Origin of the sequence: Streptantibioticus rubrisoli (assembly GCF_024436055.1) — a bacterium.
GTDB lineage: Bacteria > Actinomycetota > Actinomycetes > Streptomycetales > Streptomycetaceae > Streptantibioticus_A > Streptantibioticus_A rubrisoli.
The window spans coordinates 285371-343041 of sequence record NZ_JANFNH010000003.1 but is presented as its reverse complement, the minus strand read 5'-3'; the positions used below and the strand labels follow the sequence as shown (position 1 = coordinate 343041).

General features: G+C 70.9%; 47 protein-coding genes, 1 tRNA gene and 3 pseudogenes (1 of these 51 cut by a window edge). 27 read left to right on the top strand and 24 right to left on the bottom strand.

Going from position 1 to position 57671, the window contains the following annotated elements; genetic code table 11:
- The first annotated feature begins 37 nt into the window (after positions 1-37).
- Positions 38-649, top strand: a complete 612-nt coding sequence (locus NON19_RS06480) for a hypothetical protein (RefSeq protein WP_255925658.1) — start codon at positions 38-40, stop codon at positions 647-649.
- A 75-nt stretch (positions 650-724) separates the two neighbouring features.
- Here NON19_RS06480 and NON19_RS06475 read toward each other — a convergent pair whose 3' ends face one another.
- Positions 725-1774, bottom strand: a complete 1050-nt coding sequence (locus NON19_RS06475; protein WP_255925681.1) for an LLM class F420-dependent oxidoreductase — start codon at positions 1772-1774, stop codon at positions 725-727.
- Between the two features lie 182 nt (positions 1775-1956).
- Between NON19_RS06475 and NON19_RS06470 the strand changes: the two genes are divergently transcribed.
- On the top strand, positions 1957-2937 hold the full coding sequence (locus tag NON19_RS06470) for an aldo/keto reductase (protein WP_255925657.1): 981 nt from the start codon (positions 1957-1959) through the stop codon (positions 2935-2937).
- The gene (locus NON19_RS06465; RefSeq protein WP_372514006.1) at positions 2885-4897 is read left to right on the top strand and encodes a helix-hairpin-helix domain-containing protein; all 2013 of its coding nucleotides are present in this window, start codon (positions 2885-2887) and stop codon (positions 4895-4897) included. Before NON19_RS06470 ends, NON19_RS06465 begins: the two co-directional genes overlap by 53 nt.
- Before the next feature lie 14 nt (positions 4898-4911).
- Here the strand turns inward: NON19_RS06465 and NON19_RS06460 are convergent, their stop codons facing one another.
- A complete protein-coding gene (locus NON19_RS06460; protein ID WP_255925654.1) occupies positions 4912-5520 on the bottom strand; it encodes a hypothetical protein in 609 nt (202 codons plus the stop codon).
- A 47-nt stretch (positions 5521-5567) separates the two neighbouring features.
- Here NON19_RS06460 and NON19_RS06455 point away from each other — a divergent pair, with 47 nt between their 5' ends.
- Positions 5568-5756 carry a DUF5703 family protein gene (locus NON19_RS06455; RefSeq protein ID WP_255925653.1) on the top strand — a complete coding sequence of 63 codons (189 nt, stop codon included), beginning with the start codon at positions 5568-5570 and terminating at the stop codon, positions 5754-5756.
- 105 nt (positions 5757-5861) lie between these two features.
- Here NON19_RS06455 and NON19_RS33115 read toward each other — a convergent pair whose 3' ends face one another.
- The 3 genes from NON19_RS33115 to NON19_RS06435 form a co-directional block, all read right to left on the bottom strand.
- Positions 5862-6704, bottom strand: coding sequence for a chaplin (locus tag NON19_RS33115; protein ID WP_303653369.1), 843 nt, complete (start codon positions 6702-6704; stop codon positions 5862-5864).
- A gap of 183 nt (positions 6705-6887) precedes the next feature.
- Positions 6888-7121 carry a chaplin gene (locus NON19_RS06440; protein WP_255925652.1) on the bottom strand — a complete coding sequence of 78 codons (234 nt, stop codon included), beginning with the start codon at positions 7119-7121 and terminating at the stop codon, positions 6888-6890.
- A 146-nt stretch (positions 7122-7267) separates the two neighbouring features.
- On the bottom strand, positions 7268-8593 hold the full coding sequence (locus tag NON19_RS06435) for a M20/M25/M40 family metallo-hydrolase (protein ID WP_255925651.1): 1326 nt from the start codon (positions 8591-8593) through the stop codon (positions 7268-7270).
- 206 nt (positions 8594-8799) lie between these two features.
- Here NON19_RS06435 and NON19_RS06430 point away from each other — a divergent pair.
- The 8 genes and pseudogenes from NON19_RS06430 (at position 8800) to NON19_RS06395 (ending at position 16333) form a co-directional block, all read left to right on the top strand.
- Positions 8800-8884 (top strand) — tRNA-Leu (locus NON19_RS06430).
- Between the two features lie 159 nt (positions 8885-9043).
- Positions 9044-9829: pseudogene (locus tag NON19_RS06425) on the top strand (transposase).
- Between the two features lie 182 nt (positions 9830-10011).
- Complete coding sequence (locus NON19_RS06420; RefSeq protein ID WP_255925650.1) at positions 10012-11010, top strand: acyl-ACP desaturase; 999 nt, start codon at positions 10012-10014, stop codon at positions 11008-11010.
- Positions 11007-11276 carry a phosphopantetheine-binding protein gene (locus tag NON19_RS06415; protein ID WP_255925649.1) on the top strand — a complete coding sequence of 90 codons (270 nt, stop codon included), beginning with the start codon at positions 11007-11009 and terminating at the stop codon, positions 11274-11276. Before NON19_RS06420 ends, NON19_RS06415 begins: the two co-directional genes overlap by 4 nt.
- Positions 11266-12489: a beta-ketoacyl-[acyl-carrier-protein] synthase family protein gene (locus tag NON19_RS06410; RefSeq protein WP_255925648.1), complete on the top strand. Its 1224-nt coding sequence runs from the start codon at positions 11266-11268 to the stop codon at positions 12487-12489. Before NON19_RS06415 ends, NON19_RS06410 begins: the two co-directional genes overlap by 11 nt.
- A 25-nt stretch (positions 12490-12514) precedes the next feature.
- The gene (locus NON19_RS06405; protein ID WP_255925647.1) at positions 12515-14782 is read left to right on the top strand and encodes an MMPL family transporter; all 2268 of its coding nucleotides are present in this window, start codon (positions 12515-12517) and stop codon (positions 14780-14782) included.
- Complete coding sequence (locus tag NON19_RS06400; protein ID WP_255925644.1) at positions 14752-15756, top strand: type III polyketide synthase; 1005 nt, start codon at positions 14752-14754, stop codon at positions 15754-15756. Before NON19_RS06405 ends, NON19_RS06400 begins: the two co-directional genes overlap by 31 nt.
- 76 nt (positions 15757-15832) lie before the next feature.
- Positions 15833-16333: an isoprenylcysteine carboxyl methyltransferase family protein gene (locus NON19_RS06395; RefSeq protein ID WP_255925680.1), complete on the top strand. Its 501-nt coding sequence runs from the start codon at positions 15833-15835 to the stop codon at positions 16331-16333.
- A 1376-nt stretch (positions 16334-17709) separates the two neighbouring features.
- Here NON19_RS06395 and NON19_RS06390 read toward each other — a convergent pair.
- Both NON19_RS06390 and NON19_RS06385 read right to left on the bottom strand, forming a co-directional pair.
- Entirely contained in the window at positions 17710-17880 is a 171-nt protein-coding gene (locus NON19_RS06390) for a hypothetical protein (protein ID WP_255925643.1), read from the bottom strand.
- Positions 17881-17925: 45 nt separating this feature from the next.
- Complete coding sequence (locus tag NON19_RS06385) at positions 17926-18498, bottom strand: TetR/AcrR family transcriptional regulator (protein WP_255925642.1); 573 nt, start codon at positions 18496-18498, stop codon at positions 17926-17928.
- Positions 18499-18611: 113 nt separating this feature from the next.
- Here NON19_RS06385 and NON19_RS06380 point away from each other — a divergent pair, with 113 nt between their 5' ends.
- A complete protein-coding gene (locus tag NON19_RS06380; RefSeq protein WP_255925640.1) occupies positions 18612-19496 on the top strand; it encodes an SDR family oxidoreductase in 885 nt (294 codons plus the stop codon).
- Between the two features lie 270 nt (positions 19497-19766).
- On the opposite strand, the gene NON19_RS06375 is transcribed toward NON19_RS06380, so the two are convergent.
- The gene (locus tag NON19_RS06375; protein WP_255925679.1) at positions 19767-20621 is read right to left on the bottom strand and encodes a helix-turn-helix transcriptional regulator; all 855 of its coding nucleotides are present in this window, start codon (positions 20619-20621) and stop codon (positions 19767-19769) included.
- A gap of 134 nt (positions 20622-20755) precedes the next feature.
- Between NON19_RS06375 and NON19_RS06370 the strand changes: the two genes are divergently transcribed.
- Positions 20756-21619: an NAD-dependent epimerase/dehydratase family protein gene (locus NON19_RS06370; RefSeq protein WP_255925678.1), complete on the top strand. Its 864-nt coding sequence runs from the start codon at positions 20756-20758 to the stop codon at positions 21617-21619.
- A 431-nt stretch (positions 21620-22050) separates the two neighbouring features.
- On the opposite strand, the gene NON19_RS06365 is transcribed toward NON19_RS06370, so the two are convergent.
- Positions 22051-22512: a MarR family winged helix-turn-helix transcriptional regulator gene (locus tag NON19_RS06365; RefSeq protein ID WP_255925638.1), complete on the bottom strand. Its 462-nt coding sequence runs from the start codon at positions 22510-22512 to the stop codon at positions 22051-22053.
- Positions 22513-22620: 108 nt separating this feature from the next.
- Here NON19_RS06365 and NON19_RS06360 point away from each other — a divergent pair, with 108 nt between their 5' ends.
- The 3 genes and pseudogenes from NON19_RS06360 (at position 22621) to NON19_RS33590 (ending at position 26488) form a co-directional block, all read left to right on the top strand.
- Positions 22621-23580: a quinone oxidoreductase family protein gene (locus NON19_RS06360; protein WP_255925637.1), complete on the top strand. Its 960-nt coding sequence runs from the start codon at positions 22621-22623 to the stop codon at positions 23578-23580.
- Positions 23581-24354: 774 nt separating this feature from the next.
- Positions 24355-25845, top strand: a pseudogene (locus NON19_RS33335) (GDSL-type esterase/lipase family protein); the annotation flags it as partial.
- A 400-nt stretch (positions 25846-26245) separates the two neighbouring features.
- On the top strand, positions 26246-26488 hold the full coding sequence (locus NON19_RS33590; protein ID WP_372514005.1) for a fibronectin type III domain-containing protein: 243 nt from the start codon (positions 26246-26248) through the stop codon (positions 26486-26488).
- 198 nt (positions 26489-26686) lie between these two features.
- Here NON19_RS33590 and NON19_RS06350 read toward each other — a convergent pair.
- The 3 genes and pseudogenes from NON19_RS06350 to NON19_RS33330 all read right to left on the bottom strand — a co-directional run.
- Positions 26687-26791 (bottom strand): annotated as a pseudogene (locus NON19_RS06350) (hypothetical protein); the annotation flags it as partial.
- A gap of 189 nt (positions 26792-26980) precedes the next feature.
- Positions 26981-27622 carry a carbonic anhydrase gene (locus NON19_RS06345; protein WP_255925632.1) on the bottom strand — a complete coding sequence of 214 codons (642 nt, stop codon included), beginning with the start codon at positions 27620-27622 and terminating at the stop codon, positions 26981-26983.
- A gap of 248 nt (positions 27623-27870) precedes the next feature.
- Positions 27871-28047, bottom strand: a complete 177-nt coding sequence (locus tag NON19_RS33330) for a hypothetical protein (protein WP_308213659.1) — start codon at positions 28045-28047, stop codon at positions 27871-27873.
- 287 nt (positions 28048-28334) lie between these two features.
- On the opposite strand from NON19_RS33330, the gene NON19_RS06335 reads away from it, so the two are divergent.
- Complete coding sequence (locus NON19_RS06335) at positions 28335-29357, top strand: L-threonylcarbamoyladenylate synthase (RefSeq protein ID WP_255925677.1); 1023 nt, start codon at positions 28335-28337, stop codon at positions 29355-29357.
- A gap of 36 nt (positions 29358-29393) precedes the next feature.
- On the opposite strand, the gene NON19_RS06330 is transcribed toward NON19_RS06335, so the two are convergent.
- A complete protein-coding gene (locus tag NON19_RS06330) occupies positions 29394-30203 on the bottom strand; it encodes a phytanoyl-CoA dioxygenase family protein (protein WP_303653412.1) in 810 nt (269 codons plus the stop codon).
- A 364-nt stretch (positions 30204-30567) separates the two neighbouring features.
- Here NON19_RS06330 and NON19_RS06325 point away from each other — a divergent pair, with 364 nt between their 5' ends.
- Together NON19_RS06325 and NON19_RS06320 are read left to right on the top strand one after the other, a co-directional pair.
- The gene (locus NON19_RS06325; protein ID WP_255925630.1) at positions 30568-33051 is read left to right on the top strand and encodes a SpoIIE family protein phosphatase; all 2484 of its coding nucleotides are present in this window, start codon (positions 30568-30570) and stop codon (positions 33049-33051) included.
- A 195-nt stretch (positions 33052-33246) separates the two neighbouring features.
- Positions 33247-34500 carry a SpoIIE family protein phosphatase gene (locus NON19_RS06320; protein ID WP_255925629.1) on the top strand — a complete coding sequence of 418 codons (1254 nt, stop codon included), beginning with the start codon at positions 33247-33249 and terminating at the stop codon, positions 34498-34500.
- A 27-nt stretch (positions 34501-34527) separates the two neighbouring features.
- Here the strand turns inward: NON19_RS06320 and NON19_RS06315 are convergent, their stop codons facing one another.
- Both NON19_RS06315 and NON19_RS06310 read right to left on the bottom strand, forming a co-directional pair.
- Positions 34528-35310 (bottom strand): NlpC/P60 family protein, encoded by a 783-nt coding sequence (locus NON19_RS06315; RefSeq protein ID WP_255925628.1) that lies wholly within the window; start codon positions 35308-35310, stop codon positions 34528-34530.
- 216 nt (positions 35311-35526) lie between these two features.
- Positions 35527-36594: an asparaginase gene (locus tag NON19_RS06310; protein WP_255925627.1), complete on the bottom strand. Its 1068-nt coding sequence runs from the start codon at positions 36592-36594 to the stop codon at positions 35527-35529.
- A gap of 223 nt (positions 36595-36817) precedes the next feature.
- On the opposite strand from NON19_RS06310, the gene NON19_RS06305 reads away from it, so the two are divergent.
- From NON19_RS06305 to NON19_RS06295, 3 genes are all read left to right on the top strand, one after another.
- The gene (locus NON19_RS06305; protein WP_255925626.1) at positions 36818-38260 is read left to right on the top strand and encodes a family 2B encapsulin nanocompartment shell protein; all 1443 of its coding nucleotides are present in this window, start codon (positions 36818-36820) and stop codon (positions 38258-38260) included.
- 48 nt (positions 38261-38308) lie between these two features.
- Positions 38309-39349, top strand: a complete 1041-nt coding sequence (locus NON19_RS06300) for a family 2 encapsulin nanocompartment cargo protein polyprenyl transferase (RefSeq protein ID WP_255925625.1) — start codon at positions 38309-38311, stop codon at positions 39347-39349.
- A 328-nt stretch (positions 39350-39677) separates the two neighbouring features.
- Complete coding sequence (locus tag NON19_RS06295; RefSeq protein ID WP_255925624.1) at positions 39678-40910, top strand: phosphodiester glycosidase family protein; 1233 nt, start codon at positions 39678-39680, stop codon at positions 40908-40910.
- On the opposite strand, the gene NON19_RS06290 is transcribed toward NON19_RS06295, so the two are convergent.
- The 3 genes from NON19_RS06290 to NON19_RS06280 form a co-directional block, all read right to left on the bottom strand.
- The gene (locus tag NON19_RS06290) at positions 40857-41798 is read right to left on the bottom strand and encodes a carbohydrate kinase family protein (protein WP_255925623.1); all 942 of its coding nucleotides are present in this window, start codon (positions 41796-41798) and stop codon (positions 40857-40859) included. The genes NON19_RS06295 and NON19_RS06290 overlap by 54 nt on opposite strands.
- A complete protein-coding gene (locus tag NON19_RS06285) occupies positions 41795-42709 on the bottom strand; it encodes a pseudouridine-5'-phosphate glycosidase (RefSeq protein WP_255925622.1) in 915 nt (304 codons plus the stop codon). Before NON19_RS06285 ends, NON19_RS06290 begins: the two co-directional genes overlap by 4 nt.
- A 69-nt stretch (positions 42710-42778) precedes the next feature.
- Positions 42779-44386 carry an ABC-F family ATP-binding cassette domain-containing protein gene (locus NON19_RS06280; protein WP_255925621.1) on the bottom strand — a complete coding sequence of 536 codons (1608 nt, stop codon included), beginning with the start codon at positions 44384-44386 and terminating at the stop codon, positions 42779-42781.
- A 432-nt stretch (positions 44387-44818) separates the two neighbouring features.
- Here NON19_RS06280 and NON19_RS06275 point away from each other — a divergent pair, with 432 nt between their 5' ends.
- From NON19_RS06275 to NON19_RS06265, 3 genes are all read left to right on the top strand, one after another.
- Positions 44819-45838, top strand: coding sequence for a fatty acid desaturase family protein (locus NON19_RS06275; RefSeq protein ID WP_255925620.1), 1020 nt, complete (start codon positions 44819-44821; stop codon positions 45836-45838).
- An 89-nt stretch (positions 45839-45927) separates the two neighbouring features.
- Positions 45928-47502 (top strand): acetolactate synthase large subunit, encoded by a 1575-nt coding sequence (locus NON19_RS06270; RefSeq protein ID WP_255925619.1) that lies wholly within the window; start codon positions 45928-45930, stop codon positions 47500-47502.
- Positions 47503-47582: 80 nt separating this feature from the next.
- Positions 47583-48287 (top strand): MerR family transcriptional regulator, encoded by a 705-nt coding sequence (locus NON19_RS06265; RefSeq protein WP_255925618.1) that lies wholly within the window; start codon positions 47583-47585, stop codon positions 48285-48287.
- Between the two features lie 136 nt (positions 48288-48423).
- On the opposite strand, the gene NON19_RS06260 is transcribed toward NON19_RS06265, so the two are convergent.
- The 5 genes from NON19_RS06260 to NON19_RS06240 form a co-directional block, all read right to left on the bottom strand.
- Positions 48424-50595 (bottom strand): 3-hydroxyacyl-CoA dehydrogenase NAD-binding domain-containing protein, encoded by a 2172-nt coding sequence (locus NON19_RS06260; RefSeq protein WP_255925617.1) that lies wholly within the window; start codon positions 50593-50595, stop codon positions 48424-48426.
- A 71-nt stretch (positions 50596-50666) separates the two neighbouring features.
- A complete protein-coding gene (locus NON19_RS06255; RefSeq protein ID WP_255925616.1) occupies positions 50667-51881 on the bottom strand; it encodes an acetyl-CoA C-acetyltransferase in 1215 nt (404 codons plus the stop codon).
- A gap of 31 nt (positions 51882-51912) precedes the next feature.
- Complete coding sequence (locus NON19_RS06250) at positions 51913-53055, bottom strand: acyl-CoA dehydrogenase family protein (RefSeq protein ID WP_255925615.1); 1143 nt, start codon at positions 53053-53055, stop codon at positions 51913-51915.
- Positions 53056-53109: 54 nt separating this feature from the next.
- A complete protein-coding gene (locus tag NON19_RS06245; protein ID WP_255925614.1) occupies positions 53110-54249 on the bottom strand; it encodes a CaiB/BaiF CoA transferase family protein in 1140 nt (379 codons plus the stop codon).
- Between the two features lie 159 nt (positions 54250-54408).
- Positions 54409-56796, bottom strand: a complete 2388-nt coding sequence (locus NON19_RS06240; protein ID WP_372514003.1) for a Tex family protein — start codon at positions 56794-56796, stop codon at positions 54409-54411.
- Positions 56797-56974: 178 nt separating this feature from the next.
- On the opposite strand from NON19_RS06240, the gene NON19_RS06235 reads away from it, so the two are divergent.
- A complete protein-coding gene (locus NON19_RS06235; protein WP_255925613.1) occupies positions 56975-57475 on the top strand; it encodes a VOC family protein in 501 nt (166 codons plus the stop codon).
- 169 nt (positions 57476-57644) lie between these two features.
- Here NON19_RS06235 and NON19_RS06230 read toward each other — a convergent pair whose 3' ends face one another.
- On the bottom strand, positions 57645-57671 hold the 3' end of the coding sequence (locus tag NON19_RS06230; protein WP_255925612.1) for an NAD(P)-dependent oxidoreductase. The gene runs 630 nt beyond the window's last position; 27 of the gene's 657 nt are visible here — the last part of the coding sequence; its start codon lies off the right edge, out of view; it ends in the stop codon at positions 57645-57647.

Below are 57671 nucleotides of genomic sequence, written 5' to 3'. Positions count from 1 at the left end.
GGATCGGTGGTACGCCAGGGGACGGGATCGCGAAGCAGTGGACATCTTCAGCAAGGCCGCCAGACGCCATGCGACAGCCGGGCGGCCGGGACCGGCCGGTTCCGACTGGTCCCCGTACGAACGCCTCGACGACGCCGCCCGGGCCTACTTCCTGCACGCCGACATCGCGTTGGAGGCGATCGCGGGCGTGCTGGGCCGCCGCAGGGTGCGCGGCTTCACCCTGGAGCGGGTGGTCGACCTGACGGAGTCCGGCGCCTCGGTCTGGCAGGAGGCGGCGGTGTGCGACGGTCGACGGCTGATCCTGTGGCACAGCGAGGAGTTGACGGACGTGGCGGCGCCGGGCGGCACCGTGCTGGACTCCTCGATCCAGGTGCTGCCGCTGGACGCCATCGGGCACGTGGGGATGCGCACCCTGGTCGGCCGCGACGAGCGGGGGCAGCGGGTGGACCGCGGGGTCTATCTGGTGCTGGCCACGGCGACGCCGCACGAACTCAGCGCGGTGCAGACGGATCCGGACTCCCCGGTGGCCTCGGCACGGGTCCGGCCGGAGGCGTTCCGGTTCAGCAAGTCCCTTGAGGACGGCGGGCCGGGGCAGATAGCGCGGCTGATCGCGTTCGGCAGGCTGCTGGGGCGGCTGGTGCCGGGCTGAGTTCGGGCGTCGCCTGTTCAGGTGCCGGTCGGCTCGGCGGCGCGGTGGGGCCGCCGAGCCGAGGGGAGCCGGCGATCAGGCCAGTCCGGCGCGCTCCACCGCCTCAACTCCGGCGCGCAGCGCGGCGATCCGCTCGTCCAGGGTGAACCCCGCGGGCGACAGCGTCAGGGTGGTCACGCCCGCCTCGGCGTACGCCCGCATCCGGTCGGCGATCCGGTCGACCTGGCCGAGCAGGCAGGTCTTGTCGATCAGATCGTGCGGCACCGCCGCCGCGGCGCCCGCCTTGTCGCCTGACAGGTACTTGTCCTGGATCTCGGCGGCTTCCTTCACGTAACCCATGCGCTGCGCAAGGCGGTTGTAGAAGTTCTGCTTCCGGCTGCCCATGCCGCCGACGTACAGCGCGGTGTACGGACGGAACTGGTCGGCGAGCGCATGGACGTCGTCACCGATCGCGATCGGCAGCGTCGGGCAGACGTCGAAGCCCTCCAGCGTCTTGCCCACCCGCTCACGACCGGCGCGCAGCGAGGACAGCGCGGTCTCCTCCAGGTGCTCGGCGGCGGGGAAGATCAGCAGCGCGCCGTCGGCGATCTCACCGGTCTGCTCCAGGTTCTTCGGGCCGATCGCGGCGATGTACAGCGGGATGTACTCGCGCACCGGGTGCACCGTGAGCTTCAGCGGCTTGCCGGGGCCGTCGGGCAGCGGCAGCGTCCAGTGCTCGCCCTGGTGGGTCAGGCGCTCACGGGACATCGCCTTGCGGACGATCTCGACGTACTCACGGGTGCGGGCCAGCGGCTTGTCGAACTTGACGCCGTACCAGCCCTCCGAGACCTGCGGTCCCGAGACGCCGAGCCCGAGCCGGAACCGGCCGCCGGACAGCGAGTCCAGGGTCGCCGCGGTCATCGCGGTCATGGCCGGGGTGCGCGCCGGGATCTGGAAGATGGCCGACCCGACGTCGATGCGCTCGGTCTGCGCCGCGACCCAGGACAGCACGGTCGCCGCGTCCGAGCCGTACGCCTCGGCAGCCCAGCACACCGAGTAGCCCAGCCGGTCCGCCTCGCGCGCCACGGCGAGGTTGTCCGCGTCCATCCCGGCGCCCCAGTACCCGAGGTTGATCCCGAGCCGCATTCCGCTCGCCATACCGCTCCCCTTACTGATCAGTAACTCGTCCTCCCGGGAGGGTAGCGCGGACCGCGCCGATCAGCGTCTGTCGGATGTGCCACACCGCTCGACGGCGCCGCCGCGCCCGGACCACGCTCCCCCGCGCCCCCGGCACCACGGTGCCGCTAACCTCAGTAGTCTCACCCGGCATGGAGCAAAGGCATCTCGGCCGTACCGGACTGCGCGTCTCACGGCTCGGTCTCGGGACCTTGAACTGGGGGCACGACGTCGGGGAGCGGGAGGCCGCCGACCAGCTCAAGACGTTCTGGGAGGCGGGCGGCACCCTTGTCGACACCGCGGACGTCTACGCCGACGGCGGCGCGGAGTACCTGCTGGGCCGACTGCTGGACAACCTGGTACCGCGCTGCGACCTGGTGATCGCCACCAAGGCGGGCAGCGTCCCGGACCCGGACCGGCGGTTCGACTGCTCGCGCGGTCATCTGCTCTCCGCGCTGGACGCCTCACTGCGCCGCCTCGGCACCGACCACGTCGACCTGTGGCAGGTGCACGCCTTCGACCCGGGGACCCCGCTGGACGAGACGCTGCAGGCCCTCGACATCGCGGTCGTCTCCGGCCGCGCCCGGTACGCGGGGGTGTCCAACTTCTCCGGCTGGCAACTGGCGAAGGCCGCCACCTGGCAGTCGGCGGCGCCCGGCCGCACCCGGCTGGCCGGGGTGCAGATGGAGTACTCACTGCTCCAGCGCGGTGTCGAACGCGAGCTGCTGCCCGCCGCGTTGGACCTCGGCGTCGGACTGCTCCCCTCCTCGCCGCTCGGCCGTGGCGTCCTCACCGGCAAGTACCAGCACGGCACGCCGCCGGACTCCCGCGGCGGTTCGGAGCACATGGCCCCGTTCGTCGCGCCGTACCTCGACGAGACCGCGCGCCGCATCGTGGACGCGGTCGTGACGGCCGCCGACGGCCTGGCCGTCACCCCGCTGCAGGCCGCCCTCGCCTGGGTACGGGACCGGCCGGGAGTGGCCGCGCCGATCCTCGGCGCCCGTACCGCGCAGCAGCTCGGCCAGGCGTTGTCAGTGGAGGCGCTTACGCTTCCGGATGAGATCGACCAGGCGTTGGACGATGTCTCGGCGCCGGTGCATCGCTATCCCGACCACGACTGGAGCACGTTGTGAGCGACGCACCCGCCGCCGATCGGCGTCGCCCCAGCCGAGCAGCGAACGGAGCAGCACAGTGAGCACGGACCGTACCCCGGCCGAGGGCGCACACCCCGGGCAGCCCTCGCAGGAGCTGGCCCGCCTCGCCGAGGCGGTACGGGCGATAGAGCGCGGCGAGGGCACAGCCCCCCGGGCGCAGCCCCCCGCGCCGCCCGAGCGTCCGGCGCCCGCGGAGCGGCCCGCGCCCGCCCCCGAGCCCGTGCGCCCGGTCGCGCTGTCCGGCGAGCCGGTCGAGGCGGCCCGTCAGGTGCTGGGCCGCGGTGGCGCACCGGAGGCGCTCGCGGAACCGGCCGTGGAACGGCTCGGCGAGCGGGCCGGGGAACTGCTGGCCGAGGATCCCTGGCTGGTGCTGTCGCTGCCCGCGGTGCGCGTCGACCAGGCCGACGGCTTCGCGCGTACGCTGCTGGGCGCGTCCTGCCGCCCCGATGACGAGCGGCGCGGCCGGGCGGTGGTCGGCTGGCTGCTGGAGCGGGCGGCGGAGGCCGGGCACACGGCGCTCGAGTGGTCGGTACTGGCCACCGCGCTACAGAAGCAGTCGGTCGCCGACGCGGACGCCACGCTGCGCAAGGCGGTGGAGGACGGCCAGTTGATGGTCTTCCACGACGAGCAGGAGGGCGCGGCGCCCGATGACGAGGCACCGGTCACCCTGCTGTTGGGACTTGACCGCTACGCGCTCGCCGAGGAGAGCCTCGCGGACGGTCTGGTACGGCTGTTGAACACCTTCGAGACGGCCGCGACCCCGTGGGAGCCGTCCGAGGCCGAGGCGCCCTCCCCCTCGGCGGCACAACTGATCCTCGCCGCCGCCGGAAGCGGCCTGACCGCACACACCGGCGGCGAGGCGGCCCGCGCCGAACCGGCCGCCCTGGTGGCGGCGGCCCGCGCCGCGGGCCTGCGCGCCTACGCGGCGGCGCACACCGAGAACGGCAGGCGACGGCTGGCCGAACTCCTCGGCGCGGACGGCGAGCAGGCGGCGCTCACGGTCGACGGGCTGCTGTCCGGCGGCGAGGGGCCGGGGCGCGGCGCGGACGGCGCGCTGGAGCTGGACCTGCTCGCAGTGCTGGACGCGCCGCAGCTGGACGTGGAACGGGCGGCCACCCTGGTCGAATCGGTGCCGGACGGCGCCCGGTTGGTGCTCAGCGGGGATCCGGGGGTGCTGTGGTCGGCGGGTCCCGGGCGGGTGTTCGCCGATCTGCTGGCCGCGAAGGTGTGCCCGCAGGTCGCGTCCAGGACACCGGATCCCGGGCCGATCGGCGAACTGGTCTCCGGCATCGGCGTCGGCGAGTTCGCGGCCGTGGAGGCGCCGGAGAAGGAAGTGGTCGTCGTCCCGGTGCGGGACGCCGGTGAAGCGGTGCACCGCACCGTGCAACTCGTCGCCGACTCGGTGCCGCGCGCCATCGGCGTACCGGCCGAGCGGACGCAGGTGATCACCCCGGGCCACGGCGGGGCAGCGGGCACCCGCGCGTTGAACGCCGCGCTCAAGGAGCGCCTCAACCCCGGCCCCGGCCGCTACGCGGGCTTCGACCCCGGCGACCGGGTGGTGTACGTCCCCGGCCCCGGCCGGGCGCTGCCCGGCACCGTGGTCTCGGCCGAAGCGGCCGGGCTGCGGCTGGACTGCGAGGGCGGCCCGGTCGTGGTACCGCGCGAGCAGGTGGCCACGGCGGTACGGCACGGCTGGGCGGTGACGGCGCACCAAGCGGTCGGCGCGCGCTGGCCCGCGGTGGTCGTGGTGCTGCCGGGGGACGCCGCGGCCACGCTGACCCGGCAGTGGGTGTACTCGGCGTTCAGCCGAGCGGAGCGCCATCTGTCGGTGGTGCAGGGCGTCGACCAGGCACTGCCCCGAGCGGTCGCCGAGGTGCCGGCCAAGGACCGTACGACCCGGTTGCGTACGGTCCTTCGCGAGCAGACGGCCGGGGGGTGAGCGCCTGCCCGCCGTCAGCGGTCGGGGTCGAGTGACTCCAACTCGTCGTCGAACACGGCGCTGACGTCGAACCGGCAGACGATCATCTCCGGGTCGGCCTGGTCGAAGGGGGCTGCCAGCCACTCCCCCGGTTCGGCCGGTTCCACCGCGGTGACCCAGAGCGTGGAGTCGCCCTCCTCCAGTCCGAACTCCTTGTGCCTGGAGGCGATTTCGTCCGGTTCGTACTCCCCGAACAACGCGCCGAGCCCGGCGTTGACCCCGTTGCCGACCTGGGTGACGGCATCCGCCACCCGATCCGCCTGGGCGATCAGGCGCTGCGGGTCGACGATCGTGTAGTCACGCCGGATCAGCACGCTGACGGCGCGCGGCTCGTCGGGTCCCGCGTACGCGGGCAGGGTGTCCCCGGCCGGGACCTCGAATGGTGTGACCTCGTCGTAGGCGTCGTAGAGCAGCTCGTCGTAGGCCTCGGCCGCCGCGGCCAGGGAGTCGAAGGCGGCGAGGACGGCCGGATCATCCTCGCCCGAGCGGTTCTCGATCGCGGCCAGATGGCGGTCGATGGCTGCTTTGACCGCCTCGGCGGCGGTGCGTACCTCGGCAACGGTGGGCTGCGCGGCATCAGACATGGTGCAGACGCTATCCGTACAGGGCGGTTGCCCGCACAATAGATTCGATGCCGGAATACGAATTTCAAGACGTGTACGTGCCCAGGGGTGTCTCCCGTAACGCCACTCGGCGCCTGTTGACCGACCACGCGGAGTACGGGCACTGGGAGTTGGACCGGTTGCGGCTGTATCCGGACGGCAGCCGCAGGGTGCGGTTGCGCCGCCGGATCATCCGCCAGGTACGCGCCACCTGGTGACCACGAGCCGCCACCGACAGCCGGACGGGGTGGTCGCACCGCCTGTGGTGCGACCACCCCGTCCGGATCAGGACGATGCCCGATCCAGCGACCCGATCCGGCTGCTCAGCGCTTGGCCACCCGGCCCCGGCGGTAGAGCACGTACCCACCGATCAGCAGCCCGGCGCTGGCGGCGCCGATCGTGCCGATCTGGTCCGCACCGGTGTGCGCCAGGGTGGGCGCCGCCGTGGAAAGCGGCTGCGTGTGCGCCATCGCGTGGTGTACGGACGGGCGGTTCACATGGCGCACGGGCGTCGAGGGCGCCTGCGGCTGGTGGCCCTGGACGGGCGGGACGACGGTCTGCGGCGGCGGGTTGTACGCCTGCCCGATCTCCGATCCCCCGCCGTTCTCGCAGGAGTTGCCGAACGCGGGGTTCAGTAGGCCGACGACGTCGACACTGTTCCCGCAGACATTGACCGGCACGTCGACCGGCACCTGCGCCACGTTGCCGGAGGCGACACCGGGCGAGCCCTTGGCCACGGCCGTCGCCTGGGCGCCACCGCTGTGCTGGTGGCCCTGGTATCCGCCGTGGTCACGGTCCCGGTGGCCGTAGCCGCTGTGCCAGTCACCGCCGTGGCCCTGGTCACCGCGGCCGTAGCCGCTGTGTCCCTGGTCACCCTGGTCCTGACCGGTGTGCCCGTAGCCACCGCTCTCGTGGCGCTCCGAGCCGTTGGCGCACCTGTTGCCGAACGTGGGGTTGAGCGCCCCGACCACGTCGACGGTGTTGCCGCACGCGTTGACCGGCACGCTGACCGGCACCTGGACGTTGTTGCCCGAGACGACACCGGGCGACCCAACGGCAGCGCCGCTGGCCCCCGCGTCCGCAAAGGCGTAGCTGCCGCCGGTGACGGCGAGGACACCGCCCGTCGCGACGACAGTAATCAGGCCCTTCTTTGCGACCTGTCTCATGGATTCCCTGCCTTCTGGTGTACCTGAATATCCGCGGGCGCAGGCCCGCGATGAGGGAACGGCCGGATGGATTTCATTGGGATTTTCCGACGATTCCCGGACGATCGCCGAGGGCCCTGGAGCGGACAGGTGTATGCCCCAGGGCCGAGCGGGACCAGAACCTTTACCGGGTCCGACTCAACGTCACTTGTTGATGCAGGTGTTGCCGAAAGTCGGGTTGAGCAGCCCGACAACGTTGATCGTGTTGCCGCAAACGTTCACCGGAACCTCGACCGGAACCTGGACGACGTTGCCGGAGGCAACGCCGGGAGAGTCGATCGCAGCGCCCTGCGCACCGGAGTCAGCGACGGCCAGGCCCGCACCGGCGAGCACCAGACCACCGGCGGCGGCCGCGGTGGCGGCAACCTTCTTGAACATTATTCCTCCTCGTTGGCAGTGCGGTCCCAGCCGCGGACCGCACTGATCTAACGAGGTTCATAAGGCAGGGCAACGTACCCCTGTTTCCATTCACCCTTTCCGGCTACACCCGCACAGGCAGCCGATTAAAGGCCGAAAAGATGCGTTCAGCACTGATCCAGGAACCGGTCCAGTACGCGCACGCCGAACTTCAGTCCGTCCACCGGAACCCGCTCGTCCACACCGTGGAACATTCCGGCGAAGTCAAGCTCCGGCGGAAGTCGCAGCGGCGCGAACCCGAAGCAGCGAATACCGAGATCGTCGAACGACTTCGCGTCCGTACCGCCCGACAGGCAGTAGGGAACGGCCCGCGCGATCGGATCCTCGGCGAGCAGCGCGGACTGCATCGCGTCCACCAGCGCACCGTCGAAGCTGGTCTCCAGTGCCTTGTCGGCGTGTACGTCCTCGCGCTTGACCTTCGGTCCCAGGATCCGGTCGAGGTCGGCCAGGAACTCCTCCTCCAGGCCGGGCAGGAAGCGCCCGTCCACGTGGGCGGTGGCCTGCCCCGGGATGACGTTGACCTTGTATCCGGCGCCGAGCATGGTCGGCGCGGCGGTGTTGCGCAGCGTGGCGCCGATCAGCTTGGCGATCCCGCCGAGCTTGGCGAGCGTGGTCTCCATGTCCTCGGGGTCGAGGGGGACGCCGAGCGCGTCGGACAACTCGTCCAGGAAGGACCGTACGGTCTTGGTCACCCGGATCGGGAACTTGTGCCGTCCCAACCGGCCTACCGCCTCGCACAGTTCGGTCACCGCGTTGTCGTCATTGGTCATCGAGCCGTGGCCCGCGGTGCCCTCGACGGTGAGCCGCATCCAGTGCATGCCCTTCTGGGCCGTCTCGACCAGGTACAGCCGCAGGTTCTCGTTGACGGTGAAGGAGAAGCCGCCGACCTCGCCGATGCCCTCGGTCACACCCTCGAACAACTCGGCGTGGTTGCGCACCAGATGCTTCGCGCCGTACACACCGCCCGCCTCCTCGTCAGCGAGGAAGGCGAGCACCACGTCGCGCGGCGGCTTGCGCCCGCTGCGCAGCCGGTCCCGTACGACGGCGAGCGTCATGGCGTCCATGTCCTTCATGTCGACCGCGCCCCGCCCCCAGACGCAGCCGTCGGCGACCTCGCCGGAGAACGGGTGGTACGTCCAGTCGTCGGCGTTGGCCGGTACGACGTCGAGGTGCCCGTGGATCAGCAGAGCGGGCCGGGACGGATCCTCCCCCTCTATCCGGGCCACCGTGGACGCGCGCCCCTTGTGGGACTCGAAGACCTGCGCGTCGAGACCGACCTCGGCGAGCTTCTCCGCGACGTACTCGGCGGCGGCGCGCTCACCGGGACCGGAGTGGTCGCCGTAGTTGCTGCTGTCGATCCTGATCAGGTCGCGGCACAGATCGACAACTTCATCCTCACCGGTGATCGTCCGTGCCGGGTTCGACTCGCTCACACTGCCTCCTTGTTCGCCGATGCGCCCACACGGGGCCCCACCATCCTCCCTCGCCGTACCACCGCACCCCAAGATCCCCGGCCACCCCACATCCCCGTCACACAAGGCATCCCCACCACGACCCCGCCTAGTCCACGGCCTCCGGACGTGATCGAGAGTGGCCAGATGTTTGCTATGGTTAACCCCGTCGCCGCGGCGACAACCCGGTCCGGGTGGCGGAATGGCAGACGCGCTAGCTTGAGGTGCTAGTGCCCTTTATCGGGCGTGGGGGTTCAAGTCCCCCCTCGGACACGACCAATACACCCACGGGCGGTGCTGGCTGAGACTCGGCCAGCACCGTTTGTGTTTCATGATCGCAAGTGAGACGTAGCCCTAGGGCCTGTGTGAGGTCGTGATCATTCTCGGGTTCTGGTCCCGTGTGGGGGGGCGGGACCTGATAGGACGCTGGGTGTGACACGTCGGCAACTCACCGACGAGCAGTGGGAGTTCATCGAGCCGTACCTGCCAATAGGCGAGTACGGTCCGTACCCCGAGCGACTGCGGGAGCAGTTCGAGGGGGTGATCTTGCGGTTTCGGTCGAGCGCCCAGTGGCGTGAGATGCCTGCCGGGTTCGGCCCGTGGCCGACGGTCTACGGGCGCTTTCGTGCCTGGCGGGACGCCGGGGTCTTCTCCGCTCTTCTGGAAGGCGTGATCGCCGCGGCCGCTCGCCGGGGACAGACGGATTTATCCCTGGTCAGCGGGGGCTCCACTACTGTCCGCGCCCAGCACGACGCAGCCGGGATGCACCTCGGCGAGGACCTCATGGACGTCCTTGAGGAAGCCGCCGCAGAACAGGAGCGGGCGCGGCAAAAGGGGGCGGCCCGCCGGGACAGAACGGGCAGGACGGCGGAGACGCCCCCGAGCAGGAAGAGCGACGGCGTATCAGGCAACGGCGCAAGTTCCGGCTGAACCAGGCCCTGCTGGGCAGATCCCGTGGTCCGCATCAAGGCAGTCATTACGGAGAAGAAGGACCAGGCCGCCAACCGGAAGAAGAAGGGCCGCGGGGGCGGCCGCCCTACGTGCCACGACAGTGATCTTGACAAGGAGCGGAACACGGTCGAGCGGCTCATCAACAAGCTGAAGGCCTGGCGGGGCATCGCCACTCGATACGACAAGTCGCCCGAGAGGTACCTCCCCGGCCTCCACCTCCGTGCCTCGATGATCTGGATCAACGACCTGCTGAAGGCAACTGGCTGATCACAACTTCACACAGGCCCTAGCTCCGTCCACGTGTGCGCCTGCCGCTGGGGCCACCGTCTGAGATCATCGCCCTTACGACCCCTCGTTACCTCGCGGAGCCGCGGTCGTTTGCAGGATATGGATCTTGTATGGGCGGGCCGGCCCGCGGCCGCGGAGCTGTCCGGGGCGCTGCTGCCGGGATGCGCGGCAATGAAGAGACGGTGCAGGTGAACGATGCGGCAGCGGACACGACAGCAGGGGTCTTGCGTGACCTGGAGCCGTCGGTGGGGCGTCTGCTCGACCGGCATCTGGGCGTGGCGCGGGAGTGGTTTCCTCACCAGTACGTGCCGTGGAGCGGAGCGCGGGACTTTGACGGCCCTCTGGACGGCACCGCCTGGGATCCGCGGCAGTCGGCACTGCCGCAGGCGGTGCAGGACGCTCTACTCGTCAACCTGCTCACCGAGGACAATCTGCCCAGTTACCACTTCGAGATCGCCACTCGGTTCGGCCGGGACGGCGCCTGGGGCACCTGGGTGCACCGGTGGACGGCGGAGGAGGACCGCCACGCCTGTGTCATGCGGGCCTACGTCCATGCCCGTCGCGCGATGGACCCGGTGGCCCTGGAGGAGCTGCGGATGCGGCAGGTGGGCGCCGGTTACCGCAGTGACCTGCCGACCGTTCTGCACGCGCTGGCATACGTGACGGTGCAGGAGCTGGCGACCCGCCAGGCACACCGGAACGTGGGCGTCATGTGCGGTGACCCGGTGGGGGAACAGCTGATGGCGCGCATCGCCGCGGACGAGAACCTGCACATGCTCTTCTACCGGGATCTGTACGCCGACGCTCTGCGGATGGCCCCGGACGCGGCGCTGACGGCCCTGACCGACGTGATCTGCGGCTTCCAGATGCCGGGCACGACGATCCCCGGCTTCCGCGCCCGCGCCCTGCGGGTGGCGGCCGCCGGCATCTTCGACCTCGACGTCCACTCCGAGCATGTCGTACGGCCCCTTCTCCGCGCCCTGGGAGTGATGTCCCTGCCCGGCCTCGGCCCGGCCGGCGAGCAGGCCCGACAGCGGCTGGGGCAACACCTGGAGTGGCTGCGGGCGCAGGCGTCCCGCGCACGAGAACTGTACGAGCGGATGAACGCCAGCGGCGGTCCCGGGCGTTCCCGCACCCGAACACAGGAGGTCACGGCATGACCCAGGAAGCGGGACAGGACGTCCAGCCGGTGCTGCCCGACCGTCTGGTCACCCTGCTGACCAGTCATCTCGACGTCAAGGCGGAGCCAGAGCAGCTGACGGCGGTGACGACCTTCGAGAGTCTGGGGATGGACTCCTTGTCCTTGATGGAACTCGTGGTGGCGGCCGAGGAGGAATTCGGGATCGTCCTGCCGGAGGAGGCGGTGGAGCTGTCCCCGGCGGCCACACTGGGCGAGGCCGCCCGAATGTTCGAGCATGCGCGCTGAGGTCGCGGTCACCGGACTGGGCCTGGTGACTCCCGCGGGGCACACGGCCGAGGAGAACTGGGCGGCCCTGTGCCGGGGCCGCTCCCTGGCCGCGCCCGACCCCGAACTCGCGAATCTGCCCGTCGACTTCTCCTGCCAGGTGCCCGGTTTCGACGCCGTGGCGGAGCTCGGCCGGCCGCTCGCCCGGCGGGTGGACCGGTTCGTGCACTTCGCCCTCGTCGCCGCCAGGCGGGCCGTCGCCGACGCCCGGCTCGATCCCACGTGTTGGCCTGCCGAGCGGGTGGGCGTCGTGCTCGGTGTCGGCTCCAACTGCCTGAGCACCTACGTCACCGAGTTCGGCCATCTCGGTGCGGGCCGCCCCGAGCGGGTCTCACCGCTGGCGCTGCCACGCAGTGTGCCGAACATGGCCGCCGGAGAGGTCGCCATCGACCTGGGCGCCCAAGGACCGAACTTCACCACCTCCAGCGCCTGCGCCTCGGGCGCGACCGCGATCGGTGTCGCACGGGACCTGCTGCGGTCGGGGACCTGCGACATCGTCCTGGCGGGCGGCAGCGAGTCCGGCCGCTCCCGGATGACGGCGACCTGCTTCACCCGGATGCGTGCGCTCTCCCGGCGCCGGGACCGGCCAGAGCTGGCCAGCCGACCTTTCGACGCGGCGAGGGACGGCTTCGTCCTCGGCGAAGGCGCCGCCGTCCTCGTACTGGAACGCCTCCCACAGGCAAGGGCCCGCGGGGCGCCGCCGCTGGCACTGCTGAGCGGCTACGGAGCCGGCGCGGACGCCCGTCATCCGGTGGCCCCGGACCCGGCCGGCGCCGGCGCGGCCCGGGCGCTCCGCACCGCGCTGGAGGACGCAGCCTGCGCCGCCCGCGACGTGGGTCTGGTCAACGCGCACGGCACCTCGACGCCGTTGAACGATGCCGCCGAGGCTGCCGCCCTGACCCGGGTGTTCGGCGACGACGTCCCGCCGGTGACCGCGTCCAAGGGCGTGATCGGTCACGCGCTCGGCGCGGCCGGAGCGATCCAGGCCGCGTACACGGTCCTCGTCCTGCGCCATGGCCTCATCCCGCCGGTCGCGAACTTCGAGGGCCAGGACGGCGAGCACAAGCTGGACATCGTGGCCGGCCGTCCACGCCCGGTCGACGCGACGACCGCGATCAGCTGTTCCTTCGGGTTCGGCGGGCAGAACGCGGTCCTGCTGTTCACGGCCACCTGAGAAGGACCAGATGGGAGGAAGAGCGTTGACGCAGCAGGGCCCGCGGCAGCGAGCCTGGTGGATCATCCTGTGCGCCGCGCTGGTGGGCGTGGCCGCGGTGCTGCTGGCACCGCTCGCGTTCGGCGCGCTGAGCACGGGCGGCGCGGTCGCCACGGGGACCGAGGCGGAACGCGCCCGGCAGCGTGCGGAACAACTGGGCGTACCGGCACCCGACCTGGTGCTGGCGCTGCCGCACCGGCCGGAGGAAGCCACGCGCGTCGTCCGGGCCCTCGCGCGCGAGCCGGACGTACGAGCGGTGTGGTCGGCCGGGACGACGGGTGATCCGTGGCTGCGCTCCCGCGACGGCCGGACCGAACTGGTCGAGGTACGGCTGCGCGGCACGGACAAGGACCGCAAACATGCGGCGCCTCAGGTGGTGGCCGCCGCCCGGTCGGCCGTACCCAGGCTGAAGGTCGCGGCGAGCGGTGAGGCGTGGGCCGATCGCACGGTCGACGAGACGGTGGAACGTGACCTCCGGCGCGCCGAAGTCCTCGCGGCACCCGCTTTGTTTGTGATCCTGGTCCTCGCCTACGGATCCCTGGTCTCCGCCGCGCTGCCCGTCCTGGTCGCCGGTCTCGCCGTGGGCTGCACCCTCCCCGTCCTGGGTTTGCTGGCGCGGGCCGTGGACATGCCGCGGCCCGCGGTGAACGCCGCTTCGGCCATCGGTCTCGGGCTGGCCGTCGACTACAGCCTGTTCTTGCTCGCCCGGGTGCGTGAGGAGACAGCGCGTGGCATGGGCCTTGAGGCGGCGCTGGCCGCAGCCCGTCGCTCCAGTGGCCGGTCGGTCGTCTTCTCCGCCGGAGCGATCACCGCTTGTCTGGCCCCCGTCCTGCTCGTGCCGGTGCCTTTGCTGCGCGCCCTGTCCATGGCCGGCATGGTCGTCACCGTGCTCGCCGCGGTGATCGCCCTGACGGTGCTGCCCGCCTGTTTGCTCCTGCTCGGTCCCCGGGCCGGGGCGTGGGACCCCCTCGCCCGGTGGCGGCGCACGAGGACCGGGGAGCCGAGCCGGTTCTGGCGGCGTACCGCCCAGGCCGTCACCGCGCGGCCGGTGTGGGCCGGGGGCCTGGTGGTAGTGCTGCTGGTGCTGCTGGCGGCGCCGTTTAGCCAGGTCCGGCTCGGTGTGGTCGACGACCGGACCCTGCCCCCCACCACTGCGGCGGCCGCCGCGGCCGAGCGCGTGCGCACCGAGTTCGCCGCCCCGCCCGACCGGCTCCTCACCGTGGTGGTCACCGGGCCCGACGCCACGGCCGGTGCCGCCGCGTACGCCGACCGGCTTCACGCCCTGGCGGGCGTCGCGGCCGTACACATCGCGCGAACCCTCCCCGCACAGCAGGCGGCAGTGCTGCTGGTCGTCGCACCGGCCGCGCCCGGCACCCGGGCCAGCGATGACGCGGTGCGGGCCGTGCGCAACACCCCCGCACCCGGCGACGCGGCCGTGGGCGGCCGGGCCGCCGCGGTCACCGACACCGCCGACGCCGTCGTGGGCGCCCTGCCGTGGTGCCTGACCTCGCTGGGGGTAGGACTCGCGCTCCTGCTGGGCCTCTTCACCCGCAGCGTGGTGGCACCGCTGAAGGCGCTGGCGGTAGCGGCAGTCAGCCTCGGGGCGAGCCTGGGCGCCCTCGTCCTGATCTTCCAGGAGGGCCATGGCCGCACGCTGCTGGGCGGCTTCACGGTGACGCACGTCCTCGACGTCTCCACACTGTTGTTCGTCCTGCTCATCACCTTGGCGCTGTCAGTGGACTACGAGGTGTTCCTGCTGGGCCGTATCCGGGAGGAGTACCTGCGCTGCGGAGACAACCGCACCGCGATCGTCGACGGCATCGCCCGCACCGGCCGCCTGATGACGTCCGCCGCGCTCGCCGTCGCCCTCTCCACCGCGGCCATGGGCACCTCCGACGTGGCCCTGCTCAAGCTCATCGGCATCGGAGTGGCCCTCGGCGCGCTCGTCGACGCCGCCTTCGTACGCGGCGTCCTGGTGCCCGCCGTCATGAGCGCGCTGGGCCCGGCCAACTGGTGGGCCCCCTCGATCCGTATCCCGGCCGCACGACAGCTGACCGCACGCCCAGAAAAAACGAAACGTGATCCATGGGGGAACGCATGCCACACTCCACCACCCCAGCTGCACCCGGCCACGCATCACCGGCCAAAGGCTCGGCGCCCGCTCCACGGATCGCGGCCATCCGGACGGCGTTCCCGCCCTACCACTACCCCCAGCACGAAATCATGGCCACGCTGGCGGGCGCCACCCTCATGAACTCCCCGACCGGCGTCCTGATGCTGCGGAAGATCGAGGCGAACGCCGGCGTGTCCGCGCGGCATCTGGCCCTTCCGCTGGACAAGCTCGTCGAACTCGCTGATCTTGACGACTTCACGCAGACCAATCAGGTGTGGCTGCGTACCGCCCTTGACCTCAGCGAACAAGCCCTGACCGGAGCGCTGAACGCGGCCGCGGTACGCCCCGGCGAGGTCGACGCGATCATCAGCACCACCGTGACGGGACTGGCCGTTCCCTCACTGGAAGCACGGCTGGCACAGCGGGTGGGACTGCGGCCGGACGTCCGACGCGTCCCGCTGTTCGGCAACGGCTGCGCCGGAGGAGCCGCGGGCCTGGCCCTGCTCCGCGACTACCTGTGCGCACACCCGGCCCAGATCGCCGTTCTGCTGGCGGTGGAACTCTGCTCCCTGGCCTACCAGCAGAAGGACGGATCCATGGCGAACATCGTCGCCGGCAGCCTGTTCGGCGACGGCGCGGCGGTCGTGGTGGCCGCCGGCGCCCACCGGGCAGGCGAAAGCCGCGGGCCGGAACTCGTGGACAGCGCCAGTTGGCTGGTACCCGACAGCCAGGACGCGCTCGGCTGGGAGATCGGCTCCTACGGCTTCCGGATCCGTCTGGCACCAGAGGTGCCCACACTCACCGAAGACCATCTCCCCCAAGCCGTACACACCTTCCTCTCCCGCAACGACCTGAGGACTGACCGGATCGGCAGCTGGATCATCCACGGCGGCGGGCCCAAGGTGCTCACCGCCGTGGAACGGGCCCTGGGCCTCCCCCCGGAGGCCACCGCACTCACCCGCCGCTCCATGGCCAACCGGGGCAACCTGTCGTCCGTATCGGTCATCGACGTACTGGACACCGCGATGGGCAACCCGCCCCCGACCGGCACTCCCGGCCTCGTCGCGGCCATGGGCCCCGGATTCGCCGTCGAACTCGTCCTGCTCCGCTGGTGACCCTGCCGCAGGCAACCGCAAAGGAGATGCCGTTATGACCGACGCCGGACTCACCGCCTTCCCCTTCTGGCTGCTGATGGTGATGCCCCTGATTACCGCCGGGCGCCTGCTGGAAGTCGTCGTGGCCCGACGGAATACCCGCTGGGCGATGGCGCGCGGCGGCGTGGAGTTCGGCCGTGGCCACTACCCGGTCATGGTCGTCCTTCACATCGCTTTCCTGGCAGGCATCGTCGTGGAGATCGCCCTTGCCTCTCGGCCTTACGTCCCCGCACTGACCTGGACCGCCCTGACGATCGTGTTCCTGGCCAACCTCGTTCGCTGGTGGTGCGTGCAGACCCTCGGCCCGCAGTGGAACACCCGCGTCATCATCGTTCCCGGCCTGCCTCTGATCACCCACGGCCCCTACCGCTGGCTCCGGCACCCCAACTACGTGATCGTGATGGCCGAAGGCATCGCTCTGCCCCTGGTCTACGGCGCGTGGACGACCGCCCTGCTCTTCACCGTGGCCAACGCGGCCTTGCTTTCCGTACGCCTCCGCACGGAAAACTCAGCCCTGCGGCTCGCGACCAGTCCATGACCGTCCGGCATGACACCCAGCCACCGTCGCCCCCACCACAGTGCCGAATCGGGCTGCGCCCGCGCCGACATAGCCGGCTTCAGCGGTCCCCGGCGTGTACATGGCCCGCAGCCTCTACTGCTGCAGACGAAGATCGCTGGGCGATCGCGATCTGAGCTGGCACTCTCAAGCATGCGCCGTGCAGGCGCGAGATCGGCTACGCAGTCGAGGCTCCCCCTCCGCTATCGGTCCGGTTTCGAAGCAGCCCTCACCCGTTCCTCGCGCCCATCCTCGGAGCCCGATGAGTCGGAAGGGACTGGCCACTGAGCCCCCGATCATCCTTCCGCCGCAGGCAGTCGATCGCCATGATCCGCTCGCACCATGGCCACCAGCATCCGGGACCGAGCAGCAGCGATACGGAGTCGCTTGCGCAACGTTTCGGCTGAGATGGGCCGTTGGTGGGTTTCCCAGTGTCAGGCGTCTTCCTCGCGAGCGCGTTCGAGGAGATCGTCTTCTGCGATAGCTTCCTGATCGGGCTGCTCAGAGTGCTCTTGAGGGACCGAACCCGAATCCTTGGCGCCCGGGACGCTTGCCCCGGCCAGGCGCGGCGCTGCCTGAGCCGGGTTCTGCTCGATGACAAGGGACGCCGACGTGGCCGGTTCCCCTGTATGGACGCCACTGATGGCTTGGAGCAAGCCGGGTCCCACCTCGGCCCATCCGATCAGCAGCAGTGGTCCCACCGCGTCAAAGGCACCCTTGCCCATCTGGTCGGAGATCAGTGGATCCGTCCACGTTCAACGCCGACGTCGTCACGCTGGAGAAGATCAGGAGCCGACGCGCAGGGCGGAGTTGCTCGCGACTTGCACCGTGGAGCGCGAGGTACCGCGTGCCCAGCAACAATCCCAGAACCGACAGGTCCACGGCCGGGGCCACCAACGGAGCCACCGGTGAGGGCACCCCCAACCGCAGTGCCAGCAGCCACACGTTCCCGAACCCGAACAAGAAGGTGAGACCGACCACCGCGCCCACGATCGCCGTGACCACACGGCGTGTGGTCACCTGCCCAAAGCCAGCGCCAGCGTCACGAACAGGAACGGGCGGCCGGTTCGCTGCCATCACAGGGTCCCGCCCCTCGTCGTGGGGCGGAACTGTCCCTCCACGATGAGTCGCCCAGCAGGAAGCCGCAGGCCAGCCCCGCATCCTTCTGCCTGCAGGCTTGCTCGGGGCACCAACCTGCGAACGGTCCATCGGGGGCATGGCCACGAACTGCTGTGGACGCCGACGGGCCCTGGACCCAGTTGCCCAGCCATCTACCCCACCACCAGGCGGGTTCGCCGCACGAGCGCGTGGGCGTAGTGGTCGTGTCGGACCTCGGACACCAGCTTGGCAGGCCCCTATCAGGGGCCTTCTTCATTTCTGGGCAGTGGCGTGACCGGCCACGTGACCAACGGCCCAGCGGTCTTGCCCTCAGACCAGGGCAGAGATGAACGCGGCTGGCGTTGCCCGCAGCCAGCTTCTTCGTACCGGTCTTCTTTACCGGTTTCATCGAAGCCGGTCTTCTCCGGCATCGTGTGGAGAATGCCCCGCCGTCGCAGGCACTCGCCGAGCAGTTCTTAGTCGAGTGCCGCTATCGCGGCTCGGAGTTCGTCGAGTGCGTGACGTGCGAGTTCGGTGAGCGTCTGCTGGTTGACTGGATCGGCCCATTGATCGAAGGCCTGGTAGAAGGCGCGGACGCCGAGTTCGGCGGCGAGGCTCGCGGGCGGTTCCGATACACCGCGCTTACGGAGTGCGTCGGCCATGGCGTTGGCAAGTCCGCCGCGCTTCAAGGCGGCACGCTCCTGCAGTTCGCTGTTGTCGGCGGTGACTGCGCGGAGTTTGGCGCTGAACTCACGGCGGTCGTCCGTGAAGGTGGCCGTGATGGCGTCAAGGGCGGCACCGACGGCTTGCAGAGGGGTGACCGGGCCGGGCGCCTCGGTGATCGCGTCGGCGAGGAGCCGGGCGTGTGTGTCCTGGCCAGCGAAGAGCACCTCCCGTTTGTCGGGGAAGTGCCGGAAGAAGGTGGTCTTGGTCAAACCGGCTCGATCGGCGATTTCGTTGACGGTGGTGGCGTCGTAGCCCTGTTCGGCGAACAGGTCGAGTGCGGCGCGCACCAGCCGTTCGCGTGCGTTCGGTTCCCATCGAGCCATGGGGACAGCCTAGGTGACGTGACTTGGTACCGTCACATTGGCTAGGGTGACGGCACCAAGTCACATCACTTCGCTCCGCCCGGGCGGGGTGCTCCACCCCAGGAGAGCTACTCATGCGTGTATTCGTCACCGGTGCCGGCGGCCACATCGGATCGGCCGTGGTGCCCGAACTGATCCAGGCCGGACACGAGGTCGTCGGCCTGGCAAGGTCCGACGCCTCGGCAGTCACCGTCAAAGCCATGGGCGCCGAGGTGCGCCGTGGCGACATCTCCGACCTGGGCGGTCTGCGTCTGGCGGCGGCCGACGCGGACGCGGTCATCCACCTCGCGTTCGACCATGGCGCCATATCCGTCCGGGACTTCGCCGATGCGGCGAGGGCCGACCTGGCCGTGGTGCGAACCGTCGGCGAGGCGCTGTCCGGCACGGGCAAGACGCTCATCGGCGTCGGCCTGACACACACCGGCGATGCGAAGCGGGATGCGGCGATCGACGCCAACCCCCGCTCCGCCGCCGCACGCGCGATCGCCGGGTTCGCCGATCAGGGCGTGCGGGCCGTGCTGGTCGCGGTCCCGCCGGTCACCCACAGCAGACGGGACCGGCATGGCTTCATCCCCAGGTTGATCAAGATCGCCCGTGACTCAGGCGTGTCCGGCTACGTCGGCGACGGCACCAACCAATGGGCCGCCGGTCACGTCCTGGACGTCGGCCGTGTCTTCCGGCTCGCACTGGACAAGGCCCCGACCGGGTCCCATCTGTACGCCGCGACCGAGGAGGGCGTCACGGTGCGCGAGATCGCCGAGACCATCGGCCGCCGACTGAACGTCCTGCCCATGAGCATCCCCGCCGAGCAGGCCGCGGACCACTTCAAGGGCTTCCCGTTCATCACGCTCGACATCACGATGCCGAACGCGGACACCAGGCAGTTGCTGGACTGGGAGCCGGTCCATCCCGGCCTGATCGCCGACCTCGAAGACGGCCACTACTTCACCACCAGCTGACCCGACCCGCCCCACCGGCCCAGTCGGCGATTCGTCCACCGGCTGGGCGGGCAAGGAGCTCCGCGGCCACATGATCGGCCGGACGTCCGAGGTGGGGCATCCCGGCAAGCCATCCAGGACGCGAGAGCCGTCCGCCCATCCGCTGACCTGGGCGGTGCGGAACTTGCGCGCCCGGCGCGGGCGGGCGGTGGCGGCGAAGCCGCTCGGTCCACACGTGAAGGTGGCCAAGGATCGGCCGCGTGCTTCCGAGCAGTTGAGGAGCCTCGGTTTCTAACCGGCCGCCCCCTGCGGGGTCATGTCCTGCAAGCCCACCACCCTCAGCAGCTGAAGCCGTTCGTACGAGTCCGTTCCCGGGCGGGCCGTGTGGAGGACGAGGTGGTGGCGGTGCTCGGCGGACAGGAGGATCTCGCAGTCGAGTTCCAGGAGGCCCACCACCGGGTGGCGGAAGCGCTTGGTCGAGCTGCGGCGTACCGCCACCTCGTGGGTGGCCCAGAGGCGTGCGAACTCCTCGCTGCCGTCGCGGAGTTCGGCCACCAGCGCGCTCGGTTCCGGGTCGTCCGGACGGGACGCCGCCACCGCGCGGAGGTTCGCCACGTGCTGGCGCGCGAGCTCCGGTACGTCCTCCGGGGGGAACAGGTCGCGTCCCGCCCCGTCCAGGAAGAAGCGGCGCACCAGGTTGCGTTCGCGCGGTGGGCGGGCCAGTACGTCGCCCGTCAGCGCCCGCGACAGCGCGTTCTGCGCCAGCACCTGACCGCAGTCCGTCACCACCAGCGCCGGCGCGTCGTACAGCCGGTCCAGCATCAGGAGCAGACCGGGGCGGACATGAGCCGATGTCCTGTCGCGGCGCGGTGGTTCCTCGCCCGCCAGGTGGAACAGGTGGTCGCGTTCGTCGTCCGTCAGCCGTAGCGCGCGGGCCAGTGCCGTCAGCATCTGCCGGGACGGGCGCGGGCCCCGGGACTGTTCGAGGCGGGTGTAGTAGTCCACGGACATGCCCGCCAGCGACGCCACCTCCTCCCGCCGCAGGCCGGGCGTACGGCGCCGGGCACCCGGGGCGAGGCCCACGTCGGCGGGGTCCAGGCGGGCACGGCCGCGGCGCAGGAAGTCGGCGAGTTCGGGTCGGTTCACCACCCCTCAAGCCTGCGGCAGCCCGCCCGGCTTATCCAGGGACTGTCGATCCCCCGATCGGGAGGTCTCTTCCGGACGCCCTCGCTGCGCCCGAGGGTGGTGGTGCAAACGGAAACAGCGAGGAGACGATGACCATGCTGACACTGGTGACCGGTACGACAGGGCAGGTCGGGCGGCGCTTCGTGCCCCGGCTGCTGGCGCAGACCCGGCCGGGGGAAAGGGTACGGGTCCTGCTGAGGGACGCCTCCCGCGCGGACCGCTTCGCCGACCTCGGCGCCGAGGTCGTGCTGGGCGATCTGCGGGACGACGACGTGCTCGGCAAGGCCGTCGCCGGGGTGGACGCCGTGGTGAACGTCGCTGCCGCGTTCCGCGGGGTGCCCGACGAGGAGGCCAAGGCCGTCAACCGGGACGCGGCTGTGGCCCTGGGCCGGGCCGCGCGGGCCGCGGGTGTGCGGCGGTTCGTGCAGGTCAGTACCGGGCTCGTGTACGGCACAGGGCGCGGCCGCCCGCTGGTCGAGGAGGACGAGAGTCGGCCCGGCGGGGCGATGTGGGGCGCCTACCCCGAGTCCAAGGCCGCGGCCGAGCGGGAACTGCTCGCCCTGGACGGCCCGAACGGCCTGGACCTGCGGATCGGCCGTCTCCCCTTCGTCTACGGCGAGGGCGACCCGCACCTCGCCGACTCCCTGCGCTGGGCCGCGCACTGGGCGCCGACCCAGCGGCTGCACATGGGGCACCACGCCGACGTCGCCCAGGGGCTGCTGCGCCTGCTGTACGCCCCGGCGGTGAACGGCCCCATCCACAACATCGCCGACGACACCCCCGTCACGGCGGTCGACCTGCACCAGCTCAACGGGGCCGAACTGCCCGTCGACATGCACACCCGGACCGACCCCGACCCGTGGCTCGGGATCATGTCCACCCAGAAGATCCGCCGCGACCTCGGCTTCCGCCCGATCTATCCGAGCGTCTGGACCGCCCGAGACGCCGGAGCCCTGTGAACCGGTCAGACGCCAGTCACGTGTAGAGCCGTGAGCCGTCTAGATCTGGTCGCAGCACGCCAACTGCCTTCCCTGCCACCGCCCGGCCCCCTCACCGATCCGTACCGCCAAGGCTGTTCCCGCCGGTGAGGGCCCGGGTCGCTTACGCACCTTGCGTGCGCACGTTGTTGGTGCCCTGGTGACGGCGTGGTCACCAACTGGTAACGGTGGAGGGGGTCGTGAACGTCGCGTACTGGATCGATGCTGGCTGCTCGCTCCGTTCTGCCTCTACGGGGGCGCAGTGAAGATGGTCCACGACAGCGAGAGTAATTGGCAGTGGCTCTGGGTTGGTTGGGATCCGCCGAGCCGCGATGAATTGGCCGTGTGGCGGAGCGGCACCGCTTGTGGGCCGCGTCTTCAGTCGTGACTGCGACTTCCCAGAACCGCGGCATTCACTGAGCGGCATCGCTGGTCGCGGCTGCGTGCAGGAGTTTGGCCGCCAGAGCGCGGATGTGGGTGTGTTCCGTTGCGGTCAGAGACGTGGTCAGGGCGGTGATCTGCTGGTCGACCTCGGCGGTGATCCGCTTGGTGAGCCGCTGGCCAGCGGGGGTGAGGCTCACCAGGACGGAGCGGCCGTCGTGGGGTGAGGGCAGACGCTGGACCAGGCCGCGTTTCTCGGCGCGGGTGACCAGGCCGGTCATGGAGGACTTGTCCAGGCCCAGGTGACGGGCGAGTTCGAGCATGCCGGGTCGGCGGTCGCGCAGGACGCCCAGGAGGCGGATCTGGATGAGGGAGAGGTCGTGGTCGGACGCGACGCGGGTGAGCAAACCCTGGATCAGGAACGACAGTTGGACCAGGGCGTCCATGGTGTTCTGCGGGGCGTCGGCCAGATCCGGATTGTGACTGGGAGGCATGGTGGCTTTCTCCGCTTGACCTAGTTCGTGACACAAACTACCTTCCGGAAGGAAGGTAGTACGTGTCACCAACTATATGCGGGTCCGCCCGACCCCAGGAGGCCAACCATGTACGCCGCCGTTGTTCGCTCTTTCGGCACCCCGCCCCGCTTCGAGGACTTCCCCACCCCCACCGCCGCGGGAGAGCACGAGACGCTCGTTGACGTGCTGGCAGCCGGACTGCACCCCAGGGTGCGTTCAGCCGCCAAGGGCAGCCACTACACCTCTGACGGCAGTCTGCCCTTGATCCCCGGCTTCGACGCGGTCGGCCGCACCCCGGAGGGTGAACTTCTCTACTTCATCGCCCCCGACACCGCGCTGGGCACCATGGCCGAGCAGGCTGTCGTCGACCGCCGCCGGGCCATCGCCCTGCCCGCCAACGCCGACCCGATCGCGGTGGCCGCGGCCATGAACCCCGGCATGTCCTCCTGGGTGGCGCTACGCCGCCGCCACTCCTTCCAGCCCGGCGGCTCCGCACTGGTCCTGGGCGCGACCGGCAACGCCGGTCAACTCGCCGTCCAGATCGCCAAACACCTCGGCGCCGTCCGCGTGGTCGGCGCCGGCCGCGACCCGAAGCGCCTCGATCTGCTCAAGGGCCTCGGCGCCGACGAGGTGGTCAAACTCGACGGCGACGACAAGGACGTCGCAGACCAACTCGGGCTGGCGGCTGCGGACGTCGACGTCGTCATCGACTATCTGTGGGGTCGACCGACCCAGCAGGCCATACCCGCACTGCTGAACGCCCGCACCGACCGCTCAAAGCCCCTGGCCTGGATCCACATCGGCTCCATGGCTGGCCCGGACATCACCCTTCCCTCATACCTGCTGCGCGCCGCCAACCTGACCATCATGGGCAGCGGCCAAGGATCCGTGACCACCACCGGTATCGTCGCCGAACTGCCCTCCCTCGCCGCGGAAATCACCTCCGGGACGCTGGCCGTGAACCCCGTGCCCATCCCGCTGGCCCGGGTCGAGCAGGCGTGGCACACCCCAACCGCCCCCGGCGACCGCATCGTCCTGGTGCCCTGACCCGGGCAGCGCGCATCCAGACGACGACCTTCGAGCGCACTGAGCCGCTCGGACACCGCTACCGAGGGCACTACTGGGGACAGGGGGAGCTGCGACGCGGGTGTCGAGGCCAGTCGATAGCAGAGGCAAACAGCCATACCGGCCGCGAAGGCCACGAACCGCAACCAGGCTCCGTCAACCAAGGCAACGGGCAGTCGAGTTCAGCTGTCACGCTCGACCGCCGCACACCAAGCCGAGCGCAGACGAGGCCCGGATCGTGGCCTCGGCCCCTCAGCCCGCTCGACCCGCTCGGCCCGCTCGACCGGCGCCCTCGCGACTGCCCCCTCTGCCCGCGGCCGCCGAGGACGGCCGCAGTGACCACCGCTCAGGTATTCGGCTTCGTCGCAAGCCGACAACCTTCCACTTTCCGAGGAGTTTCCCTTGAAAAGATCATTATGTGCCGCGGTGGCGGCGCGGGTACGGGCGGCCTTCTCCACTGCCCAGGACGCGCCGCGGGGTTGCCCTGCTGGCCGTGGTGAGCAACGGCGGCAACCACCTGGCCACGGACGGCACCGGTTCGGTGGACGGCTACCTGAGCAGCGGCGGCAACCGGTGGACCGGCGGGGCAACGGCGGGGCGCCGAGGCGAGCCGGGTGGCCGCGCGCGCGACGAACCTGGGCGACCAGTGTGGTCCTCGCCCTGCTCGCGGCGGTCGTGGCGGTGGTGACAGTGCCGATCGGGACGGCCGTGGCCGCGGACCGCCCGCTGGCGAGCACTCCGCTGATCACCTGGAATATGGACGGCGCCAATCAAAGTGGATCGAACACCAACAAGTGGCAAAACAACGTGCGGACCTATGCCCGGCAGGCACAGATCGTGATGCTCCAGGAGGTCGGGCCGGGTCCGGCCGCCTCGGCCGACGCACTGCCTGCCCTGGACCGGATCACGGTGGGCCGCGACGGCACCGTCACGCACCACGCCATCCAGCACTACCGCTGGAACGTGGGCGGCGGCGGCTCGCACGGCGAGGGCGACGGCCGCGCGGACTTCCGCGACGTCTACTTCGCGCTCACCCAAAACGGGCAGGGTGGCCGGGTCAACCTGGCGATAGTGGTCGACGGGACACCGGATGAGGTCAACGTGGTGCAGAACCCGGTGGAGGCTGGCCGGATCGCGCTGGGTGTGCGCTACGGCCGGTATTGGTACTTCACCGTGCACGGCCTGTCTCCACGCGGCAACGACTCCGCCGTGCTGGTGAACGCCATCGACACCGCGGTGGATGACTGGGGGCGGACCCGGCATGTGGACTACCAATGGACGGTCGGCGGTGACTTCAACCGCGAGCCCGACGTCCTCTCCCAGAACCAGAACTTCCCGCCCGCCACCTTTACGATCAACACGCCCGTCGGCGTGGCCACCCACAACGACGGCGGCAGGTACGACTTCTTTGTCACCGACGACCTTAACGTCAATCTCGGCGACGCCTTCCTCGTCGGCGAGTTCCAGCCCCCCTCGGATCACCGCGTGGTCGGGATAGGCCGGATGCGCGCCGCGGGCGAGCAGCCGCCCGAGGAGATCAAGCTGGAGCCCCTGGGCGACGACCTCACCCAAGGAGCAGGCAGCAGCAACGGATCCGGCTTCCGCGGCGAGATCCAGGACGGGTTGGGCAAGATGACCTCGGACTCGCTCTTCGGCCATCTCCCCGGCGACTCACCGGCCCTGGCCCCGCTGTGGCCCTCACTCTCCGAGCGCGACCTGGTCGGCAGCCGACACGATGGGCGGGGGATCCCGGACACCGCCAACGAGGGCTGGCCGAGCTTCACCATCGACCAGCTCCGCCACCGGGTGGCCAACCAGCAGATCGTCCTCGTCCCCCCACACCCGCCTGCCAGCGCACACAGCGGCACGCACAAAGCCGCAGCTCCACCACCTGGCGCCACCGATCCACAACCTGCCTTCCCGCGCCCCAACGTGGTCACCCTGCTGGCCGGGACGAACGACATGCTGGGCAACGTCGACGTGGCCAACGCGCGGCAGCGGCTGGGCGGGCTGATCGACGAGATCCTCACCAGAACGCCGGACGCCGCGATCGTGGTGGGCACACTGCCGCCGTCCACCGACCCGGCCGTCCAGTCCCGCATCGACGCCTTCAACTCCGGCATGCGCCGCATGGTCGACGACCGGATCGCCCGGGGCGACCACCTGGTCCTGGTCGACCTGTCCGCGGTGACCACCAGCGATCTGGTCGACGAGGTTCACCCCGGCGACCAGGGCTACCAGAAGATGGCCGAGGCCTTTCTGGCCGGGATCTACACGGCGCTGGTCAACGACTGGGTCAAGGACCCGGTCTGCGGCGGCACCCCGAGCGACCCAGGTGGGTTGGGCTGCGGTTCCAGCTCCGCCGGGCCGGGCTGTGGCAGCGGCCCGAGCGACCCGGGTGGGTTGGGCTGCGGCGCGATGCACCATGTGATGGTCGTGGGTGATTCGATCAGCAACGGGTTCGAGGGCGACGACACCTGGCGGTACCGGCTGTGGCAGTGGGCCCAGCAGCAGAACTGGCAGGTCACCTTCGTTGGACCGCTGACCGGGACCGAGATCCCCGTGGTCGGACCCGGTCACCGGAGTAGCCCACCCCACCACCGCCCCACCACCCCTCACAGTCACCGCGACCGCAGGCGCGGGAACGGTGGACGTGAGCTGGACCCCACCCACCGGACCGCACACCGACACCATCGACCGCTACGCCGTGTGGATATACGACCAGGACACCCCCGCCGTGTACTCGCGCATCATCGGCTACCTGCCCACAGCACGAACAGCCCACGTCGACGGCTTGATCCCGGGCCACCACTACCAGGTGTTCATGGACACCTGGAACGCGGCCGGTGAAGGCAAACCTCGCATCGCCGGCACCGTGATACCCCGTTAGGGGAACGGGGGCGCGAACACAGGCGGCCCCGGGGGCTACGGACTGCCCCTCGACCCAACACGCCCAGCCGCGTGGCGAGTTCGCCCAGGACGACGGGCACTGCGGCGGGCTGGGCGGGAGAGGACGGTGGAGTACCGGTCTTTCGCCCCAGCGGATGCGGGCGCCTCGCACGAGGACATGGACACTGGCGCCTGCCTCGTGGAGGAGTGCGGCGCTCTCCAGGGCTGATTGGCCGCCGCCGACGACGGCGACTTGCTGTCTGGCGTACCGGGAGAGGTCGGTGCGCTGCCTGGTGTGCGACAAGGCGGCATCGGGTCCGGGCCCCGGGGCGCGAGGTGCAGCAGCTCGACGGGAGGTGGGCGAAGGCCGCCCTTCACGTGGCGACGACCACCGCCGAGGCCCGGATCTTCTTGCCCTTTTCGCTGAAACCCCCGCCGGGGATATCGGCAGACGAGCCTCGGCCTGCGGGAAGCGGCGCGGTGGTGCGCGGGGTCAGGACGCGGAGGACACGGGGGCGTTGAGACCAGCGGAAGCGACGATGCGGGCACTGCCGTCGGACAGCCGGTAGGCCAGGCCCACCACCGCGGCCTGCCCCGCCTTGACCCGGTCGGCGAGGACCCGGGAACGGTCCAACAGCAGGTCCCCGGTGTGTCGTACGTGCTCGGCGATGATGTCGTCGTCCTCGGTGAGCCCGGCGGCACGCGCGGCCAGGACGCTGGGGGTGACGCGCTCGATGACATCGCGCACATAGCCGCTGGCGCCGACACCGTCTTCCAGGGCGGTACGGGCGGCGGCAACCGCCCCGCACGCGTCATGCCCCAGGATGACGACCAGGGGGCAGTCCAGCACGCTCACGCCGTACTCGATGCTGCCCAGCACCTCGGGCCCCATCACATGGCCAGCGGTACGGACCACGAACAGGTCCCCCAGCCCCCGGTCGAAGATGATCTCGGCGGCTAGGCGGGAGTCGGAACATCCGAACAGCACAGCGAACGGACGCTGCACCGGTGTGGTCTCCGCACGGCGCGCGGCGTCCTGGTTCGGGTGCTGCGGCGCACCCGAGACGAACCGCTGGTTCCCGTCCAGCAACATGCGCAGGGCTTCGTCAGAGGTCAGCATCGATACATCGGTCATGACCGCACAGTACGTCCCACGCTTGGATCCGGCACACCGCAGTACGGGGTACTGTCCCCCCGGTACCGTCCCCCGGGGGACGCTGCCCAGGCCGTCTTCCGGCCGGGCACCCGACTGCGCCGCGCAGCTACCGGGTCCGCCTTCCCGGAGGCGGCGAGTCCCGCCAACCCATGACGCCTCCCCCGAGCAGGCTGAGCTAGCCGTTGTGGTGTTCCGGCTGTCCAGCCGGAACACCACAACCACCCACGTCAGGCGGGCGAGGTGACCACGCTGCCGAGGTGCCGGGCGAAGAACCGGACGGCGCTGTCGGCCTCGAACCGGGGGAGCTCTTGGAGTGCGTCCAGCAGCGCGTGGTACTCGGACACGGCCAGCTTCGCCAGGTGGTCGTTGTAGCGGACGACGATCGGGCCTTCCGCCGCCGCCATGGCCCATCAGGACCAGGGGCGCACGGTCCGCACTGGATTCGGGAGACCACAGGACACCGGGGACCCCGTTGACGGTGAAGTCACGCTCGATGATGCCGTTGGAGGTCGATGGTGCGCGGGCCGGTCGGCCGCCCTCGCGTCAACTGACGTAGCGTCACATTTTACGGTCCAGTGGGCACAGGAATCACCGGCATCGCGACCACACGTCCCGGGCTTACGCGGTGTCGTCAGACTTGGTTCGTCGTTATGCGCCGATGGGACGATGGAACGTGGACAGCGAAGCGAAGATGGAACGTGGACGGCGAAGCGTTGAGGGGATTGTGCGGGTGTCCGCAACAGTAACAAGCAGTGACATTGCGACGGCGGCCGGTGTGCTGCGCGCCGGGGGTCTGGTGGCCTTCCCGACCGAAACCGTCTACGGCCTGGGCGCAGGAGTCGAGGATCCCGCTGCGGTCGCGCGAGTCTTCCAGGTCAAGGGGCGCCCGCCCTCCCACCCGCTGATCATTCACATCGGCGGCGCGGAGGAGTTGGATGACTGGGTCGAGGAAGTGCCCCCTGCCGCGCGCCTGTTGGCTGAACGCTTCTGGCCGGGGCCTGTGACGCTGGTCCTGCGGCGCGGTCGCCGGGTGCCTCTGGAAGCGACGGGTGGACTGGAGACGGTGGCCGTGCGCGTGCCCGACCACCCGGTCGCGCTCGCGCTGCTGTCGGCCTTCGGCGGCGGTGTGGCGGCCCCGTCCGCCAACCGCTTCGGCTCGGTCAGCCCCACAACGGCCGCCCACGTCCGCACGGAGCTCGGTGATGCGGTCGACTTCGTGCTGGACGGTGGCCCCTGCCAGGTCGGCGTCGAGTCGACCATCGTCGACGCCACGGGCGACGCTTTGAGCGTCCTTCGGCCCGGCGGGGTGACGCGCGAGGACCTTGAAGCGGTGCTGGGGCGCCCGCTTGCGGTCCCCTCCACCAGCCGCGTTCGGGTACCGGGGCAGCATCCCTCCCACTACGCGCCGCGGGCGCGGGTCGTCCTCGTCGAACCCGAGAAAGTCGTCGCCGAAGCGGAGCTCGCGCAGGAGCTCGGGCACCGGGTGGGCGTTTTTCTTCCCCCCTCCCTCGCAGGCACCCCGGTGAAGGCGCACGCCGTGGTGACGGTCCCCGGTTCGATGGCCGCTTACGCGCGCGGGCTGTACGGGTTCCTGCGCGAACTCGACCAGGAAGGCTGCGACCTCATCGTCGCGTCCTTGCCGGTGGAGGAAGGGCTGGGTCTGGCGATCGCCAACCGGCTCCGCCGCGCCGCCGGACCCCGGCCCTCCAGGTGACCTGCACCAACGCCGTTCCAGGCCTGCCCACAGCGGTCAGGGCTGTCGGGCAGGGGTATGCCGGACGGACAAGGAGCTGTCCCGGCCGTCAGGTCGGCGCAATCCAGCCAGAACCGCCCGTTCGACCGGGGACGGCGCGGGGCTGTCCAGATCGAGCAGTCCCATCGGCTCCAGCGGTGGCTGGGCGAGGAACCGGGGCGTGCTTCCGCCGTGCCGCTGGGCGGCGTGGATGAGGAACGGGTGGCACAAGAACACGTCCCCCGCCCTGCCGGTGGCGGCCACCTCGCGGCGGCCCGCCGAGGCCGCAGCGGCCTGCGCGCACAACGGGAACCATGCCCCGCCCTCCTCGCCTGCGGTGGCGAGCAGCGGCGGCACATCGAGATGCGAGCCGACGCGGATGCGGGTGGGAGCGTCGTCCGGGCCGACGTCCGAGAAGAGGAAGAGCATCAGCAGCGCGCGCCCCCGCGAGCGCAGGCTCACCCTGTACTCACCCGTCTCAGCCGCCCAGCCCGCGTCGAGGTGCCAGCCGTCGTCCCCCGGGGCCTTCTCGCTCGGGAAGCGGATCGGGAAGGTACCCAGCCCAAGGGGGGCGCGCCAACGCCCCGCTCCCGCCAATTGGTCATAGGCCGCGTGCAGCGCGGGGGTGTTGGCCGCCTCGCGGAACGCCGGGGTGTCCAAGCCGCCGATCCGCACGACCGGCTCGGTCCAGCTCCCGGGATCGGTGGGGGAACAGCCGGTCGCCTCCCACAACTGCGCGCGGCACTCCTCCACCGTGGCCCGGGGCACAGCGCCTGGGACGCGTACGAAACCGTCCGCGACGAAGGACTCGACCTCCGCGTCGGTCAGCACCAGCAGTCTCCACGGGCTCGGCTCATCAGCTACCGGTGCAGTCTGACCGAGCGGTCGTACGACGCCAAGCCAATTTCCATGTCAGGTGAGGGGCACACCGGTCGCCAGTGGTCGCCCGGACAGGCCCAAGCGATCACGCACAGTCGTGATCCTTACCGGTAGGACTCTCAGTGGCACAGGCGAAAGCCGCCGCTGCCCGGCATAGGCGGTGCCGTTTGGGCGCCGAACCGCCGGGAGGAGCAGTGTCGCTGATTCCCACCGCCAGACAGTCCGGCCCCGCCCTTGTTGATCTGGGCGGTCGCAAAAGCACACCTGCCGTAGGAACATCGAAACCACGGCCCGTGCGTTCTAGGTGGTGGCGATGGGCACATCGGCGCTGTTGTTCAGCGAGAGTCCCGAAGATCCGTTCTCCCTGTACCGTGCCGCCTCTGCGGTGCTCGACGAGAACGGCACGGTCGTGGGCTGGAGTGACCGCGCGGAGGAACTGCTGGGGTTCCCGGCCGACGAGGCGATCGGGCGGCGTTGGCAGGAGTTCCTGATCGATCCCGACGACCTGCCGACCGCTCGAGCCGCTGCTGCCGAGAGCGTGAAGGCGGGGGGCTGGTTCGGGGTGATGCCCCTCCGGCACCGTGATGGTCGGCGAGTGGAGATGGGATTCCGGGCCCGGGTCGTGAAGCGTGGCGCGAGCGTCCGTGAGTGGTCCCTGGTGGGTGCGCCAGCTGCGGAGGTCATCTCCTGGCAGCGGGACCGGGCGCTGCTGGACGGGCTGTACTACCGGTCGCCGATCGGTCTCATCATCCATGATCCGGATCTGCGGTTGGTGCGGGTCAACCGTGCGGTGGAGAAGGTGGGCGATATCCCGGCTGGGGAACTGGTGGGAACCCGCACCGGTGAAGTGCTCGTCAGCGAGGACGCCCAGGCCGCGGTCGACCGCGTGCGACGGGTGCTGGATACCGGGAAGCCGTCGATCTTCACTGAGCAGTCCTGCCGCATGTGCAAGGACCCTGGGCGGGAGCGGGTGGTGTCCGCCTCGGCGTTCCGGATGGAGGACTCCTCCGGCCGGATCCTCGGCGTGGCCGAGACGATCGAGGACGTCACCGACCGCTACCGGGCCCGGCGTCGGCTCGCGCTGCTCAACGATGCCGCCGCGCGGATCGGAACCACCCTCGACGTGCGGCAGACCGCTCGGGAACTGGCCGAGTTGGCGGTTGCCGGTCCGGCCGACCACGCCTCGGTCGACCTGCTGGAACCGGTCCTCGTCGGCGACGAGCCGTGCCACGAGGGGACCGCGACGCCGGTTGTCCGCACGGCCTGGGCCCCCGAACCCTGCGGCTTCGCGTACGCGGTGGGTGAGCGGGTACCACTGGCACCGGAATCGCCCCAGGCGAGGAGCCTGGCCGAGCGGCGGCCGATCCTGGAACGGCAGGTGACGCTGCGCCCGCGGTGGTACGGCCTGGAGGGGGCGCGGGCCGAGCACGCCATGGGCGTGGGTCTGCACTCGCTGATCGTGGTGCCGCTGAGGGCACGGGGCGTGGTGCTGGGGGTGGTGAGCCTGTGGCGGTCGCGGCGGTCCCAGTCGTTCGACGAGGACGACTTGATGGTGGTCGAGGAGTTCGCCTCACGCGCCGCCGTCTGCATCGACAACGCCCGCCGTTTCACCCAGCAGCAGCGCGCCGCCCTCACCCTGCAGCGCAGCCTGCTGCCCGGCGAGGTGCCTGAACAGTCGGCCCTTGAGGTGGCCCATCGCTACCTTCCCGCAAGGGGCGAGCCCGGCATCGGCGGTGACTGGTTCGACGTGATCCCGCTGTCCGGGGCCCGCGTCGCCCTCGTCGTGGGAGACGTGGTCGGACACGGGATCCACGCGGCGGCGACGATGGGCCGCCTGCGCGCCGCCGTGCACACCCTGGCCAGCCTCGACCTGGAACCCGACGAGGTGCTGGCCCGGCTGGACGACCTGGTCAGCCTGCTCGCCGCGGAGCAGGAGTCGAACGCCGACCGGCGCCCGTCGGCCGTTGAGCAGGTGGTCGGGGCGACCTGCCTCTACGCGGTCTACGACCCGGTCTCCCGGCACTGCTCCCTGGCCCGCGCCGGGCACCCCGCACCGGCGGTGGCCACGCCGGACGGCACGGTGACCGTGCCGGATCTGCCCGTCGGCCCACCGCTCGGCCTGGGCGGACTGCCCTTCGAAGCATGCGATCTCGACCTTCCCGAGGGCAGCCTGCTCGCCCTCTACACCGACGGCCTCGTGGAGGCACGCGACGGCGACATCGAGGCCGCACTGGCCGACCTGCGTGAGAAGCTCGCCCACCCCGCCGAGCCGCTGGAACACACCTGCCAAGCTGTGGTCGACGCCCTGCTGCCCGCGGCGCATCAACCCACCGACGACATCGCACTGCTCGTCGCCCGTACCCGTGTGCTCCCGCCGACGAACGTCGCCACCTGGGAGATTCCCATGGAGGCGACAGCCGCCGCCCGCGCTCGCGAGCTGATCACGGCGAAACTGACCGAGTGGGGGCTGGCGGACCTGCTCTTCACCACCGAACTGGTCGTCAGCGAGCTCGTGACTAACGCCTACCGCTACGCCGCTGGCCCCGTGACACTGCGGCTCATCCGCACACAGAGCCTGACCTGCGAGGTGTCCGACGCCAGCCACACCTCCCCACACCTGCGCCGGGCCCGCAGCACGGACGAGGGCGGCCGCGGCCTCTTCCTGGTCGCGCAGCTCACCGACCGATGGGGCACCCGCTACACCCGCGACGGCAAGACTGTCTGGACCGAGCAGCCTCTCCCGTTCTCACGTCCACCCGCCAATGCCGAACCCACGGCCAGTTCCGCAGGCGTCTGAGCACGGCCAGGTCCGCTGCCCTGCCGCATCGGTGCTGTTTCGTCTGTATCCACAACTTCGTCTGTGTCCACACTGACCCGAGCGGAGACAAGTGCGCTGCCCCGTGCCCAACAGCGCACTCGGCGCGCGCCGGGGCTGGGCGTTTCGTAGATTGATGAGGAGGGTTCCCTGGGGGGAACTGGCAGGGACAAGCGTGTGAGGGCACCGGAGACCGACTACTCGGCGGTGTTCGCCGCAATTCCGAGCCCGTGCCTGGTGCTCGGCACGGACCTGGTGATCGTCGACGCCAACTTGGCCTTCTGCGAGGTGACCGGTCGAAGCCGGGCCGAGCTGGTCGGGCAGTACCTCTTCGACGCCTTCCCCGACAACCCCGCCGACCCGCAGGCCGACGGGGTGGCGAATCTGAAAGCCTCGCTGCACCGGGTCCTCTCCTCCGGTCAGACCGACCACATGGCGATGCAGAAGTACGACACCCCGATCGCCGGCCACCCCGGAGTGTTCAAGCAGCAGTGGTGGACCGCGATCAACGTGCCGATCCTCGGCCCGGACGGAAAGGTCGCATGGATCGTCCACCGGTCCGAGGACATGACCGACGTCGTCCTCGCCCGCCGCCTGACGCACCCGCCGTCAGGCCGGTCCGGCCGGGCAGCGGCGATGGAAGCCGAGTTGTACGCACGGGCGCGGCAGCTGCAGCGGTTGAACGAGGAGCTACGGCAGGCTCACGCGCGTGAGCGGCGCATCGCCATCGCCCTGCAAGAAGCCATGCTCCACACCCCCGACCTGGCCCAGCACCCGAACGTCGCCGTGCGCTACCTGCCCGCGTCCGGATCACTGAACGTGTGCGGCGACTGGTACGACACGGTCGATCTGCCCCACGACCGCTTCACCGTGGCGGTCGGGGACGTCGTCGGCCACGGCCTGAGTGCCGCCGCCGTGATGGGGATGCTGCGCAGCGCGCTCAGCGCCGCCACCCGCACCGTCCACGGCCCCGCCCAGGCCCTGGAGGCTCTGGGGCTGTATGCCCGCTCGGTCGAGGGAGCGCTGGCCGCCACCGCCGTCCAAGTCCTCATCGACTGCCACAACCGCCTGCTCGTCTACAGCAGCGCCGGCCACCCCCCGCCCATCCTGCTGCACCCCGACGGCACCTGCGTGCTGCTCGACCAGGCCACCGACCCGCCGCTGGGCGCTCGCCCCGAACACGTCCCCCGCCCCCAGGCCACCACGACCTACACCCCCGGCGACACGCTCATCCTCTACACCGACGGCCTGATCGAACGCCGCGGTGAGGACATCGAAGTCGGCCTGACCCGCCTGACCTCGGCGCTCGCCACCTGCACCGGGTTCGGCGCGGACCACCTTGCCGACACCCTGCTCGCCCGCCTTGACCTCACCGGCGGCGCAGGCGACGACATCGCCATGGTCGTCGTCCGCCTGGAATCATCACCATGATCAGGTCCCGGCATGCGCACGTCCTCGCTACTTCGCTCCCCTCCCCCGTCCGCGTGCCAGGGGCCCGGGATCGTCGTCCGGGTCGGTCACGTCCGGGGGCGCGGCGTCCTGGATTCTGTTGTAGCGGTAGGGGCGGTAGCGGTGGGTGGAGAGGTAGTTGCGGGTGTAGAAGTGGTCGTCCTCGCGGGCGGTGGTGCCGGAGTGTGCCTCTTCCAGGATCATGGCCGTGGTGCGGTTGGCGTCGGCCCAACCCTTGAACAGCACCACGTGCGTTGAGATGTTGTCGAGCATGTCGCCCGGCTGGAGGTCGTCCAGCGAGTTCAACTCGGTGGCGAAGTTCGTCAGCGTGCCGGTGGTCTCGCCGTAGTTGTTCGCCTGGCTGGACGGCAGGCTCCAGGCCATGGACACGAAGCCGGAACAGTCCTGCCGATAGGTTCCGTTGCTGTCGCTGTTGTACGCGTTGCGGTTGTACGGCACGCCCTCGGCGATCCAGCTCTGGGCCCGCGCCATCACCACGCTCCGGCTGATGGGCTTGCCGGTCTGGGCGGCCGTCGAGCGGGGCACGAGCCGACTGGACAGCACGGCGGACCTGGTGCCGGTGGCGAGTTGCGCCGCGGTGGCCGTGGTCGGGTTGGCGACGGTCGGCTCGAAACGGGTGCTGTGCGGCTTGGCCCTCGCCTGGGACACGGCCACGGGCACGGCCGCGTCCGCGTGCGCGACGGCATGGCTGGCGGGGCCGCTCAGGGCCACATCGGCGCTGGCGGCGACGGTGACGGACAGCACGAGGAGCATGCGGACGCTAGGGGGCACGGACCCGTTACTACCTCGAAAAAGGCAGGAAATGTGGTAAATCACCAGGAATGACGCGGCATGCCACCCATCCCGCCGGAGCAGTCTTAGCCCTGACGGGGGGTCAGGGACTTTGCCGGGACGGAACGTTTCGGATATCGGCGCCCCCGGGGGCGTCGGACGGCGGACGGTCATCGTCATCAGCGACCGCCCGGCCGGAAGCCGACCGGCACCCGCTCAACCGCGCCGACCGATCGCCTCGAACGCGGCGGTGATCTGCGGGAGTTGGCTCCCGGTCGCCAGCAGCCGGTGCAGTAGCAGTCGGGCCTTGTGCGGGGTGAGGTCACCGCCGCGGATCAGCCCCCGGGACAGCAGGTCGCGCTCCGAGCCGGGGAAGCCGTAGGTGGCGGCGAGCACCGGTCCCGCTCCGGTACGCGAGGTGAGCACCACGGGGATCCGCGCCGCAAGCCGTTCCAGCGGCGCCACCAGCCGCTCGGGCACGTGGCCGACGCCGAACCCGGCGACGACCAGCCCATGGCACCGCTCCACGGCGCCGTCCAGCAGCAGCTCCAGCCACAGGCCGTCGTCGCCGAGGGTGACCGTGTGCAGCAGCACCCGGACGTCGTCACGGACCACGTCACCAGTCAGCCGCCCGGCGGTGCGGTACGGCAGACCGTGGTGGAGCCACACCTGTCCCTCGGCCACCAGGCCGAGCGGGCCGGAGCCCGGGGAGGTGAACGCGGCCGGACTGGTGCTGTGCCCCTTGGCGACCGTGCGCGCGGCATGGATCTCGTCGCCTAGCACCACCACGCACCCCGCGCCGCGCAACCGCGGGCAGGACGCGGTGACGACGGCCGCGTACAGGTTGGCCGGGCCGTCGGGGCCGGGCTGCGTCGGGTTGCGCAGCGCGCCGGTGACGACGACGGGGATGGCGGACCGGTGCAGCAGGTCCAGGTAGAAGGCGGTCTCCTCGATGGTGTCGGTGCCCTGGACGACCACGACGCCGTCGGCGCCGCCGGACGCCTCCGCCTCGATGGCGGCGTGCAGGGCGTCCAGATCGGCCAGTGACAGCGAGGCGCCGGGCAGGTTGCGGATGTCGCGCACGCTCAGCGACACGCCGAGTTCCGTCAAACCTGGTACGGAGTCGAGGAGTTGGCGGGCGGAGAGCGCGGGACGCACGGCTCCCGTCGCTGGGTCCGCGGTCATCGCGATGGTTCCGCCGAGGGTGAAGACCGCAACGCTCGGGCCACGCCGATCGGCCGATTCCGCAACCACATCGATCGCCTCATTTCCGTTCTCATTCATCGCCTTCATAACGCGGTCGTTCCCACCACACGGAACCTCCTACACCGCTTCCGCACCGGCCCCGACGAGGCGCTGTGCGGTGCCGTTGAGCAGGGGCGTACGGGGGCGCACCACGAATCGCGCAACTGTACCGTCGTTTCACCTGAACGTGTGATGACAACCGTTGCAACTGACCGTCACCATTGATTTGCAGGCCACATGAGTTCAGGGGAGGGGACTTTCGATGTCGGTCGATGCTGGCGTTGGCGTTGAATCAGGTGGGGTATCCGGCAGCGCTCCTTCACCAAATGGTCGAACGCAGTTGAGCCTTGGCACCGCTGCGGCACGGAACCTGGCGACCACCACCAAGTCCGCACCGCAAATGCAGGGCATTACCTCGCGGTGGCTGCTGCGCGTACTTCCATGGGTCCAGGTTTCCGGCGGTACCTATCGGGTGAACCGAAGGCTGACCTATACGGTGGGCGATGGACGTATCACCTTCATCCAGAGCGGCTCCGAGGCCCGGGTGATCCCCGAAGAACTCGGTGAGTTGCCGGTGCTGCGCGGTTACGACGACATGGATGTGCTCAACGCGCTGGCCGATCGGTTCACGCAACACGAGTTCGCCGCCGGGCAGGTCATCACGGAGGCGGGGGCGCCCGCCGATCAGGTCTACCTGGTCGTGCACGGCAAGGTGAACAAGATCGGCACGGGCAAGTACGGTGAACAGGCCGTGCTGGGCGTACTCGCGGACGGCGACCATTTCGGCAACCAAATGCTGGCGCAGGACGACGGCAGTTGGGAGTTCACCGCCAAGGCCGTGACTCCGGTGACAGTGCTCGGGTTGCCGAAGGCGGACTTCCGGGCGATCGCCGAACAGTCGGAATCGCTGCGGGAACAGATCCAGCGGTTCCTGAGCGGAACGCAACTGGCGAAGAACAAACACGGTGAGGCCGCCATCCATCTGGCGTCCGGCCATGAGGGCGAGCCGGATCTGCCCGGCACCTTCGTGGACTACGAACTTTCGCCGCGCGAGTACGAGTTGAGCGTCGCCCAGACGGTGCTGCGGGTACACAGCAGGGTCGCCGATCTCTTCAACCACCCGATGAACCAGGTCGAGCACCAGTTGCGGCTGACGATCGAAGCGCTCCGTGAACGCCAGGAGCACGAACTCATCAACAACCGTGATTTCGGGCTTCTTTACAACGCCGACTACAGCCAGCGGATTCACACCCGGTCCGGCCCGCCCACCCCGGACGATCTCGACGAGCTCATCAGTCGGCGCCGTAACCCCCAGTTCCTGTTGGCCCATCCGCAGACCATCGCCGCGTTCGGCCGGGAGTGCAACCGGCTCGGCATCTATCCGGGCAGCATTGATTTCCATGGTCATGCGGTGCCGTCCTGGCGCGGACTGCCGCTGCTGCCGTGCAACAAGATCCCGATCAACGGCGGCCACACCAGCTCGATCATCGTCCTGCGGGTCGGCGAGGACAATCAGGGCGTCGTCGGGCTGCACCAGATCGGGCTGCCCGACGAATACGAGCCGGGTCTTTCGGTGCGCTTCATGGGCATCAACGAAAAGGCCATCATCTCCTATCTGGTGAGCGCCTACTACTCGACCGCGATCCTGGTCCCCGACGCCATCGGCATCCTGGAGAACGTGGAGGTCGCCCGCGCCCATAGTTGAGGGTCTTCCCATCCCAGCGGTCACTGACGAAATCGAGGTGTGGCAAGCATGGGAATGTCAACGCTCGACCGAGAGGGCCATGAGGCCGCGGAGATACTGTCCCGTGCCCGGCTCACCGTGGATCCCGCGTTACGTACGGCGGTTGGGTCGCTGCCCGAGTCGATGCGCCGTATCGCCGGGTACCACTTCGGTTGGCTGAACGCCGACGGCTCCCCGGCGTACGGCGACGCGGGCAAGGCGATCCGTCCAGCTCTGGTGCTGGCCGCCGCGCATGCGCTCGGCGGCCAGCCCGGTCCGGCGGCACCGGCCGCGGCGGCGGTGGAGCTGGTGCACAACTTCACCCTGCTGCACGACGATGTGATCGACCGCGACGCGACCCGCCGCCACCGTCCGGCGGCCTGGGCGGTGTTCGGCACCGACGACGCCATCCTGGCAGGTGACGCCCTTCAGGCCCTGGCGTTCAGGTTGCTGACCGAGGACACCCATCCGGCGGCCAACAGGGCCGCGACCCGGCTCGCCGAGTGCGTCATCGAACTGTGCGACGGCCAGCACGCGGACTCCGAGTTCGAGCGGCGTGCGGATGTCTCGCTCAACGAGTGCCTGGCCATGGCCGAGGCGAAGACCGGAGCACTGTTGGGGTGCGCCTGTGCGCTGGGTGCGTTGTACGCCGGTGCCGATGACACGACAGCGGACGCACTGGACGCCTTCGGCCGCCAGGTGGGGTTGGCGTTCCAGCTGATCGATGACCTGATCGGCATCTGGGGGGACGCGGTGGTCACCGGCAAGCCGGTCGGGGCTGACCTGGCGGCCCGTAAGAAGTCTCTGCCGGTGGTGGCGGCGCTGCGTTCGGGGACGCTGGCCGGGGCCGAGCTGGCCCGGATCTACGTCGGCGGTGATCCGCTGTCCACCGATGACGTCGTCCGCGCGGCGGAGGCCATCGAGCGGGCGGGCGGCCGTGACTGGGCTCAGGCGCAGGCCTGTGACCGGATGGCGGGAGCCATCGACCATCTGTCGGCAGTCGTCCCCGACGGCGTCGCCGCCGGGGACCTCCTGGCGCTGGCCGAACTGGTGACCCGCAGGAACCGCTAGGGCTCAACCGGTGGTACGGCGCAGCCGTACCACGGGATTTTCCCCTCAAGTGCCGCAGCGCAGGGCGCACCGTTCTCCGCGTGCCCTGGGTGCCGCCGGAACTCTCGTACAGTTCGGCCTGTCCAACGTTGCACGGTGTTCGACGCTGGCCTCCTTCCCCCAACAGCACTCAAAAGTAGGGCAGTCGGTGCGGAGTTCCTCGAACAGACAGTGTCCGTATCCCTCGTGTTGCCGGAGAGCGTGGTGACATGCCATGAGTCCGCGAACCATTCGATCGGCGGCAGGATCTATTGCGGAAGTGACAAGAAAGCCGACCTCAGGGGGCATCATGAGACCGCGACCGCGAAGACTGCGTACTGCCTTGGCGGTACTCGCCGCATGCGGCGCGCTGTTGGCGGAGGCCGGGACGAGTACGGCGCAGGCCGCTCCGGCGGTGAGTCTGCGGGCCGGTGCGCAAGGGGTGATCGCTCCCGGGGTGCGGTACGAGGAGTTCTCGGTGCGCGCCTCGCACGGCACGGTGTACGGGCATCTGCTCATCGCGGACCTGACTAACCGTCATGTGTCGGTGGACCTGCTGACGCCGGGCGCGGTGGCGGCCCGGGAGCCGCTCTCCGCGATGGCCGACGCACGGGGTGCGGTGGCCGGGGTCAACGGGGACTTCTTCGACATCAGCGAGGTACAGCACCCCGGTGTGGTCGCCACCGGCGCGGCGGTCGGCCCGGCGGTGGAGGACGGGGTGCCGGTCAAGGCGGCGGTGCCGGACGGTCAGCGCTTCGGTCCGCCGCTGCCACCGGGCACCTCGACCCGGGATGTGATCGCGGTGGGCGACAACCGGGTGGCGCGGCTGGCCCGACTGACGTTCAGCGGATCGGTCTCCACCGCTGACGGAACGATTCCACTGCGCGGTTTCAACCAGTACGCGCTGCCGGTGGGCGGGGTCGGCGTCTACACCTCGCGCTGGGGAACCGTCTCCCGGGAGCGGGCGGTGTGCGGTACGGACCGGCTGCGGGCGGCCAGGTGCAGTCGGGAGGCCTATGAGGTGACGGTTCGCGGCGGCCGGGTGACCGCGGTGTCCAGCAGGCCTGGTGCGGGGGCGGTGCCGCGGGACGGCTTCGTGCTGGTGGGTCGGGACGGTGGGGCGCGGGCGCTGCGGCGGCTGCGGCCGGGGTCCCGGGTGCGGTTGAGCGACGGTCTGTCGGGCGCGGCGGGGCTGCGGTTCGCGGTCGGCGGCTTCCCGGTTCTGCGCGGTGGCAGTCCGCTGGCCGGTCTTGACGCGGTGGTCGCGGCGACCCGTTCGGCGGCCGGATTCGGGGCGGGCGGGCGCCGGTTGTATCTGCTGGCGCTGGACGGCGACGCGGAACGGGATGCCGGGTTGACCATCGCGGAGTTGGCGAGTGTGATGCGGCAGCTCGGCGCCGAGTCCGCGGTGGACCTGGACGGCGGCGGCTCCTCCACGCTGGTGGCCCGCGCGCCGGGCAGCCACCGGGTGACGGTGCGCAACCATCCGTCAGGCGGGGCCGAGCGTCCGGTGCCGGAGGGTGTCGGGCTGTTCTCCCGCTAGCCGATCGGGTGGGCGCCCTCCCACGGTGGCGACGGCCTGTGCGCCGGTTCGGCATCCGGCGGCGGCCGCCTCCACCGGGTCCGCGCCGTGCAGCAGCGCCGCCAGGAAGCCACCGGTGAAGGCGTCACCGGCGCCCGTGGTGTCCACCGGTGTGCTGGGCACCGGTGGGACGCGGACGGTGGGCGCGCCGCGCCGTGCGACGAGCGCGCCCTGGGCGCCGAGAGTCACCACGACGGTGTGGTGCTCCCCGGTCAACTCGCAGGCGGCGTCGGCCGTTTGGCGCTGGCCGGTCAGCAGCCGGGCCTCCGCCGCGTTGGGCAGCAGCAGATCGGCGCCGCGTAGGGTGGCGCGCAGCACGCCCACCCCGGTGCGGGCCATGAAGCCGGTGGACGCCGGATCCGCACTGACCGTCACACCGCGCTGCCGGGCCCGGGCGATGGCGAGCGCGGCCAGCCGTCGACCGGTCGCGGCGAACAGCGGGTAGCCGGACAGATGCAGGTGCCCCACGCCGTCCAGCAGTTGGTCGTCCCAGTCGTCGGGGCCGAGGTGGACGGCGGCGCCGCTGTCGGTGACCAGGGTGCGTTCGCCGCCGCCGTCCACCAGGGCGATCACCACGGCGGTCGGCTGGTGGTGGTCGATGCGCAGTACCGGCCGCACGCCGTCGGCGAGCAGCGCGTCCCGGTGCCATGCGGTGTCGGCGGCTCCCACCCGGGCCAGCAGCCGCGCGTCGGTGCCGCAACGCGCCGCCCAGGCCGCGGCGTTGGCCCCGGCCCCGCCCGGGCGTACCGCGATCCGGGCGGGGGTGTCGGTGTCCGGGGCGAGCGCTCCGCTGTGCCGGGCCACGATGTCGGTGACCACCTCGCCGATCACCAGCAGTCCCCGTGTCACCGGCCACCGGCCCAGGCGCCCGCGATGGCGGCGGCCAGCGTCACGTTGCCGCGCACCGCGACCAGGTTGGCCTCCAGCGAGGCGCCGCTGGTGTGGCGCACCAGGTGGTCCAGCAGGTACGGGGTGGTGGCCTGGCCGGTGACGCCCTCGCTGGCCGCGGCGTTCAGCGCTTCGTTGAGTACCTGGTCGTGCAGCCGGGGGTCGAGTTGCTGGTCCTCGGGTACCGGGTTGGCGACGATCAGGGCGGAGTCCGGGCCGTCGAGCGCGTCCTGGGCGCGCATCACGGCGGCGACCTCGGCCGGTTCCCGTACCGTCCAGTCCACGGGCTGGCCCGAGCTGTGCAGGTAGAAGCCGGGGAAGGTGGTGGTGCGGTAGCCGAGGACGGCCACCCCGAGGGTTTCCAGGCGTTGCAGCGTGGCGGGGACGTCAAGGATGGACTTCACCCCCGCGCACACCATGGTGATCCGGGTGCGGGCGAGCAGCCGCAGGTCGGCCGACTCGTCCTGGGTGCTGGTCCAGTCGCGGTGCACACCGCCCAGTCCGCCGGTGGCGAAGATCCGCAGACCCGCTCTGGCGGCGAGGAAGGCGGTGGCGGAGACGGTGGTGGCACCGCTGGCCCCGGTCGCGATGGCGGGCGCCAGGTCGCGATGGCCCAGCTTGCGCAGCGCGGTGTCGCTGGCGATCCGTTCCAACTGGGCGGCGTTCAGGCCGACATGGGGTACGCCGTCGAGTACGGCGATGGTCGCCGGGACCGCTCCGCCGTCCCGGACCAGCGCCTCCAGTTCGGTGGCGACGCGTAGGTTGCGGGGCCGGGGCAGGCCGTGGGAGATGATGGTCGACTCCAGGGCGACCACCGGGGCCGCGCGCCGCAGGGCGTCGCGGACCTCGGCGGAGAGTTCGATGACGGGCATGTGCGGCCTCCTGCGTTCGCCTTTCCCATGTCTGGCACGCGGTCGGCCGCCGCAAACCCCGTCTGTCGATCACATCGGATCGATTTCGGTCAGTTCACCGTCCAACCGCAGCCAACGGGTGACCCCGATGCCACGTAGGAACGGCACATCGTGACTGGCGACGATCAGCGCGCCCTGGTAACACTCCAGCGCCCTGGTCAGCTCGCGGACGCTGGCCAGGTCCAGGTTGTTCGTCGGCTCGTCCAGCATCAGCAGCTGCGGCGCGGGCTCGGCGAGCATCAGCGCGGCCAGCGCCGCCCGGAACCGCTCGCCCCCGGACAGTGTGCCGACCGGCTGGTCGGCGCGGGCGCCGCGGAACAGGAACCGGGCGAGCCGGGCCCGGACCACGTTGTTGTCCGCGGTCGGCGCGAACCGGGCGACGTTCTGCGCCACGGTGAGCGCGTCGTCCAGTACGTCCAGCCGCTGCGGCAGATAGCGCACGGGTACGTGCGCCAGCGCCTCGCCCGCCGCCGGTGCCAGGATTCCGGCGACGGTGCGCAACAGGGTTGACTTCCCGGACCCGTTGCGGCCCACCAGCGCGACGCGCTCCGGGCCGCGCAGCTCCAGGTGGGCCAGCGCTCCGTGCACCAGCTCGGCCTCGCGCAGGGTCACCACGGTGCGGCCGGGCGGGACCGCGGTGCGCGGCAGGTCGACGCGGATCTCGTCGTCGTCCCGTACCGCCGAGGCGGCCTCGTCAAGGCGGGCCCTGGCCTCGGCCACCTTCTCGGTCTGCGTGATGCGGTACTTGCCCGCGGAGACCTGGGCCTGGCGCTTGCGCTCGTTCATCACGACGCGCGGCTCGCGTTTGCTGTCGTACTTCTTCTGCCCGAAGCGGGCCCTGCGGGCCAACTTCACCTGGGCTTCGGCCAGTTCTCGCTTCTGCCTCCGCAAGTCGTCCTCGGCGACCCGCACCATGCGCTCGGCCGCCTCCTGTTCCACGGCGAGCGCCGCCTCGTAGGCGGTGAAGTTGCCGCCGTACCAGCGGACTTCGCCGCCGCGCAGGTCGGCGATCTGGTCGACCCGCTCCAGCAGCTCCCGGTCGTGGCTGACGGCGACCAGCACCCCGCGCCAGCCGGTGACGGCGTCATAGAGCCGGTGTCTGGCCGCGAGGTCGAGGTTGTTGGTGGGCTCGTCCAGCAGCAGGACGTCCGGGCGGCGCAGCAGCAGCGCCGCGAGCCGCAGCAGCACCGACTCGCCACCGGACAGCTCACCGACGGTGCGGTCGAGGCCGATCCGGCCGAGCCCCAGCTCGTCGAGGGCGGCGCGGGCGCGCTCCTCGACATCCCAGTCGTCGCCGACCGTGGTGAAGTGGTGTTCGCCGACATCACCTTGCTCGATGGCGTGCAGGGCGGCCCGTATCCGGTGGATACCGAGGGCCTCGTCCACCCGCACGGCGGTGTCGAGGGTGAGGTTCTGCGGCAGGTAACCCACGGCGCCGGTGACACGCACGGTGCCCTCGGTGGGTGTCAGTTCGCCCGCGAGCAGCCGCAACAGGGTTGACTTTCCCGAGCCGTTGAGGCCGACCAGGCCGGTGCGGCCGGGGCCGAAGGCGATCTGGAAGCCGTTGAACACGGTGGTTCCGTCGGGCCAGGTGAAGTCGAGGTCGGCGGTGTTGATGGAGCAGGACGCGGTGGGCATGGGGCCTCCTGGTTGCTCATTGGAGTGCGATTGGGCAACACATGGAGACACCGCGAACGGCGGCAACGCTCAAAGGGAACGCCCTGGCACGCGGAGGGCTGGCTCATGGCTGAGGTCGCACACGGCTACGCGCGAGATACGCGGTCGCGGTGTCTGCTGGGACCTCAGTAGAGCAACGGCCTTCTCCGATCGACGACAACGGGGCCAGGAACAACCGTAGGCAAGCCCGCGTCGGGCGGCAACCGCATTTCCGGCGGACTTCCGTGACCGCGCAGCGTGTGCGGCGATCCCCCGGAGGCGTACGGGGGTTGTCCCCCGGGTGCGGGGCGGAGCACTCCCCCGGGAGCGGCCGGGTGGTGACTCCATGGTTCGGGCGACTGCGGATTCCTAGGTTCTAGGGGTCGGCTTCCCCTCCCCCACCTGGAGTTCCGCATGCCCACTCTCGCCGCGCCCCCCTGTGTCGGGGGAAGCGAGTTCGCGCCGTTGCTGCGGCTGGCCAAGGAGCGCGGGCTGCTGGACCGCCGCACCGGCTTCTACGTGCGCACGATCACGTTCAACGCCCTTGCCCTGGCGGCGACATGGGCGGGTGTGCTGCTGTCGGGCGGCTCCTGGTGGGTGGTGCTGCTCGCCGTGCCGCTCGCGGTGTTCAGCGGCCGCACCGCGTTCATCGGGCATGACGCGGGCCATCAGCAGATAGCCCGCGGCCGCGCCGCGAACCGGGTGCTCGGGCTGATCCACGGCGATCTGCTGCTGGGCATGGGGTACGGCTGGTGGAACGACAAGCACAACCGGCACCACGCCAATCCCAACCATGTGGACAAGGACCCCGACGTCGAGGTCGGAGCGCTGGTGTGGACCCGGGCGCAGGCCGTACAGCGGCATGGTTTCGCCCGGTACCTGGCGAAGCATCAGGCGAGGTTGTTCTTTCCCATGTTGCTGCTGGAGGGCTTCGCGCTGAAGCTGGCGACCGTACTGGACCTCAGGCGGCGGCCGCCGCGTGACCGGGCTGTGGAGGCCGTGCTGCTCGCCGCGCATCTGGCAGGGTACACGGCACTGCTGCTCACCGCGATGCCGGTGGGGACCGCGGTGGCCTTCGCCGTGCTGCACCACGCGCTGTTCGGGCTGCACCTGGGATGCTCGTTCGCGCCGAACCACAAGGGAATGGCGATGCCGGACGGGCAGCGGTGGGGCCATCTGCGCCGCCAGGTGCTCACCTCGCGCGACGTACGCGGCGGCCGGATCACCGACTGGTTGCTCGGCGGGCTCAACTACCAGATCGAGCACCATCTGTTCCCCAGCATGCCGCGCCCGCATCTGCGGCTGGCGCAGCCGCTGGTGCGCGAGCACTGCCGGCGGCTCGGCATCGCGTACACGGAGGCGGGGCTCGTGGAGTCGTACGCGCAGGCGCTACGCCATATGCACGCCGTCGGTGCTCCGTTGCGTGCCGGATGAACGGGTGGTCCTCGCGTCCCTGCCCGCCCTGGCCCCCGGCCAGCCGCTAGCGTCGGGGCCACCGACGCCCAGCCGCAGGGAGGACCAGGATGAACGGTGCGCAGTCCCTGATCCGCAGCCTCGCCGACGCCGGGGTGGAGGTCTGCTTCTGCAACCCCGGTACTTCCGAGATGCACCTGGTGGCGGCGCTGGACCTGGTTCCGGAGCTACGCGCGGTGCTGTGCCTGTTCGAGGGCGTGGCGACGGGGGCGGCGGACGGGTACGGGCGGATGGCGGGCCGCCCGGCGGCCACCTTGCTGCACCTCGGTCCCGGCCTGGGCAACGGTCTGGCCAATCTGCACAACGCCCGCCGCGCTCGCACCCCGCTGGTCAACGTGGTGGGCGACCATGCCACCTACCACAAGCGGCTGGATCCGCCGCTGGAGTCGGACATCGACGCGGTGGCCGCGTCGGTGTCCGGCTGGCTGCGCCGGGCCGATGCGGTGGACGATCTGGCCGCCGACGCCGCGGACGCGGTCGCCGCGGCGCTGGGTCCGCCCGGTCGCATCGCCACGCTGGTGCTGCCCGCCGATCTGGCGTGGACGGACGTGTCGTGGAGCGACGCCCCGGCCGTCGGCGTGCCCGGCGCGGTCGAGGTGGTCGAGCAGGTCGCGGTGGCGCAGGAGGTGGTGGCGGGGGCTGCCGCCGCCCTGCGGTCCGGTGAACCCGCGGCGCTGCTGGTCGGCGGCGCGGCCACCCGGGGTGAGGCGCTGCGGGCGGCCGGGCGGATCGCGGCGGCGACCGGGGCCAGGCTGCTGTGCGAGACGTTCCCGGCCCGGCTGGAGCGCGGGGCGGGGGTACCGCCGGTGGAGCGGCTGGCGTATCCGGCGGAGGCGGTCGCCGCCCAACTGGCCGGGCTGCGGCACCTGGTGCTGGCGGGCGCGGCCCCACCCGTGTCGTCCTTCGCCTACCCGGGAGTGGCGGGCGACCTGGTGCCGACGGACTGCCAGGTGCACATTCTGGCGCACGGCCCGGAGGACCTGGCCGGAGCGCTGACGGCACTGTCCGACGCCACCTGCGCGGGTGCGGGGGCCCAACTCCTCGCGCCGGAGCGCCCGTTGCCGCCGACCGGCGCGCTGACCGCCGAGACCATGGCGTACGGCGTCGGCGCGTTGCTGCCGGAGCACGCGATCGTCGTGGACGAGGCCAACACCTCGGGCCCCTGGCTGCCGGGCGCCACCGCGGGCGCGCCGCGGCACGACTGGCTGACGCTGACCGGCGGGGCGATCGGCCAGGGCCTGCCGGTGGCCACGGGCGCCGCGGTGGCCTGCCCGGACCGGCCGGTGCTGTGCCTGGAGTCGGACGGCAGCGCCATGTACACCGTCTCGGCGCTGTGGACCCAGGCGCACGAGGACCTTGATGTGACGACGGTGGTGCTGAACAACGGCGCGTACGCGGTCCTGGACAGGGAGTTGCGGCGGGCCGCCGCCGGGGAGCCGGGGCCGAGGGCCCGCGAACTGCTGGACCTGTCCCGGCCCGGGTTGGACTTCGTGGACATCGCGCGTGGCATGGGCGTACCGGCCGAACGCGCCACCACGGCCGAGGAGTTCACGCGCGCGCTGGGCCGGGCGCTCGCCGAACCGGGGCCGCGCCTGATCGACGCGGTGGTACCAGCGCTGGTCTGATCGGTTTCGCAACGTCGCTGAGACAGCAATACTGTCTCAGTAGCCGCAGCGGTCGCCGATCAGAAAGCGAGGGCCAGCCGATGACTCCGCCACCGAGCCTCACCGTGGACGAGCTGGCCGCGCGGGCCGGGGTGACGGTGCGCACCGTCCGTTTCTACAGCACCAAGGGCCTGCTGCCGCCGCCGGTGCTCGGCCCGCGCCGGGTCGGCCGCTACGGTCCCGAGCACCTGGCCCGGCTGGCGCTGATCGAGGAGTTGCAGCACCAGGGGCTGACGCTGGCCGCCATCGAACGCTACCTGGAGCAGCTCCCGGCCGGCATCACCGCACACGACCTCGCCATCCACCGCGCGCTCGTCGCCTCCTGGCTGCCGGAGGACGCGCAGGAGGCGACGCGTGAGCAGTTGGAGCGGCGCGCGGGCCGGGCGCTCACCGAACAGGACGTGGACCGGCTGGCCGCGATGAACGTACTGCGCCGCACCGATGACCCGAACGTCTTCGAGGTGGACCCGGGCATCCTGCACCTGGGCGTACGGCTGCTGGACGTGCCCGTGGCGCTGGAGACGATCCTGGCGGCGCGGGAGGTCATGCTCCACCACTCCCGGGCGGCGGCACGGGAGTTGAGCCGGATGTTCCGCGACGCGGTGCGGGAGGAAGGCAGCCTGCGCGAGGTGAAGTCGCTTTCCGCGCACATGCAGCCGCTGGTGGTGCAGGCGCTGGTCACCGCGTTCCAGCGGTCCTTGCGGGAGGAGTTGCGGGCACTGTACGCGGAGCGGTCGGGCGATTGACCTCTGGCTCGCGGTTGGTTCGGCACCGCCGGGCTATGCCGTTGCGGTTGCCCGCCAGCGCGGCGAGAACACATCACGCCCGGCGTCCCAGCGGGGAGACGGGGTGCTGGGGGGCGGCCCCCAGCACCCCCGGCCGCTACGCGTCCGTGAAGACCTCCCCGCGTTCGGCCTTCTCCAGCAGCAGCCGCGGTGGGGAGAACCGGTCACCGTAGGCCGCCTGCAACTGCCGTGCGCGGGCCACGAATCCGGGGAGTCCGCCTTCGTAGCCGTTGATGTACTGCAGTACGCCGCCGGTCCAGCCGGGGAAGCCGATGCCCAGCAGGGAGCCGACGTTGGCGTCGGCGACCGAGACCAGGACGTTCTCCTCAAGGCAGCGCACCGAGTCCAACGCCTCGGCGAACAGCATCCGCTCCTTGATGTCCTCGAACGGAACGTCCGCTCCCGTCTTGCCGAAGTGCTCGCGCAGCCCCGGCCACAGCCTGGTGCGCCGACCGTCTTCGTACTCGTAGAAGCCCGCTCCCCCGCCGCGGCCTGGGCGGCCGAACTCGTCCACCATGCGGTCGATGACCGTCTCCGCGGGGTGCGGCTGGTAGGTGCCGCCCGCTTCCTCGACCGCGCGCCGGGACTCGTCGCGGATCTTGCGGGGCAGGGTGAGCGTCAACTCGTCCATCAGCGACAGCACCTTGGCCGGGTAGCCCGCCTGTGCCGCGGCCTGCTCGACGGATGAGGGGTCGACGCCCTCGCCGACCATCGCCACGCCCTCGTTGATGAACTGCCCGATGACCCGGGAGGTGAAGAAGCCACGGGAGTCGTTGACCACGATCGGGGTCTTGCGGATCTGCCGGACCAGGTCGAAGGCGCGGGCCAGCGCCTCGTCACCGGTGCGCTCGCCCCTGATGATCTCGACCAGCGGCATCTTGTCGACCGGCGAGAAGAAGTGCAGTCCGACGAAGTCCTGCGGCCGTGCGACGCCTTCGGCGAGCATGGTGATCGGCAGGGTGGAGGTGTTGGAGCACAGCAGCGCGTCGGGCGCGACGACCTGCTGGATCTCCTGGAAGACCTTGTACTTGACCGCCGGGTCCTCGAAGACCGCCTCGATCACCGCGTCACAGCCCGCCGCGTCGGCGGCGTCGGCGGTCGGGGTGATCCGGGCCAGCACCTCGTCGCGCTGCTGGGGCGTGATCCGGCCTTTGGCCACCGCCTTGTCCAACAACCCGACGGAGTACGACCTTCCGCGCTCGGCGGCCTCCAGCGAGACGTCCTTGAGCACCACCTCGACGCCGGAGCGCGCGCAGGCGTAGGCGATCCCCGCGCCCATCATTCCGGCGCCGAGCACAACGGCCTTGCGGACGGTGCGCGGTGTGACGCCGTCCGGCCGGGACGCGCCGGAGTTGACCGCCTGCATGTCGAAGAAGAAGCCCTGGATCATGTTCTTGGAGATCCGGCCACAGGCCAGCTCGGTGAAGTAGCGGGCCTCGATGACCTGGGCGGTCTCGAAGTCCACCTGGGCGCCTTCGACGGCGGCGGCCAGGATGTTGCGGGGCGCGGGGTAGGGAGCGCCGCCCAGTTGCTTCTTGAGGTTGGCCGGGAAGGCCGGGAGGTTGGCGGCGAAACTCGGGGTGGCGGGCGTGCCGCCGGGGATCTTGTAGCCGTCGGTGTCCCAGGGCTGCCGGGCGTCGGGGTTGGCGTCGATGAACGCGCGGGCCCGGGCCAGCAGGTCCTCGGGGCTGTCGGCGACCTCGTGGACCAGTGCGGCCTCCAGGGCGCGCCGCGGGGTGTACTGGGTGCCCTGGACCAGCACTTTCAGCAGTGCGTCGGCGATGCCCAGCAGCCGTACCGTGCGGACCACGCCACCGGCGCCGGGCAGCAGGCCGAGGGTGACCTCGGGCAGTCCGATCTTGACGCCGGAGGCGTCGAGCGCCACCCGGTGGTGGCAGGCCAGGGCGATCTCGTAACCGCCGCCCAGCGCCGCGCCGTTGACCGCCGCGACCACCGGCCTGCCGAGCGTTTCCAGGCGGCGCAGCAGCCGCTTGACGCGCATGCCCGAGGCGAAGACCTCCGCCGCCCGGTCGGGGGTGGCGCGGATGAGGTCGCGTAGGTCGCCGCCCGCGAAGAAGGTCTTCTTGGCGGAGGTGATGACGACGCCGCGGAGTTGTTCGCGTTCGGTCTCCAGCCGTTCCACGACGGCTTCGAGGGAGTCGACGAAGGCGTCGTTCATGGTGTTGGCGGACTGTGCCGGGTCGTCGAGTACCAGGGTGACGACGCCGTCGGCGCCTTGTTCCCAGCGGATGGTGGTGCGAGTGGTCATGCGAGGGGGCTCCAGGTTCGGGGGCCAGGGGCCGGGCCCCTGGTGCGGAACGTCAACAACGGCGAAAGGCGTCAGACGCGTTCGACGACGGTCGCGATGCCCATGCCGCCACCGACGCACAGGGTTGCCAGGCCGTAGCGCTGGTCGCGCCGCTCCAGCTCGTCGATGAGGGTGCCCAGGATCATCGCGCCGGTGGCGCCGAGCGGGTGGCCCATGGCGATGGCGCCGCCGTTGACGTTGATCCGGTCCAGGCTGAGTTCCATGTCCCGGGCGAAGCGCAACACCACGGCCGCGAAGGCCTCGTTGATCTCGACCAGGTCGATGTCGCCGATGCTCAGTCCTGCCTTGGCGAGCGCCTTGCGGGCGGCGGGGGCCGGGCCGGTGAGCATGATGGTGGGGTCGGCGCCGGAGACCGCGGCGGAGACGATGCGGGCGCGGGGCTCAAGCCCGTAGCGCTGGCCGACCTCGCGGTTGCCGATGGCGACCAGGGCGGCGCCGTCCACGATGCCGGAGGAGTTGCCCGCGTGGTGGACGTGGTCGATCTTCTCCACCCAGTGGTACTTCTGCAGCGCGACGGCGTCGAAGCCGCCCGCCTCGCCGATGGTGGCGAACGACGGCTTGAGCCCGGCGAGGCTCTCCACCGTGGTGCCGGGGCGGATGTGCTCGTCCCGGTCGAGCACCACCAGGCCGTTGCGGTCGCGTACCGGGACGACGGACCGCTCGAAGTACCCGCACTTCCACGCCTCGGTGGCACGGGCCTGCGACTCCGCGGCGAAGGCGTCGACGTCCCCGCGGCCGAAGCCCTCGACGGTGGCGATCAGGTCGGCGCCGATGCCCTGGGGTACGAAGCCGGTCTCGAAGCTGGTCATCGGGTCCATGGCCCAGGCGCCGCCGTCGGATCCCATCGGCACCCGGGACATCGACTCCACGCCGCCCGCCAGGACCAGGTCCTCCCAGCCCGAACGCACCTTGGCGGCGGCCAGGTTGACCGCTTCGAGGCCCGAGGCGCAGAAGCGGTTCTCCTGGACTCCGGCGACGGTGTCCGGCAGCCCGGCGGCGATGGCGGCGACCTTCGCTATGTCGGAGCCCTGGTCGCCGAGCGGGCTGACCACGCCGAGCACGATGTCGTCGATGGCGGCCGGGTCCAAGTCCGGGAAGCGGTCGCGCAGTTCATGGATCAGGCCGACGACCAGGTCGACCGGCTTGGTGCCGTGCAGCGCGCCGGATGCCTTGCCACGACCGCGCGGGGTGCGGATCGCGTCGTACACGTACGCTTCGGTGCTCAACGTCTCTTCTCCATGGTCGGTGGTACGTCTTTCAGGACAGCAGGGCGCGGCCGATGATCTCCTTCATGATCTCGGTGGTGCCGCCGTAGATCGTCTGGATGCGGCCGTCGGTGAAGGCCCTGGCGATCGGGTACTCGGTCATGTAGCCGTAGCCGCCGTGCAGTTGCAGGCAGCGGTCGGCGACGCGCTTTTGCAGTTCGGTGGCCCACCACTTGGCCATCGAGGCGTGTACCGCGTCCAGTCCCGCGCGGTTGTGCTCGGTGACGCAGCGGTCCACGAAGGTGCGGGTGACCGCGCATTCGGTGGCCATCTCGGCGATCTCGAAGCGGACGTGCTGGAGCGCCGCCAGCGGTCGGCCGAACGCCTCGCGCTCCTTGACGTAGGTGCGGGTCAGTTCCAGCAGGTGCTCGGCCGCGGCGATGGCGGCCACCGCGATGGCCAGCCGCTCCTGTGGCAGGTTGGCCATCAGATGGCCGAAGGCGCCGTTCTCGGTGCCCAGCAGGTTCTCCTTGGGCACGCGTACGTCGGTGAAGAACAACTCGGCCGTGTCCTGGGCCTTCTGGCCGATCTTGTCGAGGTTGCGGCCGCGTTCGAAGCCCGGCGTGCCGCGCTCCACGACGAGCAGGCTCAGTCCCTTGGCGCCGCCTTCCGGTGTCGTCCTGGCGACCACGATGACCAGGTCGGCCAGGATCCCGTTGGAGATGAAGGTCTTGGCGCCGTTGAGCAGCCAGTGGTCGCCCTGGTCGGTGGCGGTGGTACGGATGCCCTGGAGGTCGGATCCCGCGCCGGGTTCGGTCATGGCGATGGCGCCGATCGTCTCGCCGCTGCAGAACCCGGGCAGCCAGCGGCGCTTTTGCGCCTCGGTGCCGAGTGAGGTCAGGTACGGGCCGACGATGTCGTTGTGCAGCCCGATGGCGAGCCCGGAGGCACCGGCCCTGGTGAACTCCTCGGCGAGCACGACCGGGTAGCGGAAGTCGCCGGTGCCGCCGCCTCCGTACTCCTCGGCAACGGCGAGGCCCAGCAGCCCCTGCCGTCCCGCGGCCAGCCAGGCTTCGCGGTCCACCACGCCCGCCTGCTCCCAGCGCGCGTGGTGCGGTAGCACCTCCTTGGCCAGGAAGGTGCGCACGGTCTCGCGGAACGCCTGGTGTTCCGCGGTGAACAACTCTCGCTGCATCTGCGGCTCCGTTTTGATTGTGTTCGCGGAAACGGGGTGGCCCTCTGCGTGCCATCACGGGCGTGGACATCCGGAGTTGAGTGCGGGAACGTCCCAGTCGCGGGCCACTTCGTCGGTGTCCGCGCCCGGCGCTGCGGGCGGGCGGCGTAGCGAGCCCGGGGTGGCCGAGAATCGTGGGGCGGGCGCGGGCTGGGTGCGGCCCTCGGTGTCCGCGGTGAACGTGCCGCGGGCCGCCAGATGCGGATGGCGGGCCGCCTCGCGCAGCGTGAGCACCGGTGCGACACAGGCGTCGCGGCCCTCGAAGACCTCGGTCCACTCCTGCCGGGTACGGGACTTGAAGCGGGCGGCGACGCGCTCGCGCAACTCGTCCCAGCGGGACGGGTCGTCGCGGTCCGGGGCGTCCTCGCCGAGTCCCAGCAGGGCGGTGAACTCCGCGTAGAACGGCCGCTCCAGCGCTCCGACGGCCATGTACCCGCCGTCCGAGGTCTGATAGACGCCGTAGTAAGGGCAGCCGCCGTCCAGCAGGTTGGTGCCGCGCCGGTCCTGCCAGGCGCCTGCGCCGAGCATCCCCCAGATCATCGCGCCCAGGTGCGCGGCGCCGTCCACGATGGCGGCGTCCACCACCTGTCCGGTGCCGGTGGCGCGGGCGTGGTGCAGGGCGGCGAGCGCTCCGACGACGAGGTAGAGGGAGCCGCCCGCGTAGTCGCCGAGCAGGTTGGCCGGTACGTAGGGCGGCCCGTCGGTGGGGCCGATCATGCCGAGGGTTCCGGCGGTGGCGAGGTAGCCGATGTCGTGTCCGGCGCTGTGGGCGAGCGGTCCGTGCTGGCCCCAGCCGGTCATCCGCCCGTACACCAGGCGGGGGTTGGCGGCCAGGCACTCGTCGGGTCCCACGCCCAGCCGTTCGGCGACGCCTGGTCGGTAGCCCTCGATCAGGATGTCGGCGCGGCGGGCCAGTTCGATCACGAGTCCTGGTCCCGCGGTGGACTTGAGGTCCACGACCACCGAGCGCTTGTTGCGGTTGGTGATGTCGTTCGCGGGATCGATGCCCAGGGCGGTGCCGCCCGGCCGGTCGACCCGCACCACGTCGGCGCCGAGGTCGGCGAGCAGCATCGCGGCGAACGGGCCGGGGCCGATGCCTGCCAACTCCACGACTCTGACTCCCGTCAGGGGACCGGGGCTTGTCGGCTCGTCCATGGAACGGCTCCCCTGCGGCGATCACTTTGACAGTAATGATGTAACACCACGGATGCTAGAAGTCCGCGGCACCCGGGGCAAGGCCGCGCCCCTCGCAAACCGCTTCGCCCACAAGCCAAAGGGCCGGGACGCTCTCGCGTCCCGGCCCCCAGGCACTGCCTATCGACGGCCCCGGCCCGGCCCGCCGTCACCGCTGACCAGGCCCGCCCGGCGCAGGGCGTCCGCGAGGGCGCCGCCGCCCGCGGACTCCCTTGACTGGCCGCGGTTCTGCCGCGGCGGTGTGCCGCGCTTGGCACCGCCGCCCTTGCCCGCGCCGCGCTGTTCGCGCTCGCCGCGCGGCGCGCCCGCCTCGTCGTCCAGCCGCAGGGTGAGGCCGATCCGCTTGCGCGGGATGTCCACGTCCAAGACCTTCACCCGTACCACGTCGCCGGGTTTGACCACATCGCGCGGATCCTTGACGAACGACTTGGACATCGCGGACACATGGACCAGACCGTCCTGGTGGACGCCGATGTCCACGAACGCGCCGAAGGCGGCGACATTGGTGACCACGCCCTCCAGCAGCATTCCGGGCACCAGGTCCTTCAGCTCCTCGACGCCCTCCTTGTAGGTGGCGGTCTTGAAGGCGGGACGCGGGTCGCGGCCCGGCTTCTCCAACTCGCCCAGGATGTCGGTGACGGTGGGCACGCCGAACGTCTCGTCCGCGAAGTCCTGCGGCTTGAGGCCGCGCAGCTTCTTGCTGTCACCGATCAGCGCCTTGATGTCGCCGCCCGCGGCCGAGACGATGCGGCGCACCACCGGGTAGGCCTCCGGGTGCACGGCGGAGGCGTCCAGCGGGTCGTCGCCGTCGGTGATCCGCAGGAAGCCCGCGCACTGCTCGAACGCCTTCGGTCCGAGCCTGGCCACGCCCTTGAGGTCCTTGCGGGTGCGGAACGGCCCGTTGGCGTCGCGGTGTTGGACGATGTTGTCGGCGAGCGTCGCCGTGACGCCGGAGACCCGGCGCAGCAGCGGCGCGGAGGCGGTGTTGAGGTCCACGCCGACGCCGTTGACGCAGTCCTCGACCACCGCGTCCAGCGAGCGCGACAACTTGGCCTCGGCCAGGTCGTGTTGGTACTGGCCGACGCCGATCGACTTGGGGTCGATCTTGACGAGTTCGGCGAGCGGGTCCTGGAGCCGTCGGGCGATGGAGACCGCGCCGCGCAACGACACGTCCAGGTCGGGGAGTTCCTGGGAGGCGTAGGCGGAGGCGGAGTAGACCGAGGCGCCAGCCTCGGAGACCACGACCTTGGTGAGCTTCAGCTCGGGGTGCGCCTTGATCAGGTCGCCGGCGAGTTTGTCGGTCTCCCGCGAGGCGGTGCCGTTGCCGATGGCGATCAGTTCGACCTTGTGGGCGGCGCAGAGCCTGGCGAGGGTGGCCAGCGACTCGTCCCAGCGGCGCTGCGGTACGTGCGGGTAGATCGTCTCGGTGGCGACGACCTTGCCGGTCGGGTCGGTGACGGCCACCTTCACGCCGGTGCGGAAGCCGGGGTCCAGGCCCATGGTGGCGCGGGCCCCGGCGGGAGCGGCCAGCAGCAGGTCGCGCAGGTTGGCGGCGAAGACCCGGACCGCCTCGTCCTCGGCGGCGGTGCGCAGCCGGGTGCGCAGGTCGATGCCGAGGTGGACCAGGATCCGGGTGCGCCAGGCCCAGCGGACCGTCTCCAGCAGCCAGGCGTCGGCCGGGCGGCCCCGGTCGGCGATCTTGAACCGGGCGGCGATGGCGCGTTCGAAGCTGGACGGCCCGTCCTGCGGCTCCTCGGGCTCCAGGGTGAGGTCGAGCACCTCTTCCTTCTCGCCGCGGAACATCGCCAGGATGCGGTGCGAGGGCAGCTTCTCGAAGGGCTCGGCGAAGTCGAAGTAGTCGGCGAACTTCGCGCCCGCCTCCTCCTTGCCCTCCCGCACCTTGGCGCTGACCCGGCCGCGCGACCACATGCGCTCGCGCAGTTCGCCGATGAGGTCGGCGTCCTCGCCGAACCGCTCGACCAGGATCGAGCGGGCGCCGTCCAGCGCGGCGGCGGCGTCGGCGACGGTGTCGCCCACGAACTCCTCGGCGGTGGCCCGTGGTTCGAGGGTGGGGTCGGCGAGCAGCCGGTCGGCGAGCGGTTCCAGTCCGGCCTCGCGGGCGATCTGTGCCTTGGTGCGCCGCTTGGGCTTGTACGGCAGATAGATGTCCTCAAGCCGGGCCTTGGAGTCGGCGGCCAGGATCTGCGCGCGCAGCGCGTCGTCCAACTTGCCCTGCGCCTCGATGGATTCCAGGATCGCGGCGCGGCGGTCCTCCAACTCCCGCAGGTAGCGCAGCCGCTCCTCCAGGGTGCGCAGTTGCGCGTCGTCGAGGGCGCCGGTGGCCTCCTTGCGGTAGCGCGCGATGAACGGCACGGTCGCCCCGCCGTCCAACAGGTCGACCGCCGCCTTGACCTGCCCTTCGCGCACCCCCAGCTCCTGGGCGATCACGCGCCCGATGGACTCGGTGGCGCCTGTAGCACCGGTGGACCCGATAGACGTAGTCGTCACTATCCGTTCCGCTTCCTCTGCCTCGCTGAGCTTTGCTGTGCATTCTGCCGGGGCGGTACCGGGCTTGTCGCGCAGGGGCCGGGCGCGCGCCGCCACCAGTTCCTTGAACTTTCAAGCTTTGGTGGCGTACGGTGGAACAAAGGCCCCACCCGGCCGTCCCGGACCCCAGGAGCACGCCATGCCCGTACGACGCCTGAACCACGCGGTGCTCTACGTTCGCGACACCGCCCGCGCGGTGGAGTTCTACACGAAGGTGCTCGGCTTCAGGGTCGACACCGAGATACCCGGACGAGCCGCCTTCCTCCGCGCCGAGGACACCCTCAACGACCATGACCTCGGACTGTTCGCCCTCGGCGCCGACGCGCCCGGCCCCGAGAAGGGCCGGGTCGGCCTCTACCACCTCGCCTGGGAGGTCGGCACGCTCGGTGAACTCGCCGAGATCGCCGACCGGTTGACCGAACGCGGCGCCCTGGTCGGCGCCACGGACCACCTGGTGTCCAAGTCGCTGTACGCCAAGGACCCGGACGGCAACGAGTTCGAGGTGATGTGGCGGGTGCCCCGCGAGGACTGGCCGGACGCCGACGAGCCGAACCGCCTGCGCCCCCTCGACCTGCGCGCGGCCCTGGAGCGCTGGGGTCCGGACCGGGTGACCGGCGCGGCGGCGGGCTCCGCCACATAACGCCTCGGCGCGCGTGGCCTGTGAGGTTGCGGTGAAGTCCGCTGCGGTTCGGCAGCGCCCCGAAGGGGCGCGGGGCTGTGTCCATGTGCGGCTCCGCCGCGTGGGCGCGACCAGCCACGACGGGGCTGTAGACGATCGACGGCATATCGCCGCACTCCCAGCGGAGCGCCTAGTAGCCGACCGCGAACCGCTCCCC

Coding starts and splice junctions, on each gene's coding strand:
- NON19_RS33330 (WP_308213659.1), bottom strand. CDS start 28,047: ATGGCGGCGGCGGAAGGCCCGATCGTCGTCCGCTACAACGACCACCTG.
- NON19_RS06245 (WP_255925614.1), bottom strand. CDS start 54,249: ATGGACGAGCCGACAAGCCCCGGTCCCCTGACGGGAGTCAGAGTCGTG.
- NON19_RS06265 (WP_255925618.1), top strand. CDS start 47,583: ATGACTCCGCCACCGAGCCTCACCGTGGACGAGCTGGCCGCGCGGGCC.
- NON19_RS06440 (WP_255925652.1), bottom strand. CDS start 7,121: ATGTTCAAGAAGGTTGCCGCCACCGCGGCCGCCGCCGGTGGTCTGGTG.
- NON19_RS06400 (WP_255925644.1), top strand. CDS start 14,752: ATGGCCACGCTGGCGGGCGCCACCCTCATGAACTCCCCGACCGGCGTC.
- NON19_RS33115 (WP_303653369.1), bottom strand. CDS start 6,704: ATGAGACAGGTCGCAAAGAAGGGCCTGATTACTGTCGTCGCGACGGGC.
- NON19_RS06300 (WP_255925625.1), top strand. CDS start 38,309: ATGGGAATGTCAACGCTCGACCGAGAGGGCCATGAGGCCGCGGAGATA.
- NON19_RS06385 (WP_255925642.1), bottom strand. CDS start 18,498: ATGGCTCGATGGGAACCGAACGCACGCGAACGGCTGGTGCGCGCCGCA.
- NON19_RS06305 (WP_255925626.1), top strand. CDS start 36,818: ATGTCGGTCGATGCTGGCGTTGGCGTTGAATCAGGTGGGGTATCCGGC.
- NON19_RS06260 (WP_255925617.1), bottom strand. CDS start 50,595: ATGACCACTCGCACCACCATCCGCTGGGAACAAGGCGCCGACGGCGTC.
- NON19_RS06285 (WP_255925622.1), bottom strand. CDS start 42,709: ATGCCCGTCATCGAACTCTCCGCCGAGGTCCGCGACGCCCTGCGGCGC.
- NON19_RS06235 (WP_255925613.1), top strand. CDS start 56,975: ATGCCCGTACGACGCCTGAACCACGCGGTGCTCTACGTTCGCGACACC.
- NON19_RS06455 (WP_255925653.1), top strand. CDS start 5,568: ATGCCGGAATACGAATTTCAAGACGTGTACGTGCCCAGGGGTGTCTCC.
- NON19_RS06270 (WP_255925619.1), top strand. CDS start 45,928: ATGAACGGTGCGCAGTCCCTGATCCGCAGCCTCGCCGACGCCGGGGTG.
- NON19_RS06390 (WP_255925643.1), bottom strand. CDS start 17,880: ATGCCGGAGAAGACCGGCTTCGATGAAACCGGTAAAGAAGACCGGTAC.
- NON19_RS06395 (WP_255925680.1), top strand. CDS start 15,833: ATGGTGATGCCCCTGATTACCGCCGGGCGCCTGCTGGAAGTCGTCGTG.
- NON19_RS06370 (WP_255925678.1), top strand. CDS start 20,756: ATGCTGACACTGGTGACCGGTACGACAGGGCAGGTCGGGCGGCGCTTC.
- NON19_RS06275 (WP_255925620.1), top strand. CDS start 44,819: ATGCCCACTCTCGCCGCGCCCCCCTGTGTCGGGGGAAGCGAGTTCGCG.
- NON19_RS06470 (WP_255925657.1), top strand. CDS start 1,957: ATGGAGCAAAGGCATCTCGGCCGTACCGGACTGCGCGTCTCACGGCTC.
- NON19_RS06325 (WP_255925630.1), top strand. CDS start 30,568: ATGGGCACATCGGCGCTGTTGTTCAGCGAGAGTCCCGAAGATCCGTTC.
- NON19_RS06345 (WP_255925632.1), bottom strand. CDS start 27,622: ATGACCGATGTATCGATGCTGACCTCTGACGAAGCCCTGCGCATGTTG.
- NON19_RS06420 (WP_255925650.1), top strand. CDS start 10,012: ATGCGCGGCAATGAAGAGACGGTGCAGGTGAACGATGCGGCAGCGGAC.
- NON19_RS06380 (WP_255925640.1), top strand. CDS start 18,612: ATGCGTGTATTCGTCACCGGTGCCGGCGGCCACATCGGATCGGCCGTG.
- NON19_RS06415 (WP_255925649.1), top strand. CDS start 11,007: ATGACCCAGGAAGCGGGACAGGACGTCCAGCCGGTGCTGCCCGACCGT.
- NON19_RS06335 (WP_255925677.1), top strand. CDS start 28,335: ATGGAACGTGGACGGCGAAGCGTTGAGGGGATTGTGCGGGTGTCCGCA.
- NON19_RS06460 (WP_255925654.1), bottom strand. CDS start 5,520: ATGTCTGATGCCGCGCAGCCCACCGTTGCCGAGGTACGCACCGCCGCC.
- NON19_RS06310 (WP_255925627.1), bottom strand. CDS start 36,594: ATGAATGAGAACGGAAATGAGGCGATCGATGTGGTTGCGGAATCGGCC.
- NON19_RS06280 (WP_255925621.1), bottom strand. CDS start 44,386: ATGCCCACCGCGTCCTGCTCCATCAACACCGCCGACCTCGACTTCACC.
- NON19_RS06475 (WP_255925681.1), bottom strand. CDS start 1,774: ATGCGGCTCGGGATCAACCTCGGGTACTGGGGCGCCGGGATGGACGCG.
- NON19_RS06465 (WP_372514006.1), top strand. CDS start 2,885: ATGTCTCGGCGCCGGTGCATCGCTATCCCGACCACGACTGGAGCACGT.
- NON19_RS06360 (WP_255925637.1), top strand. CDS start 22,621: ATGTACGCCGCCGTTGTTCGCTCTTTCGGCACCCCGCCCCGCTTCGAG.
- NON19_RS06410 (WP_255925648.1), top strand. CDS start 11,266: ATGCGCGCTGAGGTCGCGGTCACCGGACTGGGCCTGGTGACTCCCGCG.
- NON19_RS06295 (WP_255925624.1), top strand. CDS start 39,678: ATGAGACCGCGACCGCGAAGACTGCGTACTGCCTTGGCGGTACTCGCC.
- NON19_RS06365 (WP_255925638.1), bottom strand. CDS start 22,512: ATGCCTCCCAGTCACAATCCGGATCTGGCCGACGCCCCGCAGAACACC.
- NON19_RS06250 (WP_255925615.1), bottom strand. CDS start 53,055: ATGCAGCGAGAGTTGTTCACCGCGGAACACCAGGCGTTCCGCGAGACC.